We start from the raw sequence: 57,545 nt of genomic DNA, 5'->3' as shown, positions 1-57,545 counted from the left end.
ATTTGCCAACCAGCAGCTGGCCCTGCGCCTGGCGGCCGAGCATCCCGATGATGCCTGCACACCTGGACAGGTCCGCATCATTAACTACCAGGTGACCGCCGCCGCAGCCCCCGTGCGAGGTTCGATCGTAACCAGCGGCGAGGTGACCCCAGTAGCGTTCACCCTGGCCCAGCTGGCCATTGGCAACCTGGGGCTGCTCAAGCCAGGCCGGGTAACGCTTACCTCCAACACTGCCGCTGCGCTACCCGCGTGGATGACCGAAAGCTACCTGCGCACGCTCGTCAGCGAACTGGATATCGCCACCCACTACCCGGCCCTGTTGCGACGCGAGCTCCTGGACGACGCAACCCAACGGCAGCGCCGACAACAGTTGCTCAAGGCACAACTTGGGGCACAACTGCCGGTACTGGCCATGGAGCTTCACCTGCAAGGCAAGATCCCCGACAGGCAAATCGTCGATCATGTCAGCCAGGTGTTCTCGTCTACCCCCTCGATGGCGGACTCCAGTTGGGTCATGCGCCCGCTGGGCTTCGTCAGATATCCTGGTGCGGCAGCAGATCACCCTTGCAATACCTGGCTCATTGAGGCACAGGCCCCCAATGGCGAGGCTTGCCTGCTGTATCGCCCCCTGCATGAAGAGTCGCTGCTGTACTTCGGCGACCGCCTGGCGCTGTTCGTCGCCATCAGCACACCTGGGAACCTGCAGGACGACCTGCTGCAGCGCCTGCCGGCCGAGGATAGGCGCTTCTACGCCCATGGCGGCTTCCTCGAGCCGCACCTGTTCGTGCCGCTGGACGACACCAGCGCCGTGCCGTTCGGTGCACCTGCGCCCGTCAGGCTGGCGCTGGAGCCTGCCAAGGATGACGTGGGCCAGGCGCTTTACCTCGCCTGTGTGGACGAATCCATCGCGCGCTTCGAGGCGCAGGCCGTCAGCACGTCGCAAACCCGCTGGAACCACTGGAAGGAGCTCGGCTGGCTACTGTTCAATACCTTGCTGCCACTGGCCGGCAGTACCCTGGGCAAGATCGCCTGGCTGGCACAGATGGAACTGGCCTTGGCTCGGTTCGTCACCTCTGACGGTGAACGTGACCCTACCGAACATCGCCTGACCATGGTCGACCTGCTGGTGAACATCGCCATGCTGCTGTTTTCCCACTCGATCTTCCGGCTACGGTTGGAGCAGGCGCGAGCACCGTCCCCCCCTGAGCTGCCCCACGCCCCAACGCAAGCCGAATTCACTATCCCTGAGGTGACCGCTGGCCACGCCTGCATTCTCGACTTTAGCTGGGCCCGGCCTGACCGCACGCTCACCCTGGCACAGCGCAAGCAGCTTGAGCAACTGCAAGCCAAAGTCCCGGCCACGGACCTCGGCTCGCCGATACCGGCTGGCGAATTCCAAGGCCTGTACCTTTACGACACGGCGCTCTACGCGGTACTTGAAGGTAAAGCCTACGAACTCATGAAAGACACTGCTCGCCAGCAAATGCGCATTGTCGGGCAAAACCAGACCCTGGGCCCCTGGCTACACACAAATGAAGCCGGGGCCTGGCAACTCGATCTCAGGCTAGGCCTGAAGGGCGGCATGCCACTGTCAGAGCAACTGCGCAGGCTCCAACTGGAAAAACAGGACGCCCTGCATGCCGCCAACGAGGTGATCAAGGCAGACAAGGAAGTCATTCCAGCCAGGCTCCGCGAAATGACCACCCTCGAAGGCCTGGCCAGCGCCACGACCGATGACAAGGTATTGGGCACCTGCCAGGAGCGGATCAGCGCCGTCTCCCGCTTCTGGGAAGATCACCTCGAACACCTGAAGACCCGTAACGCGCTACAAGCGGTCAAGGATTTCAGGAAAGTCCACGCCTACGCCGTGTACAACGTCAGTTTCTGCCAGCGCGTCCTGCACAAGATCCTGTACCTGCGCTACCAGCCCAGTCGCGAACAGTTGCTGCAGGTTGCCAGGCAACAACAAGGGCAGCTGCACAGCGCGGCAGACGTACGGATTGCCACGCAGCGGCTGGACAAACTGGCCCCCCTGCTCGAACGAATGACCGAAAACAATACGCTGCTGCGTCAGTGCCAGGACGAACTGGCCAGACTGGCCAGTCCACGCTTTGCTGAAATCAGCCAATGGCGCGATCTGGCCGCCACCGTGCCGGCCAACGCCGAGCGCGCGCTGATCTTGCGTTTTCTGCGCCTGGAGGGGCTGCTCAATCGCATGACCCTGGTACACGGTCTCAAAGGCGATGCGCCTTTTTGGCCGGACCGGTTCTGGGGCAACGTGGAGCTGGGGATTGCCCAGCGCGCCAAATTGCTCAGGTTGTCGCAGCCGGACCCAGAGGTCAGCACGCGCCTGCTACAAAGCATCAAGGGTCACTTGGAGGCCGCCAACCGACAACTGCGCAACCTCATCGACCTGACCAAGGGCGATGCCGCACTGCAGACAGCGCAACAGTTACAAAGCGAACTGGATGAAATCATCGCGCAAATCACGCGAGACCTGAAGGAACTGCCGGACTACCCACCTGTACGCACCCTGGCACAGCTGCACAACAAGATGCCTGGGCTGATCGAAACCACCGAACACGGTGTATTGCTGGCCGAACCCCGAGCAGATGATGTCAATACTGTCGACCTGCCTGGCCCGGACAGCAAGACTCCGACTCGTACCTATCACCTCAAGCAAGGCAACTGGGTAGAGCTCAAGCCCGCCAAGTTAGCGCAACCAGACAGCGAGCGGAGCCTCAAGCGCCTGTTGAAGAGCAGTGCGGGGCTGATGAGCGATGCGCGCATGGAGCTGGCGAAAGTGCAGCAGGCGGGTAACCGTTACCTGCCGGTGGAAATCGAAGAGTCCATCCTCCATCAGCATGCACGCCTGCTCGGCCAGGTCGAGGCCATCGAGGCACGCTTGACCCAGGACAATGCAACCGACGAAGGCGTCAAGGGGCTGGACGCCGAAGGCACCGCCAAGTCCTTGCGTGCCTTGGCCGAGGAGCTGCAAAACAAGGCGAGCCAGCTAAGGATAGAGGCCGCCCTGACACAGCGGCCTCGCATGAGCGACGTGCAATTCTTGATCGAGCGAGGCCAGGTGCAACTGGCGAAGGTCGGGGCCCGGGTACGCCTGGCCAGGGTCAAGGGGCGCCCTGCCGATTTTCTTGATGAATACAGCATCAGCCATGACGGCAAGGCGCTGTGGTATGCCCACTTCCACTACCCGACCCAGGAAGCCGCCAAGCGCGACTTCATCGCGGGGCACCTGAAGACCCTGGCTCAACGCCATGCCGCAGGCCGGCAGGTGACCGAGGCCGATGGCACGGTCACCGACGTCTACCGCGCGCCGATCACCACGGCGGCCGCCAGCGCATACTTCTTCAACCTGTAAGCCCCAAGGGGCGCTGGCCTGCCAGCGCCCCGTCGGACTCAACGGTCCTTGAACTGCGCCTCGCGCTTGGCGATGAACGCCGCCATGCCTTCTTTCTGGTCTTCGGTGGCGAACGCGGCATGGAAAACCCGGCGCTCGAAGCGCACGCCTTCGCTCAACGTCACTTCGAAGGCGCGGTTGACGCTTTCCTTGATCATCATGCTGACCGGGATCGACTTGCTGGCGATGGTCGCTGCCACTTTCAGCGCTTCTTCCACCAACTCGGCCTGCGGCACGATACGCGCCACCAGCCCAGCACGCTCGGCTTCCTCGGCGCCCATCAGGCGGCCAGTGAGGCACAGTTCCATGGCCTTGGCCTTGCCCACCGCACGTGTCAGGCGCTGGGTGCCACCCATGCCCGGCAGCACGCCGAGGTTGATTTCCGGCTGGCCGAACTTGGCGTTGTCGGCGGCCAGGATGAAGTCGCACATCATCGCCAGCTCGCAGCCTCCGCCGAGCGCGAAGCCCGACACCGCGGCGATGATCGGCTTGCGCCGGTTGGCGATGCGGTCGGAATCGCTGAACAGATCGTCGACGTAGATCTGCGGGTATTGCAGCTCGGCCATTTCCTTGATGTCGGCACCGGCGGCGAAGGCCTTGGCTGAGCCGGTGAGCACCACACAACCGATGTTCGGGTCACGCTCCAGCTGGTCCAGGGCCTGGTTGATCTCGCCGACGATCTGCGCGTTCAGCGCATTGAGCGCCTGCGGGCGGTTGAGGGTGATCAGGCCGACCTTGCCATGGATGTCCAACAAGATGGTTTCGAATGCCATGCAGACTGCTCCTTCAAAGATTGCGCGCAATGACCATGCGCTGAATGTCGCTGGTGCCTTCGTAGATCTGGCAGACCCGCACGTCGCGGTAGATGCGCTCCAGCGGGAAGTCGCTCAGATAGCCATAACCGCCCAGGGTCTGCAAGGCATCCGAACAGACCTTTTCGGCCATTTCCGAGGCGAAAAGCTTGGCCATCGACGCCTCCACCAGCGCCGGGCGCCCGGCGTCGCGCAACGCGGCGGCATGCAGCACCATCTGCCGGGCCACGGCAATCTTCGTTGCCATGTCGGCCAGGCGGAAAGCCACGGCCTGGTGCTCGATCAATGGCTTGCCAAAGGTCTGCCGCTCGTTGGCGTAGTCGCGGGCCGCCTCGAAGGCGGCGCGGGCCATGCCCACCGACTGCGAGGCGATGCCGATGCGCCCGCCTTCGAGGTTGGCCAGGGCAATCTTGTAGCCCTGCCCTTCCTCGCCCAAACGATTGGCTAGCGGCACCCGCACATTGTCGAAGACGATCTGGCAGGTGTCGGACGCATGCTGGCCGAGCTTGTCCTCGACCCGTGCCACCTGGTAGCCCGGTGAATCGGTGGGCACGATGAAGGCGGTGATGCCGCGCTTGCCAGCGTCCGGGTCGGTGACGGCGAAGACGATCACCACCCCGGCATTCTGCCCGGAGGTGATGAACTGCTTGCTGCCGCTGAGAACATAGTGGTCGCCGTCCAGGCGGGCGCGGGTCTTCAGGCTGCTGGCGTCGGAGCCAGCCTGGGGCTCGGTCAGGGCGAAGGCGCCGAGCATCGCGCCGCTGGCCAGCGGCGCGAGGAACTGCTGTTTCTGCGCCTCGGTGCCGAACTTGAGGATCGGCACGCAACCCACCGAGTTGTGCACGCTCATGATCGTCGAGCAGGCGCCGTCACCGGCGGCGATCTCCTCCAGGGCCATGGCATAGGCTATGTAACCCGTGTCGCTGCCGCCGTACTGCTCCGGCACCAGCATGCCGAACAGGCCGAGGGCGGCCATCTCTTCGATGGCTTCCTTCGGAAAGCGGTGCTCCTTGTCCCATTGCTCGGCAAACGGCTTCAGCCGCTCCTGGGCAAAGTCGCGCACGGCGTCGGCGATCTGTTGTTGCTCTTCTGTTACCAGCATGATTCACCTCAGTACAGGCACTCGACCGCCATGGCCGTCGCTTCGCCACCGCCGATGCAGATGGCCGCCACGCCGCGGCGCAGGTTGTTCTGGCGCAGGGCCGACAGCAGGGTCACCAGGATGCGCGCGCCCGAGGCGCCGATCGGGTGGCCCAGGGCACAGGCGCCGCCGTGGATATTGACCTTGTCGTGGGGCAGGTCGAGGTGTTTCATGGCCGCCAGGGTGACCACGGCGAACGCCTCGTTGATCTCGAACAGGTCCACCTCGGCCAGGTTCCAGCCGGTGCGCTTGAGCAGCTTGTCGATGGCACCAATGGGCGCGGTGGGGAACAGCGCCGGGGTGTCGGCGAAGGCCGCGTGGCCGTGGATCAGCGCCAATGGCTTGAGGCCGCGTTTCTCGGCCTCGGAGCGGCGCATCAGCACCAGCGCTGCGGCACCGTCGGAGATGGAGCTGGAGTTGGCCGCAGTGACGGTGCCGCCCTCGCGGAAAGCCGGCTTGAGCTGCAGGATCTTGTCCAGGCGCGCCTTGGGCGGCTGCTCGTCATCCTTGATGACGCGCTTGTCCTTGCCTTCGGTGACTTCCACCGGGACGATCTCGGCGGCGAAGCGGCCACTCTTGATCGCTTCCTGGGCGCGAGTCAGCGAAGCGATGGCGAAGTTGTCCTGGGCCTCACGGCTGAAGGCGCCGCTCTGGGCGCAGTCCTCGGCGAAGGTGCCCATCAGCCGGCCCTTGTCGTAGGCGTCTTCCAGGCCATCCACGAACATGTGGTCGATGATCCTGCCGTGGCCCATGCGGTAACCGCCGCGGGCCTTGTCCAGCAGGTAAGGCGCGTTGGTCATGCTCTCCATGCCACCAGCGACGATGACGTCGGCGCTGCCGGCCAGCAGTTGGTCATGGGCCAGTATCGCCGCCTGCATGCCCGAGCCGCACATCTTGTTCAGCGTGGTGCAGGTGGTGTGCTTGCCCAGACCGGCGCCGAGGGCCGCCTGACGCGCCGGTGCCTGGCCCTGCCCGGCGGGCAGCACGCAGCCGAACAGCACTTCTTCGACGCTGGCGGCATCGATGCCGGCGCGTTCGACGGCGGCGCGGATCGCGGCGCTGCCCAGCTGCGTCGCGGTAAGGCTCTTGAGGTCGCCCTGCAGGCCGCCCATGGGCGTGCGCACGGCGCTGACGATGACGATCGGGTCGTTGGCGAGTGTCATGTGTATCTCTCCTTACTTGGCAGCCATGCGCAGCGCGCCGTCGAGGCGGATCACCTCGCCGTTGAGCATGCTGTTCTCGATGATATGGCGGGCCAGCGCCGCGTATTCCTGTGGGCGGCCCAGGCGTGGCGGGAACGGCACCCCGGCGGCCAGCGAGGCGCGCACTTCCTCGGTCATGCCGGCCATCATCGGGGTTTCGAATATACCGGGGGCAATGGTCATCACGCGGATGCCGAAGCGCGCCAGCTCGCGGGCCGCCGGCAGCGTCAGGCTGGCGATGGCACCCTTGGAGGCGGCATAGGCGGCCTGGCCGATCTGGCCGTCATAGGCGGCAATGGATGCGGTGTTGATGATCACCCCGCGCTCGCCCTGCTCGTCCGCCGGCCCTTCGACCATGGCCGCGGCAGCCAGACGCAGCAGGTTGAAGCTGCCGATCAGGTTGACGTTGATCACCTTGGCGAAGCTGCCCAGGCCGTGCGGGCCGTTCTTGCCCAGCACCTTTTCGGCACCGACGATACCGGCGCAGTTGACCAGCCCGTGCAGGCTGCCAAACGCGCTGAGCGCGGCATCGACGGCGGCCTTGGCCGCCTGCTCGTCGCTGATGTCGGCCACCGCGAAACGCGCGTTGGCGCCCAGCTCATCGGCCTTGGCCTCGACGGCGGCGGCATTGAGGTCGACCAGCATGACCTTGGCACCGGCCTCGGTCAGCATCTGCGCGGTGGCGGCGCCCAGGCCCGAAGCCGCGCCGCTGACGATGAAGTGTTTGTTCTGAATATGCATGGCGTTTTTCCTTCAGGCGCCCGCAGCGATCGGCTGCGCGGCTTGTTGTCGGGCGATTTCCTGATTGCGCAGGATGAAGCGTTGCAGCTTGCCGCTCGGGGTCTTGGGCAGCTCGCCGACGAATTCGATTTCACGCGGGTAGGCGTGGGCATAGAGGCGCTGGCGCACATGCTGGCGCAGGGCCTCCTCCAGCTCGGCGCTGGCCGGGTACCCCGGGGCCAGTACCACAAAGGCCTTGATCAGTTCGGTGCGCTCCGGGTCGGGCTTGCCGATCACCGCCGCTTCGACCACCGCCGGGTGCTCGATCAGCGCGCTTTCCACGTCGAACGGCCCGACCCGGTAGCCAGAGGTGGTGATCACATCGTCGCTGCGGCCGACGAAGCTGATGCTGCCATCCGGGTTCAGTTCGACGGTATCGCCGCTGAGGTAGTACTTGCCGACAAAGGCCTTGGTCGGCAGGCCGTGGTAGCCACCGAACCAGCACAGGGGCGACTGCTCGCGGTCCACCGCGAGAATGCCCGGCTGGCCGGCCGGCAGCTCGTTGCCCTGCTCGTCCACCACCACGATGCGGTGGCCAGGGATGGCGAAACCGGCCGACCCGGGATGCACCGGGTGCTCCAGGGCATGGTGGTTGCACAGCACCATGCCCAGCTCGGTCTGGCCGTAGTGGTCGTGGATCGTCACCCCCAGTTCATCGGCGAACCAGCGAATCACTTCGGGATTGAGGGGCTCACCGGCACTGCTGACCACCCGCAGGCGACCCTTGATCGGCACCGAGAAGGCATCGCCGGCGGCGATCAGCAGGCGGTACGCAGTGGGCGACCCGGCCAGGTTGGTGATACCCAGCTTGGCGATCACCCGCGCGCAGCTTTCGACGCTGAACGGCCCATCGTAGAAGGTGGTGGCATGCCCGAGGGACAGCGGCCCGGTGACCGCGTAGTACAGACCATAAGCCCAGCCCGGATCGGCCAGGTTCCAGAAGTTGTCGTCCGGGCGCAGACCGACCGCATCGCGCATGTAGCCCTGGAAAGCGACGATCGCGCGCAGTGGCACCTCCAGCGGTTTGGCCGGGCCTGTGGTGCCAGAGGTGAACATCAGCAGGAAGGGGTCGTCGCCACGGCGCATGACCGGTGCGCAGACATCCTCCGCCGCCGCCAGTGCCTGCTGGAAGTCCAGTTCACCGGCCGCCGCGCCGACCGTGACGATGGTCGGGCAATCCAGCACATCATCCAGCTTGGAGCGGTTATTGCGGTCGGTGACCACCACCTTGGCATGGGACTGTTCCAGACGGTGCTCGATGGCCTTGGGCCCGAAGGCGGTGAACAGCGGCTGATACACCGCGCCCAGGCGCCAGGTGGCCAGGATGGTAACCAACAGCTCAGGGGTGCGCGGCATCAGCCCGGCAACGCGGTCACCGGCCTGCACCCCTTGGTGCTTGAGGACATTGGCAAACCGCGCGGCCAGGGCCTGCAGTTGTTCGAAGGTGTAGCGACCGCCATTGCCGTCACGGCCTTCCCAGATCAGGGCGGGCTGTTCGCGGCCAATGTGCCGGTCGCAGCACTCGACACAGGCATTGAGGGCTTCAAGGTTGCCGTGCAGCGCCGCGCTGGCGGCCTGGGCAGGGTCGAACGCACGAGCAGCCTCGGCGTAATCACGCATCGTCGGACTCCTGGTTTCTTGTTTTTGGAGTGGGACCATCGGTCTGACGATGTTCGCGCCGCGCCTGCGCTGCGGCAATGGCCAAAGCTGTCAATCTGGATGACCGGTTTGGCCGCTGGCCACCGGTTCAGCCCTCGCTCCGGCTCGTACCGTGCAGGTAGGACAGGCTCAGCCCGACGACCAGTCGTTCGCTATCGGCAAGCTCCCTCTCGCGCAGCAGGTTGAGCTGATCTTGCAGGGCCCCGACCTCCAGCGTCGGCCTTTGTGCCTGAAGCTCCAGGCTGCGCTGGAGGTAATCGGCCCTGATAGCCTCGAACATCCGGCCATGACGTTGGCGCAGGAAACGCCGCCAGAACTCGCGTTCAGCCAGGCTCTCGGCCAGGGCCTGTGGCGTCTGGGCCTGAATCACCCGCAAATACGCATCCTCGCTCTGCGCCTCTGTCAGCTCGACGGCGTCGGGATAGCGCATTGCCTGCGGCTGCCCAGGCAGCGCCAGGCGCGTGCGCAGTCGAACCCGATAGCCAAGCCCCAGCGCCAGGTGATCGAAATGTTCTCCGGCGGCCTGGCGCGTCAGGCTGTCCTGGTAGGCGATGCGCTCCAGCCGCTCCAGGCGGAACAGTTGCCGTCCTAGTGTCAGCAGGTTGCCCAGGCTTTGCGGATCGATCGCAGCGGTCTCGGCCCGGGCTTGCAGCACCAGCACCTGCAATTCGCTGAAACGGCTGGCCACCGTATCGGCGCAGGACAACTGCCCCCTGGCCCGCTCGAACAGCCGTCGGCACAGCACCGGATCGCGATCCAGGGCCTCGAGCAATGTCCACACATCCTGGGTCAGCGCGGCTCTCGCCGCGCCGTCCTGCATATAGTCGGCCGTCTGCTCCAACCGTGCCAGCAACCTGAACAATCCGACACTATCCGCCTCGCCCAGCAGCCGCTGCCACAATGCCTCCCGCTCCGCGCGGGTCGTGGTGTCTACAGCCGCCAGCCAGTGCTCGCGGACCTGGACCAGGTCAATGCGTACCGGCGCCTCGGGAAGGTGGCCGTGCTCTTCGATCACATCGAGCGCGTACAACCGGCGAATCTGCATAGCCGACAGCGGATTGCGCTCGACCAGCACGGCGCGGCGGAACCCATAGGGCATCTGCAGGATTTCGTCTGGCACGCTGCGCAACTGGTTGTCGCGCAGGTCGGCCAGCTCGAGCAGGCCACACAATTCCATGCGCTCAGGCCAGATGCCCAGCCGGCAATGGCGCAGGTTCAGACTGACCAGGCGTGACAAATGCTGGAACCTCAGGTCGAGTGTTTCCAGCCGGTTGTAGCTCAGGTCCAGATGCCTCAGTTGCGACAAGCCACGCAGGACCGCCACGGCCTGGGCATCGAGGCGAATCTGGTTATGTGCCAGGCGCAACGTCCTCAATTGCTCAAGGTAGGCGATGCCAACCGGCATGCGCAGCAACTGGTTGGCACTGAGATTGAGATCCGTCAGTGCGCTGAACGGCCGAAGAAAGTCCACTGGCACTTCGTTGACCGGCGAGTCGTTCACGCTCAGGGCCGTCACCCGAGGGAAATCGAGCTGTGCCGGCAACGACGGCAGGCTACGCAGCTGCATGCCCCCAAGTGCAAGGCGTTGCCCCTGACCATCCTGGATGACCTCACCCTGCAGGCGCCAGGCCCGCAGGATGACATCGGCGGCGCGCCTGCGCACGGCCTGGCGGCTCTCCTGCAGATCGGTACTGACCCAGCGATCCAGGCAGCGCATCAACTGCTCGAGATCGTCCTGCAACTCCACCAGGCGCTCGAACAACGCCACCCCGCCCTCCTCCAGGCGCCCCTGCTCCGCCACCAGCGCTTGCTCGTCCAAGCCCGGATAAAGCGCGCGCAGCAGGTTGCGAATGCTGGTTTGCGCGGTATCCGGTGCCCCCGCCGCACGCCCACTGAGCGCATAGCCCACGCGACCATCAGCCTGTCGCCGCACTGGGTTGAACCACTCACCCTGTTCCGGCCAGCCCAGCAGGCGGGCGACAGCCGCATGCAACGTCGGCAATTGCGCCAGAAGCCGCTCGCGCAACTGCGGCGTCGAGCCCACCCTCTCCAGGTGCAACGCGGTTCGTTGCGCCGGCGTCAGGGCTGCATCAATAGCCGCGAAGACACAGCCTTGGGAGTCAAGCGTGACCTGCTGGCGCGCACCCCAGCCGTCGTAGAGTTCGAAGCGGCCCTGCCTGCGCACCAGGATCCGGCCCTGCGCGCCTTGTCCGCCAGCACCGATGAGCTTGAGTGAACGGCCATCCACCGCGCCTTCGCGCAAGTCGATGCTGAGCCCTTGCAGCTTCAGACTGTCCAGCAATGCCAAGGCCAGCTCGCCGGTCTCGTTGCTGTACGCCGAGCCCAGGTAGAGCCCCGCCAGCGCCCGCCCCAAGCGCTCCTGGCGCAGCAGAGCCCGGGCGCCTTGCGCGCACGGCAGCGGTACACGCTCTTCCCGGCGGGCCAGTTCATGCTGAGTCTCGCTTGCCTGCCCAACCAGTTCGCGCACATACGCCGAGGGCAACCCGGGGAAATCACGCCGTATCAGGGTGGTCAAGTGGTCGTCGGCAAACGACTGCTCGGTCAGATGGGCGAACAACTGCGGACCTAGCTCTGCCGCCTGGGCCAGGACCTGCCCCGGGCCCTTGCCAATCGCCGGGCGACCTTCGCACCAGGTCAGGAGCTCGCTGTCCGAAGGCATCAGGGTACTGAGGCGCAGCCGCGCGAAGAATCTCTCGATCCGCGCCTGGGCCGCAAAGGCACGTAGGGCCTGCCCCAGACTGGCAGGTACCGGCCGGTTTTCCACCAGAACCGCACGCAAGCCGTCCAGCGTCAGCCCCGCCACCTGCAATACCTGGCAGGCCTGCCGCTCATCCAGCGGCGCGCGTTGCGGCCAGAGCGCATCGAGCATGCGCGCAGGGTCGTGCCAGGTAAGCGGCTGCTCGCGCATCAGGCGCCAGCCGCGCTCACCGTTGTGCAGCACGATCGGGCCATATCCACCGCTGCGAGCGGGGTGGCGCAACCGCCAAGGCCCCTCGCCGGCCGGCCGATGCACCTCGTGGTAGCGGCCGTCGAGCCGCACCCAGCGGCGCTGCGTCGCGCCATAGCTGCCATCGGCGTTCTGTTCGAAGGTGTCGGGAATGGCGTCATAGTCCGCCGGATCGAAGTGCCAGAGACGGCTGCGTCCGTCGCCCAGGCTGACCGGCTCCAGGGCGTCGACAAAGGCGCTGCGCAGAAAGCCGACCCCGGCGGCGGTCACCGCAGTGGCCGCCAGGGTCTCGGCAACCCCGAGCATGTGCTCCAGTGCCTCGTGTTGATGCCCGCGCGTCCAGTCAAGCACCCCTTCGAACACTTCCGAGCAGGTCTGGAGCACCAGCTGCCCCAGCAACAACGCCCCTACCACCGGAATGAAAAGCCCGACCAGATTCACCAGGTCGAGCCCCGCAGTTTTCCAGGCCGCATGCCTGGCGCGAACCGCAGCCGTGTCGACATCGGCGGTCGGCACCAGCAACAGACGGGCATCCTCCTTGACCCGTTGCACCTGTCGCCCCGCCAGCTGTGCAAAGAGGTCCCCGGCGTGTGTCCTGCCCTCGAGTTCGAGGTCCGGGTGACTGTCGCGCAGACGCTGTGCGAGGGTGTCGAGAAAACCGGCGCGGTGCTCGAGGCTGATCAGCTGGGCGAAGTACTGCTGATACGCCGCCTCGCCCAGTTGCCGTGCCAAGGTGCCGTTCATCGCTGCGGCGTTGTCGAAGTAGCGCAACGCCTGGCGTGGGTCGCTGGGCAGGTAAAGCACCAGGCCCCTTGACTCGCCCGACTCGCCACGCAGGTGAATCAGCAGACCGTCGGCCACTGCCTGCCCCAGTACCGTCAGCAGTCCGGGGAAGCCTTTGATCCCTTGCCCGCCGTGCGCCTGGCCATCGCCCGCCACATCGCGCAGCGCAAGCTGCACCCAGGGCCCGATATCCCCCTTGAGCGCCGCTATTTCAGTCGCAAGCCTGAACCCCGCACGCTTGTCCTCGGCCAGGATCGCTTGGGTCGCCGGGCTGAAGATTCGCGCCAGCTCCTGCTGGTAACGCTGCCCGACATCGAGCTTGCGGCATGCTTCGACCAGGCCAGCCAGCGAGGCGTTCAGCGGCTGATCGCGACCTGGCTCGACCAGGCCCGAGCCCAGGTAATGGTCGGTGCCTGCGGCAAAGTTGCGCATCAGGCGCAACAAGCCGTTTTCGCGCGTCTGACTGTATTCGTAGGTTTGCAGCAGGCCGCCCGGTAGTCGACCGAAACGCGGCGCGACCACAAGCCACTCGAGCCGTGCAAAGACCTGCCCGTCGGCCAAGGGCGCATCCAGCAGTGTCGCCAGATGCTGCTCGGCAAACTGTTGCGGCGTCAACAGCTCAAGGGTAAGGCCGCGCAGACGGGCCTGGCTCGCGTGATGCGCGTTCAGGCTCCTGCGCAGGGTGTTGATCTGGGCCCTCGAGGCTCGCGTGAGCCAGGCAGGCAGCCTGGCCGCGATGAATTGATCGATACCGGTAGTGGGGTCAGCCATGGTTGAAAGCCTCGGGTGATTGGAGTGACCATGTTCACCAGGCAGTGGCCTGATACGCAGAGGGAAGCGCGCCCGCTCTACCGGGGGATTTCCAGCTCTTTCTGGGTCAGTTGCAGTGCAAGCGCTTCGAAGGCCCCTTCGGTATCGCGCCGGAGCTGGTCGCAGCGCTGCGTGTACGCCCCGCTGCCCAGACTTTCCTTTTCCTCGTCGAGCGCCTCCATCGCACTGTCAAAGCTGTCGGAGATCCGGGTGAATGCCTCGGGGTATCTGGCGCGCAAAAAGGGTGTCCAGAAGTCTCGCTGGCTGATGTAGCGCGCCCGCTCACTACCAGCCTCGGCCGCCAGCACCGCGCGACAGGCCTGCTCGAGATGCTCCGCAGTCACCCCAGCCACCGCCTGAAACTGCATGCTGCGTGGCTGGCCAAGCAGGTTGAGGCGCTGCGCCAGGCCGGTGCGGTAAGCCAGGCTCACCTCCACCTCGTCCACCCCGCGCGCCTGCGCGATGCGAGCTGTGAAATCCGCTCGGGCGAACGCCTCCACCTGGTCGAGCCGGAACATTCGCTGGGCCAGCAACAACCGGGCATCGCGGGTGGCAAGGGGGTCTGCGCCCTGCGTCGCCTGCAGCACACGCATGCGCACTTCGAGCTGGCTGAAACAGTGCGCCACACTGTCGACACAGGTACGGGGGTCGGCGGCACGCTCGAAGAGGTCCTCACGAACCCCTGTATCGGCGTTGGCGACCTCGATCACCGCCCACACCCGTCGTGACAGGTCGTCGCGAGCCAGGCGGAAGTCCGAGCTTTCGATCAACTGCGCAAGCAACTCGAAGAATGGCTCATGGCCGGGTTCGGCCAGCAACGCGTCCCATTGCCCGGCCCTGCGCTCACGCTCCTGCTCGGCCAGGGTTCCGAGCCAGGATGTCCTGGCCGCCGGCACGCCCGCCTCCGGCGCCTGAGGGTGGGCGGGCGGCGGTTCGGCCGCGTACAAGCGGTCGCGCTCGGCCTCCGACAGGGGATTACCCTCGACATGCACTACCCGACGCAGCGCCTGCGGCGCCTCGAGCAGTGCCTGGGGCAAACTGCCGATCTGGTTGTGGCGCAGGTCGACGAAATCGAGCAGGCCGCACCATTCCAGCCCTTCTGGTACAGCCTGCAGACCAGAGCGGTAGAGATGCAGTTCGCGCAGGCGGGCCAGCTGGTTGAAACTCAAGTTGACCGTGCCCAACGCATTTTCGCTCAGGTCCAGCACACTCAAGTGCGAGAGACCAGCCAACACGTTCACATGGGGCTGGATCAGGCGTACCTGGTTGCGGGCCATACGCAGGTGGCGCAGGTGTCGCAGCGCATCCAGATCGCCGGGGATCGCTGTCAGGTCGTTGTTGCTCAGGTTAAGCCGCCGCAACTGGGGGAAGCCCCTGAGAAAGCCGGCAGGTAGCGTCTCCAGACGCAGGCCCACCAGCGCCAGGTCGGTGATGTGGCTGTAATCGGTGCCTGCAGGCAACGCCGGCAGGCTACCTGCGGGAATGCCATAAATCCGCAGGCTCAGACCGCCGGGCTCACCATTGCTGTAAACCACCTCCTCGCCTTCCAGGCGCCAGGCCCGGCGAAAGGCGTCGGCAACTGCTCGCCGATGCCCTCGCGATGCCCCGTTGACGGCGTCGCTCCACTGGCCCAGGCTCCCATCAAGCTGGCGGTATTCCTGTTCCTGGCGCAACAGGCAGGCGTAGGCAGACCCCGAGCGGATCAACAACAACTGCAGGAAACGCTCGACCTGCTCGCCATCGAAACTTGGGTAGAGGCTGCGGATTCGCTGGCGCAGGGTCTGTCCCTGAAAGGCCACCGCGCTCCCGCGACCGCTCAGCAGATACCCCACCCGACCATCGGCCAGCCGATGCAGGCGGGCCGCACCTTGCCGCGCTTCGCGCCAACCGAGCAAACGCATCAAGGCCAGCCGATCCCGCGGCAACCACGCCTGGAGTGAGGCGCGCAAATGCCCGGCGCCACCTTCGCCGGCCCAGCCATGGTGCTGCAGGAAGGTACTCGGCAGGCAGGCAGCCAGCACCTCGAACAGCCCCTGCGGCTGCGCCACTTCGAGCTCACTGGGGCGACCATGGTCGTCGAATAACTCGAACCGGCCCTCACGCCTGACCATCACGGTGATCCGCGCCGCCGCGTCCTCGGGAAACAGCCGCTCCAGCGTCGCCCCGGCGCTGGAGCCCTCGCGCAGTACCAGATTGACCGCACCCGCCGGCAGGCCATGTCGGCGAATCAAGGCAAACGCCAGGGTGACGGCATCGGCGTGGTAGCTGCTGGGCAGGTAGAGCGCCTCACGCGTTCGGGTCAACCGGGCCTCCTGGCGCGCCGCCCGCGCTTGCTCCGCCAGCGCCAGCGGCACACGAGCCTCGACCTGCATGCGTTGGCGTTGCGCGGCGCTGGCCTCGTTGAGCAACGCCAGCGCATAGGCATCCGGCAACCCGGCGAAACTACCCCGCAGGGTCGCCAGCAGCGGGTCGTCGACCAGATAGCGCGCGGCGAAATGTTCGAGCATCCCACCGCGCAGACGCTGGGTCTGCGCCAGGATCGCCTGGTCCTGGCGCGCCGGCGTCTCACCCTGCAGCGCCAGCGTGTCGACGCACCACTGCCTGGCCTCGGCGTCCTCGCCCGGGCGCGCGAAGAACGCCTCGATCCGGGCATCGACGGCGAAGCGCTCCAGCGTATCGCGCAACCTGACCGGCAGACGCCGGCTTTCCACCAACAAGCCTCGCAGGTACGCTTCATCAACCTGCGCGACCGTCAGCACCTGTTCGACACGCGTCGCATCCAGCGCCGCAGCAGCAGGCCAGAGGCGCTTGAGCAGCAGCGCCGCGCCCTGCCACTCCAGTGGCCGCTCGTAGGCCAGCCGCCAGGCGCGTTCGCCATTGCTCTCCAGCACGGGACCAAACACGCCGGGGCCGTCGCGGTGCAGCAGGCGCCACGTACCCGCGCCATCGCGCCTGACCCGATAAAACACGTCGTCCCGCTGCCAATAATGTGCATCGCCGGCCTTGAACAGCCCATTGTCGAGCTCACTCGCCCGCGCCAGCGACGCAGGTGCCTGATAGGGCCGCAGGTCGTACCGCCACAGGCGCTGATGCCCCAGCTCGGTGATAACCGGCTGCAGTTGCTTGACGAAAGCACTGCCCAGCATCCGCGTACCGACGACGGTCGCGCCGCCGGCCACCAGCGTCGAGGCGACCTGCAACATGTGCTCCAGCGCCTCGTGCCGATGCCCCTGAGACCAGTCCGCCACGCCTTCGAACACCTGGCCGAGCACCTGCCGGGCCAGGTCTGCCAGCAGCAGGGTGCCAACGACCGGCACGAACAGACCCACCAGGTTCAGCAGCACCAGCCCGGCGCTCTGCAGTGCCCGCAAACGCTCGGCGGCGGCGCCGGCATCCGCCTGGCGCGTCGGCACGGCCAGGAACGCCGCATCGGCCTTGACCCGTCGACTTTGCGCAGCCGCCTCGCGGCTGAACAGCTCGCCGTCTCCCGCAGCCCGCGCCGGCTCCAGGTCCGGCGCCTCATCCTGCAGACGCTTGCCCAGCAGCACCTGGTAGCGCGCCTGGTCCTCCAGCGCAATGCGCTGCCCGAGCGCCTTGCGCAGCTCGGCATCGGCCATGGCGACAGCCAGGGCGCGGTTCAACGAAGGCATGTCGGCAAATCGGCGAATCGGTCGCTGGTGGTCGTCCGGCAGGTATAGGAGAACGGCCTGCAGCCGCGCCGGGTTGAACACCACGCCGCTGATCCCGCTCAGCGTGCCGATCAGCTCGAACACCAACGCGCCGTCCACGCGGCAACCCAGCACCTGCAAGCCTCCCATGCGCAGACGCAGGCCGCCGGGCAGTTCCGGGCATTCGCCCTTGCCGACCTGGCGCAACATCCGCAGGTCGCTCCCCGCCAGTTGCCCTTTCAATGCCGCGACCTCGACCGCCACGGCCAGCGCCAGGCGCTTGTCCTCGGCCAACAGGCGCAGGGTGCCGGCATCCAGTACCTGCTCCAGGTGCTCCTGGTAGGCCTGCCCGACATCGCTGCGCCGGCACAGCTCCACGAGCTCATCGATGCGCTGCGTGACGATGCGCTCCGGCTTCCCAGGCGCCTTCGCCTCCTCGACCAGCGCGGTTGCGGCGAAGTACGCTTCACGCTTCCTGAAGTTCTGCAGCAGCTTCTGCAGGGCCGGCACCGTCACGAAGTAGGACTCGAACGCGCGCACGTCACCCTGCACCACGCTCAGGTGGCGGCGCTCCTCACGCCAAGATGCCCGGGACAGGTCGATGTCCAGCTTGAGCTGTTGCTTGATCGCCGCCTCAAGGCGCCGGGCGGCGAACACCTCGAGTGGCTGCAACCGCTGTGCGACCGCGGCCATTCGTTTCTGGCTCTGCAAGTGCGCCCTCATGCAGGTACGCAGGTCTTCAAGCGGTTGGCGCCCGGCGTACTTCAGCCAATCAGGCAGCTGCTCACCGATGAAGTCATCGGTTGCGTGTCGCAGTTTCGGGGGCAGGGTTGCTTCGGGCATGGTCGATATCCTCTGAGTGGTTCGACCTGGCACCTTGCGCTTGACCTGCGCTTCCCGGCAGCGGGAATCATTGGCCCTTCAACGCCCGCCGCCACGCACCTGGATCAACGCCCGATAGTGCCCGGGGTTGCAACCAAACCACTTGCGAAACGCCTTGTAGAACGAGCTGCTGTCGGCGAACCCCAGCCCCTCGGCGATCTCGCCCATGGCCCGCTCGTCCTGGCTCAGCCAGGCAATTGCCAGCTCACGACGCACGCTGTCTTTCAGGCCCTGATAGGTCTGCCCCTCCTCCGCCAGGCGTCGGCGCAAGGTCGAGGGCGACAGGCACAGCTGGCGCGCCAGAGTGTCACCATCGGGCCAGTTTTCCGGCGCCTGGCACAGCAGGTCGGTGCGAATACGCCGCCCCAGGCTGGCCGGATCTCGGTACTTGACCAGGATGTTGCCCGGCGCCTCGGCGAGAAAGCGCTGCAGCTCTTCCTCGCTGCGCCGTAGCGGCACGTCCAGGGCATCGGTGGCGATGATCATCCGCGTACGCGGTCGCTCGAACTGCAGGTTTTCCGAGAACATCACCCGATAATCGTCGCAAAATGGTGGCTCGGCGCAGCGCAGGTCGATGGCCAGGATCGGGATGCGCCGCCCTGCCAGCCAGCAGGCCACGCCATGCACGATCATCCAGAAGGTAAAGTAGGTGAAGGCGCGGCGCGGTTGATCGCGGGGCTCGTTGATGACGATCTCGGCCAGGCCTTCCTGGCGCACCAGGCTCGGCTGCAGGTCGTCGAGCATCAGCGACAGAAACGCCAGCACCGTTTCCAACCCTGCCCCAAGGGTTGGCTGTGCCATGCTCGCCCGACACAGGAACGCCAGGCTGCCACTACGCAAGCCGCGTGGATCCATGGCAAAGAACTCGTCGTTGCAGCGCCGGGCAAGCAAGCGCCAGAGCCGGGCATAGGACCCGGCGCTGACCCGCGCCTCGGGCAGGTGCAACTGCTCGACGGCGATGCCGGCCCGGGCCAACAAGGCGGTGTCAGGCTCACCGGCCGGGCAGGTCTGCAACAATGCTTCGCGCACCAGTTGCATGGAAATGGTGTCTTTCTCGCTCATCGACGGTCCTGTGATTGCAATGCCGGCCATCTTAGGGCCCGCCGTTGAAAACAGCCATCACAGGCCGCCCGCCAGGCCCAGGAAGGCCTGGATCAAGCGCAGTTCCCGACGCCGCTCCAGGCACCCGACCAGGTGCTGGTTGACCAGCCCGGCACCCCTCAACGGCCGCGCCACTACCCGCGGGTCATGCGCCACCTCGGTGGACGACACCACCCCGATGCCCAGCTCGGCCGCCACCGCCTCGGTCACCGCCTCGCGGCTGTCCAGCTCCAGCAGCACCCGCGGCTGCACGCGGGCATCGGCGCAGGCCTTGTCGAAGGTGCGCCGGGTGGTCGAGCTGGGCTCACGCAGGACCATGATCTGCTTGTCCAGTTCGGCCAGCGGCAAGTCGTCGGTGGCCGTGGCCCAGGCATGCCCTACCGGCAGCAAGGCACAGAGGCGTGATTCGCACAGGCTTTGCAGGTGTAGCCCCTTGCGCGGCTCGATTTCGGTCAGCACCGCCACATCGGCATGCTCGGACAGCAACGCCGCGAGGGTTTCCTGGGCGTTGCCCAGGCGCAGGTTGACGGTGATCCCGGGGTAGCGCTCGCGCAACTGCGCCAGCATCGGCATGACCCGGTGTGGGCCGTCGGCGGCAACTTCCAGGCGCCCGGTGAGCAACTGCCGGTTGGCCTCGAGCATGGCCTGGGCCTCCTCGGCCAGGCTGAACATCGCCCGGGTGATGGCCGCCAGGCGCGTGCCCTCCTCGGTCAGTTCGACGCGCCGGGCGGTGCGCCGCAGCAAGGTGATCTGGTAGTGCTCCTCCAGCGCCTTCACATGCCCGGTCACCGCCGGTTGGCTGATGAACAGGCGCTCGGCGGCGCGGGTGAAGCTGCCCTCGCGGGCGACGGCATCGAAGGCACGGAGCTGGAACAGGTTCATATCTATCGGCCCGGCTTATAGTTGGCATATCTACAAACAATTTGATTGATAGCACGGCGAATTGCAACCTAGCCCCACTAGTTTCCAGCCCACCGCAAGTGAGGAACCACGGAATGAGCAACGCCCCGATCCTGCTGACCCCCGGTCCTTTGACCACATCGCTGCGCACCCGCCAGGCCATGCTCGTGGACTGGGGCTCCTGGGACCGCGACTTCAACCAGCTGACCGCCAGTGTGTGCGAGCAGTTGCTGGCGATCATCGACGGAACCGCCAGCCACCACTGCGTGCCCCTGCAAGGCAGCGGCACCTTCGCCGTGGAAGCGGCCATCGGCACCCTGGTGCCGCGAGACGGCAAGGTGCTGGTGCTGATCAACGGCGCCTATGGCCAGCGCCTGGCGAAGATCTGCAAAGTGCTGGGTCGCGACTACAGCACCTTCGAGACCGCCGAGGACCAGCCGACCACGGCCGCTGACGTCGACCGCCTGCTGGCCGCCGACCCCGCCGTGACCCACGTGGCGCTGATTCACTGCGAGACCAGCACCGGCATCCTCAACCCGTTGCCCGAGATCGCCCAGGTGATCCAGCGCCACGGCAAGCGCCTGATCATCGACGCCATGAGCTCGTTCGGCGCGCTGCCCATCGATGCCCGACAGATTCCCTTCGAAGCATTGATCGCCGCCTCCGGCAAGTGCCTGGAAGGGGTGCCGGGCATGGGCTTCGTCTTCGCCGAGAAAACCGCCCTGGCCGCCGCCGAAGGCAACGCCCACTCGCTGGCGATGGACCTGCACGACCAGCACTCCTACATGGCCAAGACCGGCCAATGGCGCTTTACCCCACCCACCCACGTGGTGGCCGCCCTGCACGAAGCGTTGCAGCAGTACGCTGAAGAAGGCGGCCTGTCGGCCCGCCACCAGCGCTACGCCGACAACTGCAAGACCCTGCTCGACGGCATGGCCAAGCTCGGCCTGCGCAGTTTCCTGCCGGCCGAGATCCAGGCGCCGATCATCGTCACCTTCCACGCGCCGAGCGATCCGCGCTACCAGTTCAAGGACTTCTACGAGCGGGTCAAGGCCAAGGGCTTCATCCTCTACCCCGGCAAGCTGACCCAGGTCGAGACCTTCCGCGTCGGTTGCATCGGCGTGGTCGGCGCCGAGGGCATGCAGGCCGCCGTGAACGCCGTGGCCGAGGTGCTGCGGGAAATGGAAGTGCTGGACATCTGATCTTCTGCCTACCCAATTCAAGGAAACTGCGCACATGAACTACAGCAACCCTACCCAGCTGCAAGCCGCCATCCTCGACTGGGCCGGCACCGTGGTCGACTTCGGCTCCTTTGCCCCCACCCAGATCTTCGTCGAGGCCTTCGCCGAATTCGACGTGCAGGTGTCCATCGAAGAAGCCCGTGGGCCGATGGGCATGGGCAAGTGGGACCATATCCGTACCCTGTGCGACGTGCCGGAGATCGCCGAGCGCTACCGCAAGGTGTTCGGCCGCACGCCGACCGATGACGACGTCACCGCCATCTACGAACGCTTCATGCCGTTGCAGATCGAGAAGATCGCCGTGCACTCGGCGCTGATTCCCGGCGCCCTGGACACCCTGACCGGGCTGCGCAAGGACGGACTGAAGATCGGCTCGTGCTCGGGCTACCCGAAGGTGGTCATGGACAAGGTGGTCGAGCTGGCCGCGCAGAACGGCTATGTCGCCGACCATGTAGTCGCCACCGACGAGACGCCGAACGGCCGCCCGTGGCCGGCCCAGGCACTGGCCAACGTGATAGCCCTGGGGATTGACGATGTGGCCGCCTGCGTGAAGGTCGACGACACCGTGCCGGGTATTCTCGAAGGCCGCCGCGCCGGGATGTGGACCGTGGCGCTGGTGTGCTCGGGCAATGCCCTGGGGCTGACCTGGGAAGGCTACCGGGCCTTGAGCGCAGAGCAGCTGGAGAGCGAGCGCAAGCGCATTCACGCGATGTTTGCCGGGTCGCGCCCGCACTACCTGATCGACACCATCAATGAACTGCCCGAGGTGATCGCCGATATCAACCGGCGGTTGGCCAAGGGGGAAATGCCGCAGGCTTGCTGAGCGTCCGCGTGATGGCCATCGCCGGCAAGCCGGCTCCCACGGGAGCTGGCTTGCCGGCGACAAGGTGTCTTCAGACTGCCCGGTTCAGCTTCACCCACGAGGCAAACTTGTCGATGAAGCCCTGCAGGAACGGCCGGGTCTTGTCACTCAACTTGCCACTGTCATCGAACAGCGTCGCCGCCCCACCGAGGTACGCCTCGGGCATCTGCATGCACGGCATGTCGAGGAACACCAGCGACTGGCGCACCGCATGATTGGCGCCAAACCCGCCGATCGCCCCCGGCGACACGCTCGCCACCGCCGCCGGCCTGCCACCCCACACACTCTGCCCATAGGGACGCGACCCCACGTCGATGGCGTTCTTCAAGCCGCCCGGTACCGAACGGTTGTATTCCGGGGTGACGAACAGCACCGCGTCGCTGCGGCGGATCTCGTCGCGAAAACGCTTCCACGCCTCGGGCGCGCCCTCGGCCTCGACATCCTCGTTGTACAACGGCAGGTCGCCGATCTCGACGATCCGCAGGGCAAGGCTGGACGGCGCCAGCTCAGACAGCGCGCGAGCCACCTTGCGGTTGTAGGAGTCCTTGCGCAAGCTGCCGACGACAACCGCTACCGAATAGACCTGGCTCATGGCGTTTTGCAACCTCTGCTCTGGGAATGGGACCAGTTAGTTATAGATGACCGTTCCTCGGCTTCACGGTTTTTTTCCATTCGGCTGAAAACTTCCCGGGCGTTTCACTGGTCTATGCCTACAGACATTTCCTACACGATTCAGAGGTTTCCACCTAAATGGCAGCAGTAATGGTCGGCCAGTTCCACGCCCGCGACGCCGAAGGCCGTATCTACCCGGTCCACGAGTTCCAGGAGTCCACCCTCCAGGCCGACGGCAGCACCCTCGGCGCACCGGTCACCAGTTATCGCCTGGCCATCGGCGACCGCGTCAACCACCTGGGCGACGACCGCTTCGAACTGGCCCAGACCGGCGTCGAGATCATTCGCATTCCTTGACGCAGTCGACGGTGTACAGCGCCCCCTCGCGCTGCAAACCATGCACGTCGGCGACGAAGCCCGGGAAGCCCTGGTCGAAGGCCCGGGCGCAGTCCAGGTAGATCAGGATCGAGCGGGTCGCCTCGGTGAAGCGCTCGCCCGGCATTATCAACGGAATCCCTGGTGGATAGGGCACCAGCATCACCGCCGCGACCCGACCCAGCAGGTGCTCGATCGGCACCGCCTCCACCTCCCCGCGCACCATCCGGTCATAGGCCTCGGCCGGCGTCATCGCCACTTCGGGCAAGCGGGTGAACAGCAGCTTGAGCTGCCTGGAGGTGGCGTTGCCACGGTAGAAGGCATGGAGTTGCTGGCACAGGTCGCGCAGCCCCAGCCCCTGGTAGCGTGACGATTGCTGTGTCACCACGCTGGGCAGGCAGTCTGCCAGCGCGGTATTGGCGTCGTAGTGGCGCTTGAACTCCAGCAGTTCGGTCAGCAGCGTGCTCCACTTGCCCTTGGTGATGCCCATCGAGAACAGCACCAGGAAGCTGTACAGGCCGGTCTTCTCCACCACCAGCCCCCGTTCCCAGAGGAACTTGCCCACCACTGCGGCGGGAATTCCATGGCCATCCGCTGCGCCAGCGGCGCCCGGCATCACCAAGGTGACCTTGAGCGGGTCAAGCAAGACATAGTCGTCGCCCAGCCCGCCAAAGCCATGCCAGTCGGCCCCCGGTTGCAGCAACCAGTCCACCGCCGCCTGCCGCTCGCCGGCCTGCGCCGTCGGCGGCTGCCAGATGCTGAACCACCAATCATCGGCGGCGAGGTGCTCGCGCAGGTTGGCCAGCGCCCGGCGAAAGCTCAGGGCCTCATCGAACATCTCCTGCAACAGCGAACGCCCCGCCGGGCCTTCCATCATCGCCGAGGCCACATCCAGCGAAGCGAGAATGCTGTACTGCGGCGAAGTGGAGATATGCATCATGAACGCTTCGTTGAAGCGGTCGCGGTCCAACTGGCGGCTGGCACCGTCCTGTACATGGATCATCGACGCCTGGCTGAAGGCCGCCAGCAGCTTGTGGGTGGAATGGGTGCTGAACAGCAGCGGCCCGTCGTCGCCACGCGGCGTGCCCATGGCGTAGCGGCCGGCGAAAAATTCATGAAAGGCGGCATAGGCGAACCAGGCCTCGTCGAAGTGCAACACCTCGACGCTGGCACCCAGGGCCTGCTTGATCATCCCGGCGTGGTAGCAGAGGCCGTCGTAGGTGGAGTTGGTGACCACGGCCAGCTTGATCTTCGCAGGCCTTCCCTGGGCCAGCGGGTGGGCCTGGATCTTCGCCTGGATAGACGCCGGGCTGAACTCGCTGAGCGGGATCGGCCCAATGATGCCCAGCTCGTTGCGCTCCGGGCACAGGTAGATAGGGATGGCGCCGGTCATGATGATCGCGTGCACCACCGACTTGTGGCAGTTGCGATCCACCAGCACCAGGTCGCCGCGCCCGACCATGGCGTGCCAGACGATCTTGTTGGCGGTGGAGGTGCCATTGATGACGAAGAAGGTATGGTCGGCGCCGAAGTTGCGTGCCGCCCGCGCCTCGGCGGCGGCCAGCGGGCCAGTGTGATCGAGCAGCGAGCCCAGCTCCGGCACCGAGACCGACAGGTCCGAGCGCAGGGTGTTTTCCCCGAAGAACTGATGGAAGGCCTGCCCCACCGGGCTCTTGCGGTAGGCCACGCCACCGCCGTGGCCCGGCGTGTGCCAGGAGTAGTTGGATTGCGCGGTGTGCTGCACCAGGGCCTTGAAGAACGGCGGCAGCAGGCCGTCGAGGTAATTGTGCGCGGCCCGCGCCACCTGGCGGGCGAGAAACGGCACGGTGTCTTCGAACAGATAGAGGATGCCGCGCAACTGGTTCAGCTCGCCCATGGCCTCGGCCGGGGCATTCTCCAGGGTGACCTGTTCGCCCAAAGCGAAGATCGGCAGGTTGGGCGCCCGCAGCCGCGCCAGGCGGATCAGCTCGGCCATGTTCTGCAACAGGTGACTGTTGTCGCCGACGCCTTCGGCAGCGATCAGCATGCACGCCAGACCATGATGGGTCGCAGCCACCAGCCGTGCTTCGGCCTGGTCGGCGGCGGCGAGAATGGCAAAGCCGTCACGGGCCAGTTCATCGGCGATGCCGCGCACCCGCTCGCCGGCAACGCTGTCAGCCTTGATGGCCCGGTGGACGATGAGGATCGGGAACTGCAGGTCCTTGTACATCGGGCGGCTACCTCTGCGGGTAATTTCCCTCAGGGTAGTCGAGTGTGATGCTGTCATCGCCTGGCCGGCTCTCACAAGGTGCAGCGCAGAATGCGGGCCGTGTGGGAGCTGGCTTGCCAGCGATGGGGCCGGGCCTGCCTTCGAGTCAGCTGGCGGCTGGCTCGGTCAATGCCTGCCACATCGACGGCCCGCCCGCCGACTTGGCAATGGCCGCCAGCCGCTCGGCATGGGCCTCGAGCTCTTCCTCGTTGGCCATGATCACCCGCCCCGGCGCACGCCCGACGATACGCCGGATCTCGCTGCCGGTGCCGCCCTGCCCATCCTCGTCGCCCGCTCCCTCGCCCGCCAGCGACAGGCTGGTCTGGCCACCGGTCATCGCCAGGTAGACGTCGGCCAGCAGTTCCGAGTCGAGCAATGCGCCGTGCAGTTCACGGCCAGAGTTGTCGATGCCGTAGCGTTTGCACAAGGCATCGAGGCTGTTGCGCTGCCCTGGGTGGCGCGAGCGCGCCATCATCAGGGTGTCGAGGATCGGGCAATGCTGCGAGATGTCGGCGCGATCCTGCTGGCCGATCAGGGCGAACTCGTTGTTGATGAAGCCAACGTCGAACGCGGCGTTGTGGATGACCAGGGTCGCGCCCTGGATGAACTCGAAGAACTCCTCGGCCACCTCGCCAAAGCGCGGTTTACCGACCAGGAAAGCGTCGGTGATGCCGTGGACGTTGATCGCGCCCTCGTCACTCTCGCGGTCAGGCTGCAGGTAGACATGGAAATGCCGCCCGGTCAGACGCCGGCCCACGACCTCGACGCAACCGATCTCGATGATACGGTGGCCTTCGCCTACCGGCATACCGGTGGTCTCGGTGTCGAGGATAACGAACCGTTTGTCTTGCTGCTGCTCCACGCGGGGACTCCAACTGGCGGTGCTTGAATTCGGGGTGGGAGTATAACGAAATCGGGGCCGCTTTGCGGCCATCGCGGGGCAAGCCCGCTCCCACAAGATGAGCATTCCCTGCGTGGGAGCGGGCTTGCCCCGCGATGGCCCGCAGCACAATCAACGCTGGGCGCGTACTTCGTCGACCCCACGATTGGCCAGCTGGTCGGCGCGCTCGTTGCCCGGATGGCCGATATGCCCACGGACCCACTTCCAGGTCACCTTGTGCCGGTTGACCTGTTCATCGAGCTGCACCCACAGGTCGGCGTTCTTCACCGGCTCCTTGGCGGCGGTCTTCCAGCCACGCTTCTTCCAGTTGACCATCCACTCGTTGATGCCCTTCATGACGTACTGCGAGTCGGTGGTCAGCAGCACCTCGCACTCGCGCTTGAGCGCTTTGAGGCCCTCGATCGCCGCCATCAGCTCCATGCGGTTGTTGGTGGTCTCGCGTTCGCCGCCCCACAGCTCCTTCTCGACGCCCTTGTAGACAATCAGCACGCCCCAGCCGCCCGGGCCAGGGTTGCCCTTGCAGGCACCATCGGTGTAGATCTCGACGCTATCGCTCATGTACCACTCATGTTCAGTGCTTTTCGGATTCGGGATGGGTGGCGCTGCGGTTGACCTTGGCCAGCGGCAGCGGCAGCAGCTTGCCCATCGGCTCGCGGCGCTCCAAGCGCAACGGCCGCAGGCCCACCACCATCTTGCGCGCCACCAGCAGGTAGACACCGCCGCCGGCGGTCTGCCAGCCCCCGGCCACACGCTCCCAGCCCGCCAGGCGCTGTTGCCAGGCCGGCGAGGCAAGCGGCGGACGATAACACCCGAAGCGGCGTTTCTCCAGCGCGAAGCCCAGCAGGTTGAGCCAGTCGCCGACCCGCGACGGCGAGATGCAACGGGCCTTGCGCAAGGCCCCATGGCTGAAGAAATGGCGCACGCCCCAACTGCTCCACGGGTTGATCCCGATGATCAGCAGGTGGCCACCCGGGCGCACGGAACTGGCCGCTTCACGCAGCAGCCCATGGGGCGACAGGCTGAAGTCCAGGCCATGCTGCAGCACCACCACGTCGGCGGCGTGCTCCGACAGCGGCCAGGCCTGCTCCTCACAGACGATCTCCACCCCCGGCAACGGCGCGCCCAGGCGCACGTTGCGCTGCACCTGCGGGGCGTTGGGCGGGGGTTCGGCGCAGGGGCCGTAGTGCACAAGGTAGCCACCGAAGAAGCGCCGCAGCTCTTCTTCGAGCAACTTTTCCTCCTCCTTGAGCATCAACTGCCCAAGAGGCCCATCGAACCAGTCGCGGGCCAGGCGGATCAGCTCGACCCAGTCGGGGTCGGCCTGGGCGAAGGCTTGGTCGGTCATTGCGTTCTCCCTCGAAGGTTCTCCGCTCGCGCCATCGCGGCTAAGATGCCCTCAATGTCCAGGCTTGGCGATACGGATCCGCACATGATACAGATCGATGCCCTACCCGCTTTCAACGACAACTACATCTGGTTGTTACAGGATACTGCCAATCGCCGCTGCGCAGTGGTAGACCCCGGTGACGCCGGGCCGGTGCGTGCGTGGCTGGAGCAGCACCCGGGCTGGGCATTGGAGGCGATCCTCGTCACCCACCACCACCATGACCACGTCGGCGGCGTCGAAGCCTTGAAACAGGCCACCGGCGCCCAGGTGTACGGCCCGGCCAGCGAACGTATTCCGGGCCGCGACATCGCCCTGGCAGACGGCGCACGCGTCGAGGTGCTGGGCCTGGCCTTCGACGTCCTGGCCATGCCCGGCCACACCCTGGGGCACATTGCCTATTACACTGCGCAATCGCCCACACCGCTACTGTTCAGTGGCGACACCCTGTTCGCCGCCGGCTGCGGCCGCTTGTTCGAAGGCACGCCCGAGCAGATGCACCATTCGCTGCAACGCCTGGCGGCGCTGCCCGCCGCGACCGAAGTGTACTGCGCCCACGAATACACCCTGAGCAACCTGCGATTCGCCCGTGCCGTGGAACCCGACAACGAACACGTTCGCCAACGGTTCGAGGACGTTACCCGGCTGCGCGCCGACAATCGCATCACCTTGCCCTCCAGCATCGGCCTGGAGCGCCTGACCAACCCGTTTTTGCGCACCGCTGAAACATTCGTTAAACAAAAAGCAGACGAATGGAAGGGACATTCCAACCCCACCCAAGCCACTGTTTTTGCTGCCTTGAGGTCTTGGAAGGACGTGTTCTGATAACCCCAAGATATATCGCATCATAGGCCCAATGGTTGACCCGGCCGGGAGCGGTTCCTAGAATCGCCCAACTTTTTCGCCCGGATACCCGTCCCAGCCGATGTCTTCCCGTAGCCGCAGAACCTCTCATTCGGTCGCCCTGACGCGACTGGCCCAGATCAGTGCACTGGCGCTGGCCGCCACCCTGGTCGGCTGCCAGAGCACCCGTCAGCTCGACGAAGCCGACAGCGTTCGCGCGCACAACTACCAGGCGCGGATCAAGCACAAGCCCGCGCCGCTGGTGGTCAAGCCCAAGGAGCAGGCACCGCCGCAGGACGTCTGGGAGCGCATGCGCCAGGGCTTCGCCCTGCAGGACGGCATGGACGTCAACCCGCGCATCGAACAGCAGCGCCTGTGGTTCGCCAGCAACCCGTCGTTCCTCGAGAACGCCGGCGAGCGCGGCAGCCTGTACCTGCACTACATCGTCGAGCGCCTCGAAGAACGCGATATGCCGCTGGAGCTGGCCCTGCTGCCGGCCATCGAAAGCGCCTACAACCCGATGGCCTACTCCCGCGCACACGCCGCCGGCATGTGGCAGTTCATCCCGTCCACCGGGCGCCACTTCAACCTGCGCCAGACCAACTTCTACGATGGCCGACGCGACGTCACCGCCTCGACCAACGCCGCGCTGGACTACCTGAACCGCCTGCATGACATGTTCAACGGCGACTGGCTGCTGGCCCTGGCGGCCTACAACGCCGGTGAAGGCACGGTCAGCCGCGCCATCGAGCGCAACGAGCGCCTGGGCCTGCCGACCGACTATTGGAACCTGCCGCTGCCGCAGGAAACCCGCGACTACGTGCCCAAGCTGCTGGCCCTGTCGCAGGTGGTCAACACCCCGGCCGCCTACGGGGTCAACCTGAACCCGATCGCCAACGAGCCGTACTTCGAAGCCGTCGCCATCAACGACCGCCTCGACCTGTCGCGCGTGGCTGCCTTCGCCGACATCGACGAAGACGAACTGATCCAGCTCAACCCCGCCTTCAAGAAGCGCATGACCGTGGACGGCCCGCAGCAACTGCTGGTGCCGACCGCCAAGGCGCAGCTGCTGAGCGACCGCATGTCCAACCTCAAGCCCGAGGAACTGGTCAGCCTGCAACCGAACAAGGCCGTGTTCCAGGCTGCCCTGGCCGAAGCCAAGGCCCCCGCAGCACGCAGCTACCGGGTCAAGCGCGGCGACAACCTGGGCAGCATCGCCAAGGCCAACCGGGTGTCGGTCAAGCAGCTGCAAAGCTGGAACCGCATCCGCGGCAACAGCCTCAAGGTCGGCCAGGTCCTGGCCCTGCGTGGCGGCAGCGCGCCGAGCGCGGCGGCCAACCGTGTGGCTGATTCCAAGCAGCGCTCCACCCAGTACAAAGTGCGCAAGGGCGACTCGTACTACCTGGTGGCCAAGCGCTTCAATGTCGAAATGAAACACCTCAAGCGCTGGAACCCACGTACCGGGCATGCGCTCAAGCCAGGCCAGACCCTGACCGTCTACCTGGGCCGCTGATACCTCGCTCGCGGGGCCAGCCCTCCTCCCACGCCAGTCGCGATCGGCGTGGGAGCGGGCTGGCCCCGCGATGCTTTGAAGGCTGAAGCAAAGCCCCGCGCCCTACCCTTTTTCCATTCCAGACAAGCTGTTACTGTACCCCGAACCAAGCCCAACGCCCTCTGGATCGGATGCCGACTTGATACGTCCCCTCCTGCTGTCTCTCAGCCTGGCCTTGAGCTTCCCCGCCGTCGCGATGGTGAGCGAAAGCCACGGATACGCGCAGTTCGGCACGCTCAAGTACCCGGCCAGCTTCACCCACTTCGACTGGGTCAACCCGCAAGCCCCTAAAGGCGGCACGTTGCGGGCCATGGCCTTCGGCACCTTCGACACGCTCAACCCCTACACCTTCAAGGGTTCGAGCCCGGTCACCACGCCCAACTTCCTGCAGTACGGCATCAACGAGCTCAACGAGCCGCTGATGGTCGGCACCGGCATGTACGACCCGTCCGGCGACGAGCCCACCTCCAGCTACGGCCTGATCGCCCGCTCGGTCGAGTACAGCGAAGACCGCAGCTGGGTGGTGTTCAACCTGCGCCCCGAGGCGCGCTTCCACGACGGCGTGCCGATCACCGCGCAGGATGTGGCGTTTTCCTACCGCACCCTGCTCAAGGACGGCCACCCGATCTACCGCACCAACCTGCAGGAAGTGGCCCGGGTCGATATCCTCGGCCCGCTGCGTATTCGCTTCGTGTTCAAGCGCGCCGGCAACCCGCTGCTGATCCTGCGCCTGGGCGAGATGCCGGTGCTGCCCAAGCACTACTGGGCCAAACGCGACTTCAAGGCCACCACCTTCGAGCCGCCGCTGGGCAGCGGCCCCTACCGCATCAGCGAAGTGCAACCCGGTCGCCGCCTGGTGTTCGAGCGGGTGAAGGACTACTGGGGCAAGGACCTGGCGGTGAACCGCGGCAAGTACAACTTCAAGCGTGTCGAATACGAGTTCTACCGCGACGCCACCGTGGCCTTCGAGGCGTTCAAGGCCGGTGAATTCGACATCTACATCGAGCACCAGGCGAAGAACTGGGCCAACGGCTACAACTTCCCCGCCGTGCGCCGTGGCGAGGTGATCAAGGCGCAGATCCCGCACAAGATCCCCACGCAGACCCAAGGCCTGTTCATGAACAGCCGCCGCGCCGCGTTCAGCGACCCACGGGTGCGCCAGGCGCTGGGCCTGATGCTCGACTTCGAGTGGACCAACCGCGCCCTGTTCAGCAGCGCCTACCGCCGCTCGACCAGCTACTACCCCAACAGCGACTTCACCGCCAGCGGCCTGCCCACCGGCAAGGAATGGCTGCTGCTCAAGCCGTTCCGTGACCAGTTGCCGGACAAGCTGTTCACCGAGCCCTACCAGGTCAGCCACACCGACGGCAGCGGCATCAGCCGCCCGGCTCTACGCCAGGCCCTGGCGTTGTTCGCCCAGGCCGGCTGGAAGCTCAACGGCCAGCGCCTGGTCGACAGCAAAGGCCAACCGTTCCGGCTGGAACTGCTGCTGGTGAACCCCAACCTCGAACGCATCCTGCAACCTTATGTCGAAAATCTGGCCAGCATTGGCATCGATGCGCGCTTGCGCACCGTGGACCGCGCCCAGTACAAACAACGGCTCGACCAGTTCGATTTCGACATGATCCTGATGACCCTGAACCAGACTCTGAGCCCGGGCCTCGAGCAGTGGCTGTATTTCCACTCAAGCCAGGCCGCCACCAAGGGCAGCAAGAACTATGCTGGCGTGAAGGACCCGGTGGTCGACCACCTGCTCGACACCTTGCTCGCCGCCCGCAGCCGCGATGACCAGATCGCCGCCGCGCGCGCCCTGGACCGCGTGCTCTCATGGCAGTACTACATGATCCCCAACTGGTACCTCGACAATCACCGCCTGGCCTACCGCAACCGGTTCGCCTTCGTCACCACACCGCCCTACACCCTCGGGCTGAACAGCTGGTGGATCAAGAAGCCTTCGGAGAAAGCCAAATGACGCCGACCCTGCGCCGCCTGGCCGCCAGCCTGCTGCTGAGCTGCCTCACGCTCCCGGCCGTGGCCGCCCCGCAGCACGCCCTGACCCTGTACGACGAGGCGCCGAAGTACCCGGCCAACTTCAAGCACTTCGAGTATGTGAACCCCGACGCGCCCAAGGGCGGTACCTTCCGCCAGTCCAGCTTCGGCGGCTTCGACAGCCTCAACCCGTTCATCAACAAGGGCGTGCCCGCCGACAACGTCGGCGCCATCTACGACACCCTGATGCGCCAGAGCCTGGACGAGCCCTTCACCGAGTACGGCCTGGTGGCCGGCAAGATCGAAAAGGCCCCCGACAACAGCTGGGTGCGCTTCTACCTGCGCCCCGAAGCACGCTTCCACGATGGCCACCCGATGCGCGCCGAAGACGTGGTGTTCACCTTCAACGCCCTGATCAAGGACGGCGCGCCGCTGTACCGCCAGTACTACGCCGACGTCGCCGAAGTGGTCGCCGAAGCGCCGCTCAAGGTGCTGTTCAAGTTCAAGCACAACAACAACCGCGAGCTGCCGCTGATCCTCGGCCAGCTGCCGGTACTGCCCAAGCACTGGTACCAGGGCCGCGACTTCGACCGCGGCAACCTGGAGATCCCGCTCGGCAGCGGCCCGTACAAGGTCGCCGAGGTGAAGGCCGGCCGCTCGATCCGCTACGAGCGGGTCAAGGACTACTGGGGCAAGGACCTGCCGATCAACCGCGGCTTCTACAACTTCGACGTGATGACCTTCGATTCGTACCGCGACAACACCGTCGCCCTCGAAGCGCTCAAGGCCGGCCAGTTCGACTACGGCCTGGAGGTCAGCGCGAAAAACTGGGCCACCGCCTACGACGTGCCCGCCGTGCGTGATGGCCGCCTGGTCAAGGAAGAACTGCCCAACGGCAACCCCGTCGGCATGCAGGGCTTCATCTTCAACCTGCGCAAGCCGATGTTCCAGGACATCCGCGTGCGCCATGCCATCAGCCTGCTGCTGGACTTCGAGTGGACCAACAAGCAGCTGTTCAACGGCGCCTACACCCGCACCGGCAGCTACTTCGAGAACTCCGAAATGGCCGCCAACGGCCTGCCCAGCCCCGCCGAGCTGAAGATCCTCGAGCCGCTGCGCGGCAAGGTGCCGGACGAGGTGTTCAACGGCGCCTTCCACAACCCGGTCACCGACGGCAGCGGCATGATCCGCGACCAGCAGCGCCAGGCCTACAAGCTGCTGCAGGAGGCCGGCTGGAAGGTCGTCGACGACAAGATGGTCGATAAAGACGGCAAGCCACTGACCATCGAGTTCCTCCTCGCGCAGACCCAGTTCGAACGGGTGCTGCTGCCGTTCAAGCGCAACCTCGCGGACCTTGGCATCAACCTCGAGATCCGCCGCGTGGACGTGTCGCAGTACATCACCCGCCTGCGCTCGCGCGACTACGACATGATCGTCGGCGGCTTCGCCCAGTCCAACTCGCCCGGCAACGAGCAGCGCGAATACTGGAACAGCGCCGCCGCCGACAACCCCGGCAGCCGCAATTTCATCGGCCTGCGCGACCCGGCCATCGACCAGCTGGTGGAGCAACTGATCAATGCCGACTCCCGGCAGAGCCTGATCGAACACTGCCGCGCCCTGGACCGTGTGCTGCAATGGGGCTACTACGTGATCCCCAACTGGCATATCAAGACCTGGCGCGTGGCCTACTGGAACCATATCGGCCACCCCGCCGTATCGCCCAAGTACGACATCGGCATCGACACCTGGTGGATCAAGCCCGACGTCACGCCCGCGGTAAGCGAAGCCGCCGCACCGGAAGAGGCCAACTGACATGCTGGCCTATATCCTGCGGCGCCTGCTGCTGATCATCCCCACCCTGTTCGGCATCCTCATCATCAACTTCATCATCGTCCAGGCCGCCCCCGGCGGCCCGGTGGAGCAGATGATCGCCAAGCTCGAAGGCTTCGACGGCGCCACCAGCCGCATCGCCGGCGGCGGCGCCGAAGTCTCGGTGGCCGGCTCGAACTACCGTGGCGCGCAAGGCCTGGACCCGGCGCTGATCGCCGAGATCGAGCGCATGTACGGCTTCGACAAATCCGCGCCCGAGCGGCTGTGGATCATGGTCAAGAACTACGCCCAGCTGGATTTTGGCAACAGCTTCTTCCGCGACGCCAAGGTCATCGACCTGATCGCCGAGAAGATGCCCGTGTCCATTTCCCTCGGGCTATGGAGCACGCTGATCATGTACCTGGTGTCGATCCCGCTGGGGATCGCCAAGGCCGTGCGCCACGGCAGCCACTTCGACGTGTGGACCAGCTCGGCGATCATCGTCGGCTACGCCATCCCCGCCTTCCTGTTCGCCATCCTGCTGATCGTGCTGTTCGCCGGCGGCAGTTACTTCGACTGGTTCCCGCTGCGCGGGCTGACCTCCAACAACTTCGACGAGCTCTCCACCACCGGCAAGGTGCTCGACTACTTCTGGCACCTGGTGCTGCCCATCACCGCGCTGGTGATCGGCAACTTCGCCACCATGACCCTGCTGACCAAGAACAGCTTCCTCGACGAGATCAACAAGCAGTACGTGGTCACCGCCAAGGCCAAGGGCCTGAGCCGCACCCGCGTGCTCTACGGCCATGTGTTCCGCAACGCCATGCTGCTGGTGATCGCCGGCTTCCCCTCGGCGTTCATCGGCATCTTCTTCACAGGGTCCTTGCTGATCGAGGTGATCTTCAGTCTCGACGGCCTGGGCCTGATGAGTTTCGAAGCGGCGATCAACCGCGACTACCCGGTGGTGTTCGGCACCTTGTTCATCTTCACCCTGCTGGGGTTGGTGGTGAAGCTGATCGGCGACCTCACCTACACCCTGGTCGATCCGCGCATCGACTTCGCCAGCCGGGAGCACTGACATGGCCCTGTCCCCTCTCAATCGCCGGCGCTTCGAGCGCTTCAAGGCCAACCGCCGCGGCTGGTGGTCGCTGTGGATCTTCCTGGTGCTGTTCGTGCTCAGCCTGGGCGCCGAGTTCATCGCCAACGACAAGCCCATCGCCGTGCGCTACGACGGCGAATGGCACTTCCCGGCCTTCAAGCGCTACCCGGAGACCACCTTCGGCGGCGAGTTCCCGCTGGAGGCCAACTACAAGAGCCCCTACATCCGCGAGCTGATGGCCAAGAAAGACGCCTTCGTGCTGTGGGCGCCGATCCCCTACAGCTACCAGAGCATCAACTACGACCTCAAGGTGCCCGCCCCCGCGCCGCCCTCCACCGACAACCTGCTGGGCACCGACGACCAGGGCCGCGACGTGCTGGCCCGGGTGATCTACGGCTTCCGCATCTCGGTGCTGTTCGCCCTGACGCTGACCATCGCCAGCTCCATCGTCGGCGTGATCGCCGGCGCCTTGCAGGGCTTCTATGGCGGCTGGGTGGACCTGGCCGGGCAGCGCTTTTTGGAGATCTGGTCAGGCCTGCCGGTGCTGTACCTGCTGATCATCCTCGCCAGCTTTGTGCAGCCTAACTTCTGGTGGTTGCTGGGCATCATGCTGCTGTTCTCGTGGATGAGCCTGGTGGACGTGGTGCGCGCCGAGTTCCTGCGCGGGCGCAACCTGGAGTACGTGCGCGCCGCCCGTGCGCTAGGCATGCGCAATGGCCCGATCATGTACCGGCATATCCTGCCCAACGCGATGATCTCGACCATGACCTTCATGCCGTTCATCCTCACCGGCGCCATCGGCACCCTCACCGCCCTGGACTTCCTTGGCTTCGGCCTGCCCGCCGGCTCCCCGTCGCTGGGCGAGCTGGTGGCCCAGGGCAAGTCCAACCTGCAAGCCCCGTGGCTGGGCATCAGCGCCTTCGCCGTGCTGGCGGTGATGCTGAGCCTGCTGGTATTCATCGGCGAATCCGCCCGCGACGCCTTCGACCCGAGGAAATGACATGAGCCAAGACACCCTGATCGAAGTCCGCGACCTGGCGGTGGAGTTCGTCACTGGCGAGCAGGTCAACCGCGTGGTCGACGGCATCAGCTTCGACATCCGCAAGGGCGAGACCCTGGCCCTGGTCGGCGAAAGCGGCTCGGGCAAGTCGGTGACCGCGCATTCGATTTTGCGCCTGCTGCCCTACCCGCTGGCGCGGCATCCTTCCGGCACCATCCATTACGAAGGCAAGGACCTGCTGCACCTGGGCGAGAAGCCCATGCAGCGCATTCGCGGCAACCGCATTGCGATGATCTTTCAGGAGCCGATGACCTCGCTGAACCCGCTGCACAGCATCGAGAAGCAGATCAACGAGATCCTCTTGCTGCACAAGGGCCTGACCGGCAAGGAAGCCACCGCCCGCACCCTTGAGCTGTTGGAGCTGGTCGGCATTCCCGAGCCGCACAAGCGCTTGAAAGCCCTGCCCCACGAGCTGTCCGGTGGTCAGCGCCAGCGGGTGATGATCGCCATGGCCCTGGCCAACGAGCCCGAACTGCTGATTGCCGACGAGCCCACCACGGCGCTCGATGTGACCGTGCAGTTGAAGATCCTCGACCTGCTCAAGTCGTTGCAGGCGCGCCTCGGCATGGCCCTGCTGCTGATCAGCCACGACCTCAACCTGGTACGCCGCATCGCCCACCGCGTATGCGTGATGCAGTGCGGCAAGATCGTCGAGCAGGCCGATTGCGCCACGCTGTTCAGCAAGCCGCAGCATCCGTATACGCAGATGCTGATCAACGCCGAGCCCAGCGGGGCACCGGCTGCGAATGCCGAAGGCGCGCCGTTGCTGGAGGTGAAGGACTTGAAGGTGTGGTTCCCGATCAAGAAGGGGCTGCTGCGCCGCACCGTGGACCATGTAAAGGCCGTGGACGGGGTGAACTTCAGCCTTCCCCAGGGGCAGACGCTGGGCATCGTTGGCGAGAGTGGCTCGGGCAAGTCCACCTTGGGGCTAGCTATTTTGCGGCTGATTTCCAGCCAGGGCGGGATTCGCTTTCATGGGCAGAATCTTGAAGGGCTGAACCAGAAGGAAGTGCGGCCGCTGCGGCGAGAGATGCAGGTGGTGTTTCAGGACCCCTTTGGCAGCCTGAGCCCGCGCATGTGCGTGGCGGACATCGTTGGCGAGGGGTTACGGATTCACAAGATCGGCACGCCGGCTGAGCAGGAAGCGGCGATTATTGCGGCGTTGGAGGAAGTGGGGCTGGATCCGCGGACGCGGCATCGGTATCCCCATGAGTTTTCTGGTGGGCAGCGGCAGCGGATTGCGATTGCTCGGGCCTTGGTGCTGAAGCCCGCGCTGATTTTGCTGGATGAGCCGACCTCGGCGCTGGACCGGACGGTGCAGCGGCAGGTGGTTGAGCTTTTGCGGAATTTGCAGGTTAAGTACAACCTGACTTATCTGTTTATCAGTCATGACCTGGCGGTGGTCAAGGCGTTGAGTCATCAGTTGATGGTGATCAAGCATGGGCAGGTGGTTGAGCAGGGGGATGCGGGGGAGATTTTTCATGAGCCGCAGCATGGGTATACGAGGCAGTTGTTGGAGGCGGCGTTCCTTGAACAAACTGAGCCAAATTAGATTCTACTATTAGTGTACTACTCAAGGTTGAGCCTTGCGGGAATCAGCCGAGAAAGAAATTTTGGCTAATTTCATATATCACATGTAGTTAAGACGCAAGCTCAGCAGCCATTAATTGACCACATGAATTGCAACCACCCACCAGCCAAATATTCTGAAACTGTCAACTATCAAAATTACCAGTTGCGGCCCAATCATTACACGTTCCTAATACCCTCTCACCCATACTCACAGAGGTGTATCATGACCACGAAAAAACCTGCAACCAATGTAGCCCAAGGGATCATTGGAACAGATACTGGCGGTGATGTAATTCAAGGCACAGTAGGGCAAGGTATTATTGGAGGCGATGTTGGCGACGATATGTTCCAAGGAGGAGTGGGGAACGTAATCCTTGGAAGCGATGTTGGCGGCGATATATCCCAAGGAGGAGTGGGGAACGTAAACCTTGGAAGCGATGTTGGCGGCGATATATCCCAAGGAGGAGTGGGGAACGTAATCCTTGGAAACGATGTTGGCGGCGATATATCCCAAGGAGGAGTGGGGAACGTACTCTCTGGATCCGACACAGTCAAAGATACCAAAAAAAATGAGTCGAACCAATCACAGCCGAAAAAATGAACGAGAACAGCTCCCTACGCTACCCCACTAAATGTCCGTTCCTGATTACTTATAGGATCTGCCGTCAGACAGACCCTATAAGTAATTCGCCCTAACGATTTAAACTAGTGCGCCAGCTTTCATTAGTTAGGCTCATGACCCATTTTGCAACACCACCCAACCCATCCGCCTTGTACCACTAGTAAAAAAGATCAGACTTTACATCTTTTTTGTAGTCCATTTCCCAAAGATACTCCGAGCTCCTATTTTTCGTTGCGATCGCTCAGCAAGCGCTCTAGTCTCGGCAGGTCGCTGCATATCAGCGATCGGCTTTGACAGGCCGCGACGCGACACCTGCACTGCTTGCCCTCTATGGCGGCTGTGCATGGGGCACGCTTGCGTGCGCCGGTTTTTGTGTCCGCCGGTCTGTCAACCTATGCATAGCTGCCACCTACCTGTTTGACAGCAGTCCGGTAGCGGCCCCATCAAAGGGCACAAAACCATGCTGAAGATAGTCCCCGATCCACCCCACAACCACCACTCCCTCGAAGACACCATCATCCAGGCCACGGAGTACGCCCTGTGCGCGCAGACCGTGGCGCATCAGGCTGTTCTGCTGCATCCCAAGTCGCCCGTGTCGATCCTGGTCATGGCCGCGATGCATGAAATGGAGGCGCTGCGGGTGCTGCTCGAGTCGGCGTTGATTCAGGTGCAGATGCCGCAGGTGGAGCCTCGGACGTTGCACTAGGGCGTAAGTCATTTGTTGGCTGGGCTGACGCAATCGCGGGGCAAGCCCGCTCCCACGCTGTGATCCAAACACGCTGTGATCCATGGCTGCGATCTACGTGCAGCACACCACATGCGGCGTGGAACCTGTACCCGTGGGAGCGGGCTTGTCCCGCGATTGCGCAAGCCCAGGCACCGATCATTTCAGGGAGATTGAGCAATGAGCACAGACGACACCACGCCCCACACCACGGTGGGCAAGACGCGGTTCTACCAGGGTGAAGGGCATACCGACCCGCTGTTCTGCATCGAACCCGGCATCCCTTGCCAGCACGCACGGGAGCAGGCTTCGGAGTTGATGGGCTGCGTGTGCGACCTGACCATCACCGGGATCATGGAGGAAAAACCTCAGCTGATCTGGGCGTCGTATTACCTGAGCGCGCTGGCCAAGGCGCTGATGGATGATGCGGAGCTGGGGATGAAGCACTGACTTCACAGGTGCACGGGGCCGCTTTGCGGCCCTTTCGCAACACAAGGGTGCCCTTCACGGATTAGGCTTTGGGGACATCAAGTCGGAGATTTGGGTGCTTTTCAGGGCAAATGTGACGAAACCAGCCTTGCCGCGATGGACGAACTGGCGGTTCAGGCCCAGTTTTTAAAGACGGGCTACGAATGAGGCACTCCTCCTTCACAGTCCTCTGACACACCAGCCGCCTCTACCCGCACCACTGACCTGACATTTTTGCCAGTAGCGCGGTGCAATTCCCGCATCACATGATGAGTTTCCCATTTCTGCTGAAGGAATAGCTGTCATGCGTATGATCGGAACTGCCTTGCTGGCTTTTTTCATGGTAGGTAACGCCGTTGCCGCCACCTGCCCAAGTGCTTCAAGCATCACTCAAAAAGAAGACGGCCAAGGCTACGCCTACAGCGCCCCAGGCGGCTGGGAGGGCGATAACCCGATGGCCAGCGAAGAGGACCTCGACAGCTTCGAATTCTTCACCGCGAAGGTCACTGATAAATCAGTGATTTGCCGATACAAAGGCGATAATCAAAGTGGCGTCAGTCTGACCCTGTCCGGCGCCAGGCAAACGGCGGGGGATGGCTGGGAAGACGGCGAATGCACAGCGTCTGATGTGGGCGCCTGTGCGTTCAAGTAGACCGCAAGCTAGATGGCCACCGGCCTTGGACTTGCTCCGACGTTAAGACGGTGGCCAAGTTTGGACTTGTAACTGAGGATTGCACCAGGACGTATAGTCGCCCCCATGCATCAAGTGCATTCCAATGCCTCACCCGTCACGACATCAAAACGGTAGACGGTGTCGTAGAAGTCCAAGACCTCCACATGGTCAGGCGCCAACTGAAAACGTCCGGTGAAGATGTCGGCGCCCATGGCTTTCCAGATGACGTCGCCCTCAGGAGACAGGCATGTGATTTCCAGCTCGCCGTGCGAGATCAGTGCACGCGGCCGCGCAGCCCAATAGAGACCGAAACACGTCGCAAAATCCACCTTGCAGGACCACACCAAGTCGTGGGGAGGGATCAGCGACACACAGGCGACCTGATTGCCCACGGCCAACACCAGCTTGTCGTCGATCACCCGCGCGCAATGCGCATGAACCCCTGTCCCACCCCCGCCGGCACCGATAACCAGGATGCCGGTGTCGTTCAACATCACGCCATGAACCGATGAAAGGCCATCATCGCCCACGATGAACTCCCGCGCATATGAGCGCAAATTGTCCGCTGAGTCGAACGTGTAGGTGGGTTCGTCAATAACGGTAATGACGCCCTGTCGAGTGGCGATCTTCATCTGCGAATGCCCTTGTCCAAGTCGGACATCAGCGCTTGCCCAACATCGCCTGACGCTCCCGCCAGATCTCCTGCACGAACGGATCCGTCACCCCATACAACCCATGCCCACGGCGGATGATCAGATTGGCCGCCAGCAGGTCGTTGGCCACGGGCTGCACTTCTTCCACCCGCACTTCACGCCCGACGACCTTCGAGTACTGCGCCGCCGCCTCGGCGGAGAACACCCCGCGTGTCTCGCCGTCCACCGAGGCGATGCGGGCGAAGATGGCCTGGGCCAGCACGCCCAGCTCCTCGACCTTCATCAGCTCCAGGTCCGCCGCCGCCGAACGCAGCGTGGCCGCGATCACCGGCAGCACCACATCCGCTCCAGAAGCCAGGCTGGGCGAATGAATCAACTGGCGCAGGGCGCGGATGAACTCTTCGGGCCGGCTGCCCAGCGTCTGGAACGCCTCGGTCGCCACCGCCAGCGAGGGCAGGTTGTCGAGGCCATCGGCTGCGAGCCGGTCGAGCCAGAACGCCACATAGTCCTCGCCCAATACCGGATAGGCCACGTTGGTGGCACCGGCGAAGGCCTGGTTACGCCGCGCGGTCAGCTCGTTGACCATCGCCCGGTGCGAGCCGGTGCCGATGAACAGGAAATGTCCCGCAGGGGCTGGGCGTGGGTTGATGGCATCACGCGCGGCCTTCAGCGCCAGCATCATCTGCTGCCCATCTTCGGTGGTGATGGCGTGCTGCACTTCGTCGACGATCAGCACCACATTGGCCTTGGCTTGGTCGACCACCTCGCCCAGGGCCTGGGCCAAGGTCACGCCGCCCGCCTCGCCCAGGGTGTCGAGGTTGAAGCCGAACTTGAACCCGGCCAGCTCCACCTCGGCGCCACGCAAGGCCCTGAGCCGCTGCATGAACGACGAGGCCGGCGTCTGCAGCTCGCGCAGGGCCTTGCGCACAGCGGTGAGTACAAGCTGCACCGGGCTGGTCTGGGTGTCGCTCCACAGGTCGACGTAGATCACCAGCGCACCCTTGGCTTCCAGCGCGGGGATCAGGTCGTTCCTGAGAAAGGTGGTCTTGCCGGTGCGCCGCAGGCCAGACAGGAACAACCCGGAACGCAGGCCGATATCCAGCGCGGACGGTTCGAGCAGTTGCCGGGCCATGTCGGCGGCCAATTCAGGACGCAGGAATATGTCGGCCATGGATTTAACCTGAATTATGCAATGGCAATAATTATTGGCTTTGAATAATTCAATGTAAAGACGCAGCCCGTCAGACAGGCGAACGCCCGGCTTTCTCGGTAGAATCCGCCGCCCCCAGCTGGCACAACCAGGCTGCGCTTCAAGGAGGAGCCCCCGTTGATAGTCAAACTTCCCACCCTGTTTTTCGGCCTCGTGCTGAGTGCCGCGGTGCACGCCACCCCCAACATTGCGCACGAGGCCACCGTGCAACAGGCCATACGCAAGGCTGAAGCGGAACTGCAGTGGATCCACCGCACGGTCGAACAGCAACGACAGGGCCAGCTCGACTGGCCGAGCTGGGTCAAGGCCAGGGCCGAGATCGTGAAGAAAATCGAGGTGATCGCCGACGAGCTGAACGCGGTCAACGACAGTGGCCATCCTGTAGTCAGCTACCTGCTGGCTTTCGTGGAATCGAGCAGGCAAACGCCTTGGGACGAGCGACGGCCACGAATCTGCGCGCTATACCAGGCCGCTGCGGACCAAGGGTTGCTGGCCGCGGCGGTGGCGACGCTGCGCACATGCCGCGTACAGCCGATCCCCGTCGACCTCGCCGAACCCACGCTGGTACGGTTGCGCATGCAAGCGACCAAAGCGTTGGCGCAGCCCGACCCGTATGCAGCCTTCTACCCCCTGCCAACTCGGTCATCGTCTTGCTTCAAAAAATTCGTGGGGCCGTCAGCCGACTTGTCGGATGACTTCACCTCGGCCCTGCTGGACCTGAAGCAGTACCAGGCTGACACCCATTACCTGCTGGCCATCACTGGCGCCCCCGATGCACCGGAGACGCGCGTTCATTACGAGCAAATGCAGGCCCTGACTTCGACGTGCATTGCCGACCGCAGGCGCACAGCCAACAATCGGCATGAAACTCAGAAAGTTCGCTGAGGCCGCAACGCCCAAGGGCTTATCCAGACTCGTTGTCGAGCTGGAGTCGAGCTCGGGCGCGGGGCTCGCAAACGCGCCCGTCGCTGCTGATATTGGGCACAGCCTCGATGACCAAGGTCGCCAACCCGATCAAACAAATTACCCCCAAGGCGTAACTCACCGTCCTCCACGGTTGAATGCTCGCCAGGTAGGCCGCCGTGTGCAGTATCCGTGCGACGGTGAATAGCCCCATCAGCCAGGCGCTCGGGGTCGACGGTGTTGCAAGCGCAACTGCCAGCCCAGACAACGCGAGAAACAGCGGAATGTTCTCCAGGTCATTGCGCCAAGCCTGCGCGGCGCGCGTGACCTGCGGCAGTTCCGCAGGACAAGCCGAGCGTCTGAACACCGCCGCATCCTCGCTGTTGGTGAAGGCCAGGTAGCGCAGGCGGAAGTACCCCTGGTAGCAGGAAATCGCCAGCATCTTGATAAACAGCACCACCACACAGCAGGCATAAACCGACAGGGCGGTGCTCATTGCCCGTGCCTCGGCATGCCACCCTTGATCACGATGTACAGCAGCGGCCCCATGCAGACGAACACCAGCGTCAGCAGCACATAGGGCATCACGCCAAGCAACGAGCCGCCGCGCTTGCGGTGGTCGCTGACCATCCAGACGCAGCCCAGCCCGGCCATCACGTACAGGTCGATAACCACCTGCGCGGTGTCCGGCCGGGACATCAGCTCCAGGCCAAAGGCAATCAGCGATTGCTCGGCAATCATCATGGTCCAGCCGGTGTACAGGGCAAACACCAGCAACAGCGGCAGCGCGATCCATTCAGCTCTCATAGTCGAATTCCATACCTGTCGATCTGGCGGGCGAAGTTGGCCTCACGGTAGTGATACAGTCGCCTGCGCCGCAATGACCTCACAGGTCATGGACGCTTCAGCCAAGGACAGCCAGAGTCGAAGCATGAGCCCTCTCCCCTTCCACACTCCGCACCCGCCCACCGCCACCGACGCGGGCGCGCATCTGCGCCGCCTGCGGCGCCAGGCCGGGCTCAGCCAGCTCGACCTGGCGTTGCTCGCCGGTGTTTCGCAACGCCACCTGAGCTGCGTGGAAACCGGCCGCGCCAAGGCCAGCCCCGGCACCCTGCATGCCCTGCTCAGCGCGCTGCAGGTGCCGCTCGATCAGTGCAACGAAGTGTTCCTCGCGGCTGGCTATGCACCGCGCTACCTGGCCTCTGCAGCGGACGCCCCGGCCATGAAGATGGTGCACGACGCCGTGGAGCACATCCTGCAGGCCAACAACCCCGCACCGGCCATCGTCATCGCCAGCAATTGGGACATCACGGCGGCCAATGCCAGTGCCGGACTGTTGTTTGCCATGGCCGGCGTACCGACCAGCAGCACCTCGGGCCTCAACCTGCTGGACACACTGCTGCGCCCGGGCGGGCTGGGGGATCATCTGGTCAATGCCGACGAGATCCGGGCGATCGCCTGGCAGCGGGCGGCCAGGGAGGCGGTGAGTAGTCCTGATCTGGCGAGGCTACTGCAAGGCTTGCCCGTGCCACCCGCGTTGGCACCGGATACGCCGCAGTCACCAGTGGTGCTGACACGCGTACGCACTGTTGAGGGCGAGCTGCAGTTCCTTTCCACTCTCACCACCTTCGGCATGCCGCTGGATATCACGGTGGCGTCGCTGCGGATCGAGCACCTGGTTCCAGCGAACAGCGCAACCTGGCAAGCCATGAAAGCGGTCTATGAGGTCTGGGTGAATGAACGCAAACAGACGTTGAGCGCATAGAAGCTTCAGCCTGATCCCAACCCGAACAGCAACACCGGATCGGGACCAGATTGAAACCACGGACCAGCCTTGACAGCACCCGCCCCTCGGCAGCATCTCAGGCCCAGCCGACGCCTCAGGGTGCCACTACTGGCTGGGCGAAGAACGGCATACCCCACATGAAGTCAGTCTGCAGTGCCCGTACACTCGGCCTGCTACCGCTGCCGTGATACCAGCTCCTCTCCGGAATACCCATTGCGCTCTGGCCGTAGCCTACCTCACTCAACTGATCGTACAGGAAGACGCCCAATGGGACCGTCAGCGGCTTCTTGCTGTCGCCAGAGGCGGCAACCGAGGCCCTGGCATGGCACGTGATACAACTCGAGGTGGTGACGAACCCTCCCTCGGTGATGGAGTTGCCCAGCCTCGTTGCGCGACCCATTGCGTTGGTGAAGTTGACCTGGGAGCCCTTGAGTCGATAGCTGAGCCAACCTTTGTCGGCGGGCATGGGCTCCTCGCCGGCCTGGGTCGTACCGATACCGGCAGATTTGAAGATCTCCGACAGCTCACTGGAAATAGGGCCACTCGGGTAGGTGTTGCCCAAATCGTAAATAACACTCGACTGCTGCAATCCATCATTGCGCACATGCGGTGCGGTAAAATTACTCATCGTCTCGCCGGGGTGCTGGTCAGACGAAGCGTAGCCATAGGCATCATTGCACCCTGAAAAGTCGCATCGTCCAGGGTTGTTGACATGCTCGAACGTGGTCCATACCCACTGTGGCGTATCTTTCGTGGAAATGTGAAACGCCAGCAACCAGTGCTCACCGGTATAGGTTTTTCCATTGAGTTCGGTTGTCATGGCCTTTTTGATGTAGGGAGCCGCCGGATCATCCTTGAGGCCGATTTCCTTGGCGAAGTCATGATACAGCCAGTTGCTTTTTATCATGATTGCCGACACCGGCAGATCAATCCTACTCAAGGCGCCGGATGGATTGTTGGCTTGATACGGCGCATGCTCGGCAAGGTTCTTCCGATTACGTTCAACAACACTGGCAATACCCTGCGCATTGTAAAGATCGTTCTTGAATATGTAGTCAAACATGTCTTTGTTGCGCACGGTAATCTCACCCACTTCCTGACGCAGTACCCTCCCGGGCTCAGGCTCGCCGGGTTTGCCTGGCATCGCCATCATTTCCAGGTTCAGGCCGCCACGCCCCAGGGATATTGCATGCGCACCAATGGGTTTACTGAGCTTGCGGGGCTGACGGGTACTTTCGGTGAGGCTCACAACATCTCCCGGAAACACGGGACAATGCTGTGAGGGGTTGTCGGCGCTTCCAGGCAGACAGCAGTTCGGACCTGCCTTGCCTCCCTCGCAAAGGCCGTAGGGCTTGGCCGGCCAGGTTTGCTCGTCTGCCGCCCAATTCGCCCACCATGACTGGCGAACGGTATCGGCGAACAGTTTCCAGGAAAACATGTCTGGACAGCTCATCGACGGGTTGGCGAATTTTTTGTCGATCGTCACCTCCTGACCGTTAATGGTCATGGCACATCCCTCTGTGTCATGGACCTCACTGTCAAAAAAAACGGCGTAGTCGACGGTGTTTGGCGCGGCCGAGGCAACGCCGGCTGCCAGGACAAGTCCCAAAAGTGCTGAACATGAAGCGACGGGTGAGCGGAACATTGTAATCAGGTCCATTTTCGTACTCCTCCTTTGCGCAGCTATTGTTCCTGTTTGACTGCTATCCAGGACGCCACAACGCCGGCCGGCGACTGGCCGTGCGAATGCGCGACTGTCCTGACGATCGTGCCGACAATTGCTGGACGTTCATCAACCCCGTTGGGCCAGGCAGGGGAGAAGTAGCCAAGGTAGTCGTAGACCCAAGGCTCCCCGTCAATTTCGCCGATGCCTTGAAAGCGCAGTTGGCCTGGGTTGCCATGTGTAGCCCAACCTTTCAGCTCCAACTGCCAGCCAGGCCCACCCAAGTGGCCGCTAACCTCTCCCCGCACAGGCTCATGAAGTACGAGCGTACCGAGGCCAAACCTCAAGTCATTGAACTCGGTGTCAACATCCGGGTTTCGCAGGAAGCTCCTGTACGTCCAGGCGCCTTCAAACGGGCTGAAAACTGTACTCATTGATATCGCTCCTTTTGGCACACTTACCAAAACCGCATCAACGAACTTGAATAGCCCAAGGCACTCCCTGCAAGTAGGTCAATCACGGCCAGTCCACTGAAAACCGTCCATATCAATAGCTTTCAATGCATATAGCAAAAGCGCTGGGCCCGGGGGCCAAACGTTAGGAATCGTGTGTGAGTTTTGCCGTGACGGCACTGCCGGGAGAACGTCTCCAGACACTCAAGGGCAAACAGAGATGGCGCAGACAAGTGCTGCAATGCGCAATATTCGACGTCCATGCCTATTAACACCCGGCCATAACACATGGAGATAAAATCTCGGCAGCTACTTCCAGTTTTACCCGATCACTGGCACTGCCCCTGCAACCGACCAGCATGATGCTTCAAGTAAAGCCAAATAGCCTTATGCCACTACTTGATATTAGCAGCACGTTCAGCGTTTGCGATGACTCCACTTTCTCCCTTATCGACAAACGGTCGTCTTTCGTTGATGACTGACTCGCGCTCAAACGAGGGACATGCCTGCGAGAAACTGTCTGCCAGCCCAGGTAAGGGCTCAAGCCTGTGCCGTCTGCCCTGCCACCGCTCCGTCCTCCAGTACAATGCCCAGCGGCAGGCCCCATCCCGACGCGCTCAGGCCTGCACGAACTTCATCACTGCCGGGGTCCGGGAGTGCTAACGTAGGCGGCCATGTCGTCGACCTCGGCGTGCAGCGTCGCGGCAGGCCGTCGGCGGTGGCACAGCTTGAGCGGCCCCCGCTCTCAATGCCCCCATTCGAAAACCGGTTCTTCCCATGCCCGTTGCTGATTCAACCCTGATCATCTGGTCGGTCGCCGCCCTGGCCACCGCCCTGGTCATCGTTCGCCCCGGTCGCGTGCCGGAATACGCCTGGGCGATGGGCGCCGCCGTGCTGCTGACGGCCTGCGGGCTGATCCCGTGGCGCATGGCATTGTCAGCAGTAGCCAAAGGTGGCGATGTGTACCTGTTCCTGGTCGGCATGATGGTGCTGGCCGAACTGGCGCGCCAGGAGGGGTTGTTCGACTGGTTGGCCAGGTACGCGGTACAGCACGCCAAGGGCTCCGGGCAGCGCCTGTTCGACCTGGTGTTCCTGGTCGGCACCCTGGTCACGGTGTTCTTGTCCAATGACGCCACCGCCGTGGTGCTGACGCCGGCCGTGTACGCGGCGTGCAAGGCGGCCAAGGCCGAGCCGCTGCCCTACCTGTTCATCTGCGCCTTCATCGCCAATGCCGCCAGCTTCGTGCTGCCCATCTCCAACCCGGCCAACCTGGTGGTCTTTGGCAGCCAGATGCCGCCGCTGCTGGAGTGGCTGCGCCAGTTCAGCCTGCCATCGCTGGCGGCCATCGCCGCGACCTACCTGATGCTGCGCCTGACCCTGCGCAAGCGTATCCGCCAGCCGCTGGCCGTGGCCATCGAGATGCGCCCCTTGTCGGCCGGCGCCCGCCTTTGCGCGCTGGGCCTGATGTTCACCGGCGCCCTGCTGTTGACGGTATCGGCACTGGACGTGCCGCTGGGGCTGCCGACCTTTTGCGCAGGCATGGCCACGGTCGGGCTGATCCACCTGCGCCAGCGGCGCAGCCCGGCGCCGTTGCTGCGCCATGTGGCCTGGGGCGTGCTGCCGCTGGTCGCGGGCCTGTTCGTGCTGGTGGAGGCGGTAGCCCATACCGGCGTGATCGAACGGCTCGCGCAGATGCTGGCGGCCCTGGCGCAGCAGTCGCCGGGCAAGGCGAGCTGGGCTGCGGGCGTGATCGCCGCCGTGGCCGGCAACCTGATGAACAACCTGCCCACCGGCCTGATCGCCGGCTCCATCGGCCAACTGGTCGAACTGCCCCGGCAGACCACCGCCGCCTTGCTTATCGGCGTCGATCTGGGGCCGAACCTGTCGATCACCGGCTCCCTGGCCACGCTGCTGTGGCTGGTGGCGATCCGCCGTGAGGGCGAGCATGTCGGCGCGCTGAGTTTCCTGCGCCTGGGCGTGCTGGTAATGCCCCCGGCACTGGTGGCGGCACTGTTGCTGCTGGCGGTCTGAGCCCGCCCTTCAGAACACCACCGAACGCCGCTGCTCGGCCGTCGCCACCACCCTACCGCGCTTGAGTACCATCAGCCGCGTCGGCAGGTCGAGGATCACGTCGCTGACACGGTGGGTATCCATCAGCACCAGGTCCGCGTCGTTGCCCACCGCCAGGCCATGGTTCTGCAACCCCAGGGCCTTGGCGGGGTTGCTGGTAAGCATCGGCAGCACCGTGGCCTGGTCGTCCGCACCGCCCAGGTGGCAGGCGGGGATGGCCAACTGCGCGATGTGCAGCAGGTCGCCGGTGCCATAGGGGGTGAAGGCATTGCGGATGTTGTTGGTGGCCAGGCACACATTCACCCCGCCATCGCGCAACGCCCGCACCGGGGTCAGGGTGCGCCGCACATTGTGGCTGTCGCCACGGGCGCCCAGGTGCAGGTCGGTGGCGGGCAGGCACATCACGCTGATGCCGGCTTCGCGCAGCAGCGCGATGATGCGCGCCTGGCGCGCTGGTTCGACGGCTGCCAGGCTGGTCAGGTGGCCAACGCTGACGCGCCCTTGGTAGCCCGCGGCGAGGGTCCGCCGGGCCACGTATTCGATAGTCATGTGCTCGGCATCGTCGGCGAAGTCCTGGTGCAGGTCGATGTCCTTGCCGTAGCGCTGGGCCAGGTCGAAGACGAAATCGATGTGCTCCAGGGGCGAGACGTCGTTGTAGGGAATGCCGCCGACCACATCGGCGCCCCTCTGCATGGCCTCGACCATCATCTCTTTCATCCCGGGCAGTTTCAGGATGCCTTCCTGGGGAAACGCCACTACCTGGATATCGATGACATCACGCAAGGTTTCGCGCAGCTCCAGGACCACGTCCAGGCCGGTGAAACCCTGGGCCGGGTCGAACTCGGCGTGGGCACGCACATGGGTGGTGCCGGCCTGCACCAGGGCGCGCAACACCTGCATAGAGCGCTCGCGAATGTCGTCGCGGGTCAGGGTGGGCTTGAGCGCCGCAGTGACGGCGATCGCTTCCTGCAAGGTGCCGGAGCGATTGGCCTTGCGCTGCATGACATTGGCTTTTTCCAGGTGCAGGTGGGCTTCGACGAAGCCGGGGGCCAGGACATTGCCGTTGCCCTGGATTTCCTGGCTTGCCGTTGCCGTGATCGTCTGGGCGATATCAGTGATCTTGCCGTTGTGTACGGCCACATCCATCAAGGGTCTTGCATCGTCGATGCGGACATTTCTGAAGATCAGGTCCATGCCGTCGCTCCTGTAGGGGATCAATAGCGCGCGTGGAAATGGCCCGGGCGTCGTGCGGCGCCCGAGCCATTCCCCTAAGGGCGAATCAGAACGGCTTGGTCGGCAGGTACTTGCCATCCAGGGTGATCACCGCGCGGGAGCCACCTTCCGGATCGTCGACCTTCTTCACGTCGAGCTTGAAGTTGATGGCGCTGATGATGCCGTCGCCGAACTTCTCGTGGACCAGTGCCTTGAGGGTGGTGCCGTACACCTGCAGCATCTCGTAGAAACGATAGATGGTCGGGTCGCTCGGCACGCCACCGGGGATGCTGCCGCGCAGTGGCACGGTCTGCAGCAGGGCGATGCCATCTGCGTCCAGGCCAAGCTTGTCGCCCACCACCTGGGCGGCGCTGGCCGGCAGCGGGTGCTGGCCCAGCAGCGCGGCAGTGACGAAGGCTTCGGACAGGCCGGTGCCGTCGGTGATCTGGGCGAACGACAGGTCCTTGCGGGCCTTGGCCAGGAGGATGACTTCGCTCAGGGCAAGGCGGGCATTCTGGCTGATTTGCGACTGGATCATGGTGAGTCTCCTTGGGTTTGAAAGGGGTTCAGGCAACCTGCCTGGAGGGGTGGGAAACCGCATTGACGTCAGGGTTCTGCGCCAGGGCGACGAACTGGCCGGTACGCCCGTCGAAGGCGTCGATGCGGCCGCTTTCGATGTCGTAGATCCAGCCATGCAGGCGCACGCGGCCCTCTTCCAGGGCCAGGCGCACCGAGGGGTGGGTCTGGATATTGGCCAGCTGGGCGATCACGTTCTCGCGCACCATGGCCTCGACCTTGGCTTGCGGGCTGTGATGCTGGCGCGCCTCGTTGACCACCCGGGCGGAGTCGGCGTAGCGCAGCCAGCCGGCCACGGCGGGCATGTGGTCCAGGCACTTGCAGGTGGCGATGGCGGTCATGGCGCCGCAGTCGGAGTGGCCGCAGATGACGATGTCAGCCACTTGCAGGGCGGCGACGGCATATTCGACCGAGGCCGATACGCCGCCAGGCTCAGGGCCGTAGGACGGCACGATGTTGCCAGCGTTGCGGATGACGAACAGGTCGCCTGGCTCGCGCTGGGTGACCAGTTCTGGCACCAGGCGGCTGTCGGAGCAGGAGATGAACAGCGCCCGGGGGCTTTGCTGGGTGGCCAGGTCCTTGAACAGCTTGACCCGTTCGGGGAAGGCGTCGCGCTGGAACTTCAGAAAACCGTCGATGATGTCTTGCATGGCTGTTGCCTCAGTGTCGCGGTGTGTGAGGCAAAGGTTACGCAGCCCATTACATAAGGTAAAAGTCTCATTTATGATGAAGCACATCAGATTATCTTATGGAAACAGTCATGCTTGCCCGGCACCTCCAGTACTTTCTCGCGGTGGCGCAACACCACAGCTTCACCCGCGCCGCAGCGGCGCTGCATGTCTCCCAGCCGGCGCTGTCACAACAGGTGAGGCAACTGGAAGAAAGCCTCGGCGCGCAGTTGTTCGACCGTTCGGGGCGCGCCACGCGCTTGACCGATGCCGGGGAGGTCTACCTGCGCTATGCCAAGCGGGCGGAACAGGAACTGCTGGAGGCCAGGCGCGCCATTCATGACGTGGGCGACCTGAGCCGCGGATCGCTGCGGGTGGCGGTAACGCCGACCTTCACCACCTACCTGATCGGCCCGCTGGTCGAGGCCTTCCATGCGCGTTACCCGAATATCACCCTGAACCTGCGCGAGATCGCCCAGGAGCGCATGGAGGAACTGTTGCAGGCCGATGAGCTGGATGTCGGCATCGCCTTCGACGAGGTCCACAACCAGGACATCGACAGCCGCCCGTTGCTGGTGGAAACCCTGGCGCTGGTGGTCGGCCGCGCCCATCCGCTGGCCACTGCCCGCAGCATTGGCCCACAGGCGCTCAACGACGAATCGCTGATCCTGCTCAGCGCCGAGTTCGCCACGCGCGAGCAGATCGAGCGCTATTGCCGCCAGCACGGAATACGCCCACGGGTGCAGATGGAGGCCAACGCAATTGGCGCAGTGATCGAAGTGGTACGCCGCACGACACTGTCGACCCTGCTCCCCGCCAACCTCGCCCAGGCCCATGACGACCTGGTCGCCATTGCCCTGGACCCACTGCGCCTGCAGCGCACCGCAGTTTTGATGCAGCGCAGGGGCGCCTACCAGAGCGCGGCGGCGCGGGCTTTCATCGAAGTGGCAACGTCAGTGGCAGCACGCCTGGAAACCGGCGACAGCGCAGCCGATACTCAGCTCAGCTGAGCGATCAACACTGCATTGGTGTAGATCAGGCTGCCATCGCTGGCCCGATGCCCCACCAGGTGGAACTGGCCACGTTCGTCGTCGCTCAGGTAGACGCGCAGGCGGCAGTCCGACAAAGGGCCGTAGCCCTCGGGCAGCACCAGGTTCAGGCTGGCCATGTCGACATCCACCATCGCCTCGGGCTCGTGGCTCTGTTGCAGGCGTTCCTCGGCCTGCTCCAACTTACGGTGGTTCACGCCCTGGATGTCGAAGTGAATATCACCCACCGGGGTGGACCTGCGATCACCCTCACCTTTGAACCAGCCTTCGATCGTCAGCGTACTCATGGCGACTCCTCATGCTGTGGAGCATTTTCGATCACTGCTGATGGGGTTGACCCTGGCGTGGTTCGGAACGTTCCAATCGTTCGCCCGGCCGCTCAGGCGCCTTGCGCCAAGGCCGCCTCCATTGCCCTGGCCTGCCCCCGCAGCGCCTGGCAGAACGGCTCCAGCACCGCCGACGCCGGCCGCAGTTCGGGCCGGATGAGCATTACCTGGTACGGCACCGACAGGCTCAGGCGGCGGATCGCCAGCCCGCCCTGCCCCGCTTCCAGCCCACTCAGCGGATTGATGATCGCCACTCCCAGCCCCTGGCGGACCATGGCACACACCGAGGCGGCGCTGGTGGTCTCGATGATCGTGCGGCGATTCACTGCAGCCTCGTGGAAGTGCCGGTCGAGTTGCTGCCGGTAGCTGTCCAGGCTGGCCAGGTTGATGAAGTCGACCTCGTGGAAGTCCTGCAGCTGGAGTACCGGCTTGGCCAGCAGGGGGTGCTGCGTGGGCAGCACGCAGACCATGTCGGCACTGAACAGCAGCTCGCCCACGGCACCCCGCGGCACTTGCGCGGTCTCGGTCAGGCCGAGGTCGTGCTGCTGGGCGACCAGCGACTCCTCCAGCAACGGCGACTCCTGGGCGGTGATGCTCAAGCTGACTCCGGGATGGTGCTGGTGAAACGCCTTGCAGGCCTTCGGCAACAGGGTTTGCGAGAACAACGGCAGGCAGGTGATCGCCAGCCGACCCTGCTCGAAATTGCGGATGGCCTGGGCGAAGCGGTCGATGCGCTCCAGCCCGATGAAGGCGCGTTCGACTTCCTCGATCAGTAGCAGGGCCTGGGCCGTGGGCACCAGGCGCCCGCCTTCGCGTTCGAACAGGTTCAACCCGGTGACCTGCTCCATCCGCGCCAGCTCGCGGCTGACCGTGGGCTGCGAGGTGAACAGCAGGCGCGCGGCGCCGGTGACGCTGCCAGCGGCCATGATGGCGCGGAACACTTCGATATGGCGGATGGAAAGTCGCATGGCTGAGGCAAGACCTGGGCGTGACCAGAAATTTGGAGAAGTTGGTACATATCAAATATGAATTGCCCTCAGAACAATAGCTATTTTTCTGAATCAGCAAAACTGCCTCACCATCGGCGTATCCAAAACAAGGAACGCCACTATGACCACCACCCTCTTGGCCGACGCCGTCCGCCAGCACGGCTCGCCGCTGTGGGCCTACGACGCCCAGACCATCCACCAGCGCATCGACCAGCTCACGCAGCACTTCGACACCGTGCGCTTCGCGCAGAAAGCCAACCCCAACCTGCACGTGCTGCGCCTGATCCGCGAACGCGGCCTGGTGCTCGACGCGGTGTCCCTGGGCGAAATGGAACGCGCCTTCGCCGCCGGGGCATCGGTGAGCGGCGAACCGGCCGGTGTGGTGCTGACCTGCGACGTGCTGGACCAGCCGACCCTGGCGCGGGTGGTGGAGACGGGTATCGAGGTCAACGCTGGCTCCATCGACATGCTCCGCCAGCTCGGCGAGCGCTCCCCCGGCCACCGGGTGTGGCTGCGTATCAACCCAGGCTTCGGCCATGGCCACAGCCGCAAGACCAACACCGGCGGCGAGAACAGCAAGCACGGCATCTGGCACGAACAACTGCCTGAGGCGCTGGCCTGCGTGAAACAGCACGGCTTGCACCTGGTGGGCGTGCACATGCACATCGGTTCCGGGGTGGACTACCAGCACCTGGAGCAGGTGGCCAGCGCGATGGTCGGGCTGATCGGCCGCCTGGGCATGGACATCGAGGCCTTTTCCATCGGCGGCGGCCTGTCCACGCCCTACCGCGACGGCGACCAGCCGGTGGACCTGCAACGCTATGCCCGCACCTGGGCAGTGGCGCGCTCGGAGATCGAAGCAATGCTCGGCCACCCCGTGCGCATGGAGATCGAGCCGGGGCGTTTCCTGGTGGCCGAGTGCGGCTACCTGGTGGCCGAGGTGCGCGCGGTCAAGCAGATGGGCGAACGCCACTACATCCTGGTCGACGCCGGTTTCAACGACCTGATGCGCCCGGCGATGTACGGTGCCTATCACCGCATGAGCCTGTTCGATGCCGTGGGGCGCCCAGTCAATCGCCCCCTGCAACCAACCGTGGTGGCCGGGCCGCTGTGCGAGTCGGGGGATGTGTTCACCCAGAACGACGAGGAGCTGACGCCCCAGGACCTGCCCCAGGCCAAGGTGGGCGATCTGCTGGTGATTCATGACGCCGGGGCCTATGGCGCATCGATGTCGTCGAACTACAACAGCCGGCCGTTGCTGCCGGAGTTCCTCCTCGAACATGGCAGCCTGCGCATGATCCGGCGCCGACAGACCGTACAGGAACTGCTGGCCTTGGAATTGGAAGGCTAAGAAGCCAGGGCGCGTTCGCGCAAGAGGTTCGAGCCGCGATCACCCGCACAGCGGTACCAGGATCGCGGCTGAAGTCGCTCACTCATCTTCCCGCGCGACAGCGTGCAGCCCCAAGGGTCGGGCAATCTTGCGCCAGCGAACTTTTCTTGGCCCTGCAGATAATCCCCTCCCACTTGCAGTTTTCCTTCAAGACAATATGGGCCACGCCTTCTTATATCCCGTTTCAAGCGAGCGATAGCATTTGCCTGCCTGAGCAGAACCCTCAGGCGACAAGCCAGCATGAAGTATGGATATACGGAGAATTGACATGCACACCAAACAGTTTCTGGCACTTGCCATTGCAATGAGTTGCGCGGGCAGTGCAGCAGCGGCCACCTCGGCCACCTACGAAATCACCGGAAAGGCTGTTCCGGCCGCCTGCAGCTTGACCATGAGCCAGTCCAAACTCGACCTCGGCGACGTCTCGGCGGATACCTCAGGGCTAGTTGCCGCCATTAGCCGCCCTATGGGCACGGTGAACATCAATTGCTCGTCACCCGCGAAGCTGAGAATCAGTGTCACTGGCACGCTCGCTTCCCCTGCGATGGACACACTAGCGTTCGGCGGCTGGGCACAGGGCGGCAAGACCATTGCCGGATTGAGATTGATACCCAGCAACACCACAGTCAACAACGTAGCCGGCACCATCCTTTTCGGCCCCGACGGTGGCCCCTGGGGTATGCTCTTTGGGTCGAACTCCTTAGCACCGAGCACTAGCAGTATGCGGAACTCCTTTGGCTATCCAGGCAGCGCACCGTTCGCAGTGCAAGCCGTCTCGACCGCAAGCTTTGATATCACAGCCAACTTCGAAAAGATTGGCAAAGCCGACTTCTCCAAAGGCGAAATTACTGCCAACCAGTCCCTGACTTTCGAAATCACATACATCTGACATCAGCAACATCCGGCGCAGCGGCTTACCCCCTCCCGCAGCCTCTTTCTCTGCAACTTGGCCGTTGCGCCAGCCTGGCCGCCCCACACATTCACCGGAAACAAAGAGAGCATTGATGGCGGCAGCCGGCTCAATCGCTCCCACCCCACCTCCCCGCACCAGTCACACCCCGCAGCACTGCGCTGTTCGCCTCGGCACCACCTGCCAGCAGGCCAGCTCGCCACCCCGCACCGATCACCCGATTCAAATCCCAGGCAGGCCGACACGCCACGCTCGCCAGCGATACGCAAACCTTGAAATCACATGCAGAAATTTCTGCATGTGATTGCAGTTTTGCTTCAAGGAAAAATGAAACCCGTCTTCTTATGACCCCTTTGAACGGGCGATACCCTGATCACGTACTGGAAAACCAAGCCAGACAAAGAACTTAACCCAGGAAATATCCATAAAAACGGAGTGAATGACATGCACATCAAAAAGTCTCTGGCATTCTTGATTGCAATGGGCAGTACCAGCAGCGTATTCGCTGCGTTGTCGGCCAATATCGAGATCGCCGGCAAGGTAACACCAACCGCCTGCAGCATCGTGGCTTCGCAAGCCAAACTCGATCTGGGCAGCATCCAGCCGGACGCTACCGGAAAAGTGGCCGAAATAACCAAGTCTTTGGGCACCTTGACCCTGACATGCGCAGCCCCTGCCCAGGTCCACCTCGGTTTCCTCACCAGCGGGATCACCAGCGCCGGAAGTAAGCAAATTGCATCGGCTTGGACACAAGACGGCAAGAGCCTTTCGCAACTGTTTGTGATGCCTACCAGTGTGACCAACAACAATGTAGCCGGGAACCTCATGATCCAGCCCAATCCCAGCTCGTTGTGGGTTGCCCTTCCCGCTACTGGCTCTATCCCTCTCAGCACCGCCGATGGCAATCGAACCGCCTTTGCGGGTCTAAACCAGCAAGCCCTTGCCATCACAAGCGCCACCATCGAGCTCAGCGCGAAGTTCCTTGAAGTTCCAAAGGTCGACTTCACCAAAGGCGAAATCAGTGCCAATCAGTCGCTGACCTTCGAACTCAAGTACCTCTGATACGCCCTGCTTCCGAGGCGAGCCACGCTCGTCTCGGCCCTCCAACCTGTCCCCTTGGCACATTTGTCTTTTGATCCCCTTTGCCTGCAAAGGATGGAGATGCTTCATGACGCCTTCCCGTCTTCGCCAGCACGGCCTTGCTTACTCTGCCGTGGCTTTGCTTCTGTTCGCCGCTTCCCCCGCCAGCGCCACCGGTATGGTGCCCGACACCTCCGTCGTATTGATCGACGCCGGCAAAGGGGAAGGCACCATCAATGTCACCAATTCGGAGAAGAGCGTGGCACTGCTGCATGTCTCCGTGCAGAACCTCCCCGAAGACACCGAGGAGCTGGTGCTGGTCACGTCGCCCATCAGCCGGGTAGAGCCCGGCGAGAAACAACTGGTGCGCTTCGTTATCCAGACCGACGCCCCGATCACCACGCAACGCCTGAAGCGGGTGACGTTCGAAGGCATTCCTCAGGCCGATGA

48 protein-coding genes (2 of these 48 cut by a window edge) are annotated in these 57,545 nt (G+C 64.2%); 23 read left to right on the top strand and 25 right to left on the bottom strand.

From position 1 onward, the window contains the following. A protein-coding gene (locus ABZO33_RS23115) for a hypothetical protein (protein WP_414537930.1) crosses the window boundary here: on the top strand, window positions 1–3,379 show its 3' portion. It extends 1,160 nt beyond the left edge of the window; the window shows 3,379 of its 4,539 coding nt (coding positions 1,161–4,539); its start codon lies off the left edge, out of view; it ends in the stop codon at window positions 3,377–3,379. A 38-nt stretch (window positions 3,380–3,417) separates the two neighbouring features. Here ABZO33_RS23115 and ABZO33_RS23110 read toward each other — a convergent pair whose 3' ends face one another. The 9 genes from ABZO33_RS23110 to ABZO33_RS23070 all read right to left on the bottom strand — a co-directional run bounded on the left by ABZO33_RS23110 (window position 3,418) and on the right by ABZO33_RS23070 (window position 20,106). Further along, window positions 3,418–4,191 carry an enoyl-CoA hydratase gene (locus ABZO33_RS23110; RefSeq protein WP_414537929.1) on the bottom strand — a complete coding sequence of 258 codons (774 nt, stop codon included), beginning with the start codon at window positions 4,189–4,191 and terminating at the stop codon, window positions 3,418–3,420. Window positions 4,192–4,204: 13 nt separating this feature from the next. Then, the gene (locus ABZO33_RS23105; protein WP_414537928.1) at window positions 4,205–5,332 is read right to left on the bottom strand and encodes an acyl-CoA dehydrogenase; all 1,128 of its coding nucleotides are present in this window, start codon (window positions 5,330–5,332) and stop codon (window positions 4,205–4,207) included. An 8-nt stretch (window positions 5,333–5,340) separates the two neighbouring features. Further along, window positions 5,341–6,534, bottom strand: coding sequence for an acetyl-CoA C-acyltransferase (locus tag ABZO33_RS23100; protein ID WP_414537927.1), 1,194 nt, complete (start codon window positions 6,532–6,534; stop codon window positions 5,341–5,343). A 12-nt stretch (window positions 6,535–6,546) separates the two neighbouring features. Beyond that, complete coding sequence (locus tag ABZO33_RS23095; RefSeq protein ID WP_414537926.1) at window positions 6,547–7,314, bottom strand: SDR family NAD(P)-dependent oxidoreductase; 768 nt, start codon at window positions 7,312–7,314, stop codon at window positions 6,547–6,549. A gap of 12 nt (window positions 7,315–7,326) precedes the next feature. Continuing rightward, window positions 7,327–8,973, bottom strand: a complete 1,647-nt coding sequence (locus ABZO33_RS23090) for an AMP-binding protein (RefSeq protein WP_414537925.1) — start codon at window positions 8,971–8,973, stop codon at window positions 7,327–7,329. 127 nt (window positions 8,974–9,100) lie between these two features. Beyond that, window positions 9,101–13,534 (bottom strand): NEL-type E3 ubiquitin ligase domain-containing protein, encoded by a 4,434-nt coding sequence (locus ABZO33_RS23085; RefSeq protein WP_414537924.1) that lies wholly within the window; start codon window positions 13,532–13,534, stop codon window positions 9,101–9,103. A gap of 77 nt (window positions 13,535–13,611) precedes the next feature. Beyond that, window positions 13,612–18,084: an NEL-type E3 ubiquitin ligase domain-containing protein gene (locus ABZO33_RS23080; protein ID WP_414537923.1), complete on the bottom strand. Its 4,473-nt coding sequence runs from the start codon at window positions 18,082–18,084 to the stop codon at window positions 13,612–13,614. 78 nt (window positions 18,085–18,162) lie between these two features. Then, a complete protein-coding gene (locus ABZO33_RS23075; protein ID WP_414537922.1) occupies window positions 18,163–19,185 on the bottom strand; it encodes an AraC family transcriptional regulator in 1,023 nt (340 codons plus the stop codon). A 57-nt stretch (window positions 19,186–19,242) separates the two neighbouring features. Beyond that, complete coding sequence (locus tag ABZO33_RS23070; RefSeq protein WP_414537921.1) at window positions 19,243–20,106, bottom strand: LysR substrate-binding domain-containing protein; 864 nt, start codon at window positions 20,104–20,106, stop codon at window positions 19,243–19,245. Window positions 20,107–20,219: 113 nt separating this feature from the next. Between ABZO33_RS23070 and ABZO33_RS23065 the strand changes: the two genes are divergently transcribed. Further along, the gene (locus ABZO33_RS23065; protein WP_414537920.1) at window positions 20,220–21,326 is read left to right on the top strand and encodes a 2-aminoethylphosphonate--pyruvate transaminase; all 1,107 of its coding nucleotides are present in this window, start codon (window positions 20,220–20,222) and stop codon (window positions 21,324–21,326) included. 34 nt (window positions 21,327–21,360) lie between these two features. Then, window positions 21,361–22,188 carry a phosphonoacetaldehyde hydrolase gene (gene phnX, locus ABZO33_RS23060; protein ID WP_414537919.1) on the top strand — a complete coding sequence of 276 codons (828 nt, stop codon included), beginning with the start codon at window positions 21,361–21,363 and terminating at the stop codon, window positions 22,186–22,188. Between the two features lie 70 nt (window positions 22,189–22,258). Here the strand turns inward: phnX and ABZO33_RS23055 are convergent, their stop codons facing one another. Beyond that, window positions 22,259–22,819, bottom strand: coding sequence for an NADPH-dependent FMN reductase (locus tag ABZO33_RS23055; RefSeq protein ID WP_414537918.1), 561 nt, complete (start codon window positions 22,817–22,819; stop codon window positions 22,259–22,261). A 158-nt stretch (window positions 22,820–22,977) separates the two neighbouring features. Between ABZO33_RS23055 and ABZO33_RS23050 the strand changes: the two genes are divergently transcribed. Continuing rightward, window positions 22,978–23,196 (top strand): hypothetical protein, encoded by a 219-nt coding sequence (locus ABZO33_RS23050; protein ID WP_028690532.1) that lies wholly within the window; start codon window positions 22,978–22,980, stop codon window positions 23,194–23,196. Here the strand turns inward: ABZO33_RS23050 and ABZO33_RS23045 are convergent. From ABZO33_RS23045 to ABZO33_RS23030, 4 genes are all read right to left on the bottom strand, one after another. Next, window positions 23,180–25,423, bottom strand: a complete 2,244-nt coding sequence (locus tag ABZO33_RS23045) for an Orn/Lys/Arg decarboxylase N-terminal domain-containing protein (protein ID WP_414537917.1) — start codon at window positions 25,421–25,423, stop codon at window positions 23,180–23,182. The two genes, ABZO33_RS23050 and ABZO33_RS23045, sit on opposite strands and share 17 nt — an antisense overlap. Before the next feature lie 145 nt (window positions 25,424–25,568). Then, the gene (dnaQ, locus tag ABZO33_RS23040; RefSeq protein WP_414537916.1) at window positions 25,569–26,324 is read right to left on the bottom strand and encodes a DNA polymerase III subunit epsilon; all 756 of its coding nucleotides are present in this window, start codon (window positions 26,322–26,324) and stop codon (window positions 25,569–25,571) included. Between the two features lie 150 nt (window positions 26,325–26,474). Continuing rightward, complete coding sequence (rnhA, locus tag ABZO33_RS23035) at window positions 26,475–26,921, bottom strand: ribonuclease HI (RefSeq protein WP_023629443.1); 447 nt, start codon at window positions 26,919–26,921, stop codon at window positions 26,475–26,477. Between the two features lie 13 nt (window positions 26,922–26,934). Further along, window positions 26,935–27,708: a methyltransferase domain-containing protein gene (locus ABZO33_RS23030; protein WP_038706475.1), complete on the bottom strand. Its 774-nt coding sequence runs from the start codon at window positions 27,706–27,708 to the stop codon at window positions 26,935–26,937. 84 nt (window positions 27,709–27,792) lie between these two features. Between ABZO33_RS23030 and gloB the strand changes: the two genes are divergently transcribed. The 11 genes from gloB (at window position 27,793) to ABZO33_RS22975 (ending at window position 40,137) form a co-directional block, all read left to right on the top strand. Then, entirely contained in the window at window positions 27,793–28,572 is a 780-nt protein-coding gene (gloB, locus tag ABZO33_RS23025; RefSeq protein ID WP_414537915.1) for a hydroxyacylglutathione hydrolase, read from the top strand. 100 nt (window positions 28,573–28,672) lie between these two features. Beyond that, the gene (locus ABZO33_RS23020; protein WP_414537914.1) at window positions 28,673–30,103 is read left to right on the top strand and encodes a transglycosylase SLT domain-containing protein; all 1,431 of its coding nucleotides are present in this window, start codon (window positions 28,673–28,675) and stop codon (window positions 30,101–30,103) included. 178 nt (window positions 30,104–30,281) lie between these two features. Further along, window positions 30,282–32,114, top strand: a complete 1,833-nt coding sequence (locus tag ABZO33_RS23015; RefSeq protein WP_414537913.1) for an extracellular solute-binding protein — start codon at window positions 30,282–30,284, stop codon at window positions 32,112–32,114. Further along, the gene (locus ABZO33_RS23010; RefSeq protein ID WP_414537912.1) at window positions 32,111–33,943 is read left to right on the top strand and encodes an extracellular solute-binding protein; all 1,833 of its coding nucleotides are present in this window, start codon (window positions 32,111–32,113) and stop codon (window positions 33,941–33,943) included. Before ABZO33_RS23015 ends, ABZO33_RS23010 begins: the two co-directional genes overlap by 4 nt. A 1-nt stretch (window position 33,944) precedes the next feature. Continuing rightward, window positions 33,945–35,018, top strand: a complete 1,074-nt coding sequence (locus tag ABZO33_RS23005) for a microcin C ABC transporter permease YejB (protein ID WP_038706480.1) — start codon at window positions 33,945–33,947, stop codon at window positions 35,016–35,018. A gap of 1 nt (window position 35,019) precedes the next feature. Further along, window positions 35,020–36,039, top strand: coding sequence for an ABC transporter permease (locus tag ABZO33_RS23000; protein WP_414537911.1), 1,020 nt, complete (start codon window positions 35,020–35,022; stop codon window positions 36,037–36,039). Between the two features lies 1 nt (window position 36,040). Next, a complete protein-coding gene (locus ABZO33_RS22995; RefSeq protein WP_414537910.1) occupies window positions 36,041–37,651 on the top strand; it encodes an ABC transporter ATP-binding protein in 1,611 nt (536 codons plus the stop codon). 243 nt (window positions 37,652–37,894) lie between these two features. Further along, window positions 37,895–38,272 (top strand): hypothetical protein, encoded by a 378-nt coding sequence (locus ABZO33_RS22990; protein WP_414537909.1) that lies wholly within the window; start codon window positions 37,895–37,897, stop codon window positions 38,270–38,272. Window positions 38,273–38,753: 481 nt separating this feature from the next. After that, window positions 38,754–38,999 (top strand): hypothetical protein, encoded by a 246-nt coding sequence (locus tag ABZO33_RS22985; RefSeq protein ID WP_011534689.1) that lies wholly within the window; start codon window positions 38,754–38,756, stop codon window positions 38,997–38,999. A gap of 198 nt (window positions 39,000–39,197) precedes the next feature. After that, window positions 39,198–39,467, top strand: coding sequence for a DUF3077 domain-containing protein (locus ABZO33_RS22980; RefSeq protein WP_046854813.1), 270 nt, complete (start codon window positions 39,198–39,200; stop codon window positions 39,465–39,467). A gap of 322 nt (window positions 39,468–39,789) precedes the next feature. After that, window positions 39,790–40,137, top strand: coding sequence for a hypothetical protein (locus ABZO33_RS22975; RefSeq protein WP_414537908.1), 348 nt, complete (start codon window positions 39,790–39,792; stop codon window positions 40,135–40,137). Window positions 40,138–40,247: 110 nt separating this feature from the next. Here ABZO33_RS22975 and ABZO33_RS22970 read toward each other — a convergent pair whose 3' ends face one another. After that, the gene (locus tag ABZO33_RS22970; protein WP_414537907.1) at window positions 40,248–40,790 is read right to left on the bottom strand and encodes a hypothetical protein; all 543 of its coding nucleotides are present in this window, start codon (window positions 40,788–40,790) and stop codon (window positions 40,248–40,250) included. Between the two features lie 28 nt (window positions 40,791–40,818). Next, window positions 40,819–41,982 carry an AAA family ATPase gene (locus ABZO33_RS22965; protein ID WP_414537906.1) on the bottom strand — a complete coding sequence of 388 codons (1,164 nt, stop codon included), beginning with the start codon at window positions 41,980–41,982 and terminating at the stop codon, window positions 40,819–40,821. A 156-nt stretch (window positions 41,983–42,138) separates the two neighbouring features. Here ABZO33_RS22965 and ABZO33_RS22960 point away from each other — a divergent pair, with 156 nt between their 5' ends. Beyond that, window positions 42,139–42,906 (top strand): hypothetical protein, encoded by a 768-nt coding sequence (locus ABZO33_RS22960; protein ID WP_414537905.1) that lies wholly within the window; start codon window positions 42,139–42,141, stop codon window positions 42,904–42,906. 19 nt (window positions 42,907–42,925) lie between these two features. On the opposite strand, the gene ABZO33_RS22955 is transcribed toward ABZO33_RS22960, so the two are convergent. Beyond that, window positions 42,926–43,420: an MAPEG family protein gene (locus ABZO33_RS22955; RefSeq protein WP_414537904.1), complete on the bottom strand. Its 495-nt coding sequence runs from the start codon at window positions 43,418–43,420 to the stop codon at window positions 42,926–42,928. Then, window positions 43,417–43,731 (bottom strand): DUF2834 domain-containing protein, encoded by a 315-nt coding sequence (locus ABZO33_RS22950; RefSeq protein ID WP_414537903.1) that lies wholly within the window; start codon window positions 43,729–43,731, stop codon window positions 43,417–43,419. The genes ABZO33_RS22955 and ABZO33_RS22950 overlap by 4 nt, the downstream gene beginning before the upstream one ends. Before the next feature lie 124 nt (window positions 43,732–43,855). Here ABZO33_RS22950 and ABZO33_RS22945 point away from each other — a divergent pair, with 124 nt between their 5' ends. Beyond that, window positions 43,856–44,689 (top strand): helix-turn-helix domain-containing protein, encoded by an 834-nt coding sequence (locus ABZO33_RS22945; protein WP_414537902.1) that lies wholly within the window; start codon window positions 43,856–43,858, stop codon window positions 44,687–44,689. Between the two features lie 115 nt (window positions 44,690–44,804). Here the strand turns inward: ABZO33_RS22945 and ABZO33_RS22940 are convergent, their stop codons facing one another. Both ABZO33_RS22940 and ABZO33_RS22935 read right to left on the bottom strand, forming a co-directional pair. Then, complete coding sequence (locus tag ABZO33_RS22940; protein WP_414537901.1) at window positions 44,805–46,370, bottom strand: hypothetical protein; 1,566 nt, start codon at window positions 46,368–46,370, stop codon at window positions 44,805–44,807. 23 nt (window positions 46,371–46,393) lie between these two features. Further along, complete coding sequence (locus ABZO33_RS22935; RefSeq protein ID WP_414537900.1) at window positions 46,394–46,807, bottom strand: hypothetical protein; 414 nt, start codon at window positions 46,805–46,807, stop codon at window positions 46,394–46,396. Between the two features lie 795 nt (window positions 46,808–47,602). Here ABZO33_RS22935 and ABZO33_RS22930 point away from each other — a divergent pair. Beyond that, entirely contained in the window at window positions 47,603–48,856 is a 1,254-nt protein-coding gene (locus tag ABZO33_RS22930) for an arsenic transporter (protein ID WP_414537899.1), read from the top strand. Window positions 48,857–48,865: 9 nt separating this feature from the next. Here the strand turns inward: ABZO33_RS22930 and ABZO33_RS22925 are convergent, their stop codons facing one another. The 3 genes from ABZO33_RS22925 to ABZO33_RS22915 form a co-directional block, all read right to left on the bottom strand. Then, entirely contained in the window at window positions 48,866–50,089 is a 1,224-nt protein-coding gene (locus ABZO33_RS22925) for an amidohydrolase family protein (protein WP_414537898.1), read from the bottom strand. 85 nt (window positions 50,090–50,174) lie between these two features. Beyond that, window positions 50,175–50,645, bottom strand: coding sequence for a cyanase (cynS, locus tag ABZO33_RS22920; RefSeq protein WP_414537897.1), 471 nt, complete (start codon window positions 50,643–50,645; stop codon window positions 50,175–50,177). A 28-nt stretch (window positions 50,646–50,673) separates the two neighbouring features. Further along, entirely contained in the window at window positions 50,674–51,333 is a 660-nt protein-coding gene (locus tag ABZO33_RS22915) for a carbonic anhydrase (protein ID WP_414537896.1), read from the bottom strand. Between the two features lie 110 nt (window positions 51,334–51,443). Between ABZO33_RS22915 and cynR the strand changes: the two genes are divergently transcribed. Further along, window positions 51,444–52,361: a transcriptional regulator CynR gene (gene cynR, locus ABZO33_RS22910; protein WP_414537895.1), complete on the top strand. Its 918-nt coding sequence runs from the start codon at window positions 51,444–51,446 to the stop codon at window positions 52,359–52,361. Here the strand turns inward: cynR and ABZO33_RS22905 are convergent. Together ABZO33_RS22905 and ABZO33_RS22900 are read right to left on the bottom strand one after the other, a co-directional pair. Beyond that, window positions 52,349–52,687: a hypothetical protein gene (locus ABZO33_RS22905; RefSeq protein ID WP_414537894.1), complete on the bottom strand. Its 339-nt coding sequence runs from the start codon at window positions 52,685–52,687 to the stop codon at window positions 52,349–52,351. The two genes, cynR and ABZO33_RS22905, sit on opposite strands and share 13 nt — an antisense overlap. Window positions 52,688–52,779: 92 nt before the next feature. After that, window positions 52,780–53,694: a LysR family transcriptional regulator gene (locus ABZO33_RS22900; RefSeq protein ID WP_414537893.1), complete on the bottom strand. Its 915-nt coding sequence runs from the start codon at window positions 53,692–53,694 to the stop codon at window positions 52,780–52,782. A gap of 142 nt (window positions 53,695–53,836) precedes the next feature. Here ABZO33_RS22900 and lysA point away from each other — a divergent pair, with 142 nt between their 5' ends. The 4 genes from lysA to ABZO33_RS22880 form a co-directional block, all read left to right on the top strand. Continuing rightward, a complete protein-coding gene (gene lysA / locus ABZO33_RS22895) occupies window positions 53,837–55,066 on the top strand; it encodes a diaminopimelate decarboxylase (protein WP_414537892.1) in 1,230 nt (409 codons plus the stop codon). A gap of 307 nt (window positions 55,067–55,373) precedes the next feature. Beyond that, a complete protein-coding gene (locus ABZO33_RS22890) occupies window positions 55,374–55,994 on the top strand; it encodes a hypothetical protein (RefSeq protein ID WP_414537891.1) in 621 nt (206 codons plus the stop codon). 465 nt (window positions 55,995–56,459) lie between these two features. After that, the gene (locus ABZO33_RS22885; RefSeq protein WP_414537890.1) at window positions 56,460–57,077 is read left to right on the top strand and encodes a hypothetical protein; all 618 of its coding nucleotides are present in this window, start codon (window positions 56,460–56,462) and stop codon (window positions 57,075–57,077) included. Window positions 57,078–57,183: 106 nt separating this feature from the next. Next, window positions 57,184–57,545: the 5' portion of a fimbria/pilus chaperone family protein gene (locus ABZO33_RS22880; protein ID WP_414537889.1), read on the top strand. Its footprint extends 352 nt past the window's final position; the window shows 362 of its 714 coding nt (coding positions 1–362); it begins with the start codon at window positions 57,184–57,186; its stop codon lies beyond the right edge, outside the window.

Source organism: Pseudomonas sp. CAM1A, assembly GCF_047501685.1.
GTDB lineage: Bacteria > Pseudomonadota > Gammaproteobacteria > Pseudomonadales > Pseudomonadaceae > Aquipseudomonas.
Note: the sequence above shows the minus strand (reverse complement) of the source record. Positions and strands in the feature narration are given on the sequence as shown.

What these genes read in the sequence shown, in the direction of transcription:
- ABZO33_RS23110 (WP_414537929.1), bottom strand. Translation starts at nt 4,191, where the DNA reads ATGGCATTCGAAACCATCTTGTTGGACATCCATGGCAAGGTCGGCCTG.
- ABZO33_RS23105 (WP_414537928.1), bottom strand. Translation starts at nt 5,332, where the DNA reads ATGCTGGTAACAGAAGAGCAACAACAGATCGCCGACGCCGTGCGCGAC.
- ABZO33_RS23100 (WP_414537927.1), bottom strand. Translation starts at nt 6,534, where the DNA reads ATGACACTCGCCAACGACCCGATCGTCATCGTCAGCGCCGTGCGCACG.
- ABZO33_RS23095 (WP_414537926.1), bottom strand. Translation starts at nt 7,314, where the DNA reads ATGCATATTCAGAACAAACACTTCATCGTCAGCGGCGCGGCTTCGGGC.
- ABZO33_RS23090 (WP_414537925.1), bottom strand. Translation starts at nt 8,973, where the DNA reads ATGCGTGATTACGCCGAGGCTGCTCGTGCGTTCGACCCTGCCCAGGCC.
- ABZO33_RS23085 (WP_414537924.1), bottom strand. Translation starts at nt 13,534, where the DNA reads ATGGCTGACCCCACTACCGGTATCGATCAATTCATCGCGGCCAGGCTG.
- ABZO33_RS23080 (WP_414537923.1), bottom strand. Translation starts at nt 18,084, where the DNA reads ATGCCCGAAGCAACCCTGCCCCCGAAACTGCGACACGCAACCGATGAC.
- ABZO33_RS23075 (WP_414537922.1), bottom strand. Translation starts at nt 19,185, where the DNA reads ATGAGCGAGAAAGACACCATTTCCATGCAACTGGTGCGCGAAGCATTG.
- ABZO33_RS23070 (WP_414537921.1), bottom strand. Translation starts at nt 20,106, where the DNA reads ATGAACCTGTTCCAGCTCCGTGCCTTCGATGCCGTCGCCCGCGAGGGC.
- ABZO33_RS23065 (WP_414537920.1), top strand. Translation starts at nt 20,220, where the DNA reads ATGAGCAACGCCCCGATCCTGCTGACCCCCGGTCCTTTGACCACATCG.
- phnX (WP_414537919.1), top strand. Translation starts at nt 21,361, where the DNA reads ATGAACTACAGCAACCCTACCCAGCTGCAAGCCGCCATCCTCGACTGG.
- ABZO33_RS23055 (WP_414537918.1), bottom strand. Translation starts at nt 22,819, where the DNA reads ATGAGCCAGGTCTATTCGGTAGCGGTTGTCGTCGGCAGCTTGCGCAAG.
- ABZO33_RS23050 (WP_028690532.1), top strand. Translation starts at nt 22,978, where the DNA reads ATGGCAGCAGTAATGGTCGGCCAGTTCCACGCCCGCGACGCCGAAGGC.
- ABZO33_RS23045 (WP_414537917.1), bottom strand. Translation starts at nt 25,423, where the DNA reads ATGTACAAGGACCTGCAGTTCCCGATCCTCATCGTCCACCGGGCCATC.
- rnhA (WP_023629443.1), bottom strand. Translation starts at nt 26,921, where the DNA reads ATGAGCGATAGCGTCGAGATCTACACCGATGGTGCCTGCAAGGGCAAC.
- ABZO33_RS23030 (WP_038706475.1), bottom strand. Translation starts at nt 27,708, where the DNA reads ATGACCGACCAAGCCTTCGCCCAGGCCGACCCCGACTGGGTCGAGCTG.
- gloB (WP_414537915.1), top strand. Translation starts at nt 27,793, where the DNA reads ATGATACAGATCGATGCCCTACCCGCTTTCAACGACAACTACATCTGG.
- ABZO33_RS23020 (WP_414537914.1), top strand. Translation starts at nt 28,673, where the DNA reads ATGTCTTCCCGTAGCCGCAGAACCTCTCATTCGGTCGCCCTGACGCGA.
- ABZO33_RS23010 (WP_414537912.1), top strand. Translation starts at nt 32,111, where the DNA reads ATGACGCCGACCCTGCGCCGCCTGGCCGCCAGCCTGCTGCTGAGCTGC.
- ABZO33_RS23005 (WP_038706480.1), top strand. Translation starts at nt 33,945, where the DNA reads ATGCTGGCCTATATCCTGCGGCGCCTGCTGCTGATCATCCCCACCCTG.
- ABZO33_RS23000 (WP_414537911.1), top strand. Translation starts at nt 35,020, where the DNA reads ATGGCCCTGTCCCCTCTCAATCGCCGGCGCTTCGAGCGCTTCAAGGCC.
- ABZO33_RS22995 (WP_414537910.1), top strand. Translation starts at nt 36,041, where the DNA reads ATGAGCCAAGACACCCTGATCGAAGTCCGCGACCTGGCGGTGGAGTTC.
- ABZO33_RS22990 (WP_414537909.1), top strand. Translation starts at nt 37,895, where the DNA reads ATGACCACGAAAAAACCTGCAACCAATGTAGCCCAAGGGATCATTGGA.
- ABZO33_RS22985 (WP_011534689.1), top strand. Translation starts at nt 38,754, where the DNA reads ATGCTGAAGATAGTCCCCGATCCACCCCACAACCACCACTCCCTCGAA.
- ABZO33_RS22980 (WP_046854813.1), top strand. Translation starts at nt 39,198, where the DNA reads ATGAGCACAGACGACACCACGCCCCACACCACGGTGGGCAAGACGCGG.
- ABZO33_RS22975 (WP_414537908.1), top strand. Translation starts at nt 39,790, where the DNA reads ATGCGTATGATCGGAACTGCCTTGCTGGCTTTTTTCATGGTAGGTAAC.
- ABZO33_RS22970 (WP_414537907.1), bottom strand. Translation starts at nt 40,790, where the DNA reads ATGAAGATCGCCACTCGACAGGGCGTCATTACCGTTATTGACGAACCC.
- ABZO33_RS22965 (WP_414537906.1), bottom strand. Translation starts at nt 41,982, where the DNA reads ATGGCCGACATATTCCTGCGTCCTGAATTGGCCGCCGACATGGCCCGG.
- ABZO33_RS22955 (WP_414537904.1), bottom strand. Translation starts at nt 43,420, where the DNA reads ATGAGCACCGCCCTGTCGGTTTATGCCTGCTGTGTGGTGGTGCTGTTT.
- ABZO33_RS22950 (WP_414537903.1), bottom strand. Translation starts at nt 43,731, where the DNA reads ATGAGAGCTGAATGGATCGCGCTGCCGCTGTTGCTGGTGTTTGCCCTG.
- ABZO33_RS22945 (WP_414537902.1), top strand. Translation starts at nt 43,856, where the DNA reads ATGAGCCCTCTCCCCTTCCACACTCCGCACCCGCCCACCGCCACCGAC.
- ABZO33_RS22940 (WP_414537901.1), bottom strand. Translation starts at nt 46,370, where the DNA reads ATGGACCTGATTACAATGTTCCGCTCACCCGTCGCTTCATGTTCAGCA.
- ABZO33_RS22935 (WP_414537900.1), bottom strand. Translation starts at nt 46,807, where the DNA reads ATGAGTACAGTTTTCAGCCCGTTTGAAGGCGCCTGGACGTACAGGAGC.
- ABZO33_RS22930 (WP_414537899.1), top strand. Translation starts at nt 47,603, where the DNA reads ATGCCCGTTGCTGATTCAACCCTGATCATCTGGTCGGTCGCCGCCCTG.
- ABZO33_RS22925 (WP_414537898.1), bottom strand. Translation starts at nt 50,089, where the DNA reads ATGGACCTGATCTTCAGAAATGTCCGCATCGACGATGCAAGACCCTTG.
- cynS (WP_414537897.1), bottom strand. Translation starts at nt 50,645, where the DNA reads ATGATCCAGTCGCAAATCAGCCAGAATGCCCGCCTTGCCCTGAGCGAA.
- ABZO33_RS22915 (WP_414537896.1), bottom strand. Translation starts at nt 51,333, where the DNA reads ATGCAAGACATCATCGACGGTTTTCTGAAGTTCCAGCGCGACGCCTTC.
- cynR (WP_414537895.1), top strand. Translation starts at nt 51,444, where the DNA reads ATGCTTGCCCGGCACCTCCAGTACTTTCTCGCGGTGGCGCAACACCAC.
- ABZO33_RS22905 (WP_414537894.1), bottom strand. Translation starts at nt 52,687, where the DNA reads ATGAGTACGCTGACGATCGAAGGCTGGTTCAAAGGTGAGGGTGATCGC.
- ABZO33_RS22900 (WP_414537893.1), bottom strand. Translation starts at nt 53,694, where the DNA reads ATGCGACTTTCCATCCGCCATATCGAAGTGTTCCGCGCCATCATGGCC.
- lysA (WP_414537892.1), top strand. Translation starts at nt 53,837, where the DNA reads ATGACCACCACCCTCTTGGCCGACGCCGTCCGCCAGCACGGCTCGCCG.
- ABZO33_RS22890 (WP_414537891.1), top strand. Translation starts at nt 55,374, where the DNA reads ATGCACACCAAACAGTTTCTGGCACTTGCCATTGCAATGAGTTGCGCG.
- ABZO33_RS22885 (WP_414537890.1), top strand. Translation starts at nt 56,460, where the DNA reads ATGCACATCAAAAAGTCTCTGGCATTCTTGATTGCAATGGGCAGTACC.